This is a genomic window from Halorubrum californiense DSM 19288 (assembly GCF_000336875.1).
Taxonomy (GTDB): Archaea; Halobacteriota; Halobacteria; order Halobacteriales; family Haloferacaceae; genus Halorubrum; species Halorubrum californiense.
Genome location: NZ_AOJK01000073.1, coordinates 56886 through 110685, shown reverse-complemented (window position 1 = coordinate 110685; position 53800 = coordinate 56886). Strand labels below are relative to the sequence as shown.

The following is a 53800-nucleotide window of genomic DNA, read 5'->3' as shown; positions in this document are numbered from 1 at the left end:
CTGCGGCGGCCTCGACGGGTCGGACGGCGACGCGCCCGGACAGGCGGACGACGGGACCGACAGCGCGGGCGACGGGAGCGACGCTCAGGGCGACCGCGCCAGCGCGACGGTCGCGCTCGACGTCAGATCGGAGATCCAGGCCGCCCGAGAGGACATCGAGACGCGCGTCGAGGACGGGAACCTCTCGCAGGATGAGGCGCGGGCGGAGCTGCTCGACGCGCAGGCCGAGATCGTCTCGGCCGCGGTCGACGACTTGGAGTCGTACGCGGCCGGCGTCGACGGGCTGTCGGTGGAGGACGCCAACGAACGGGCCGGTGCCGCCCTGGTGACCGGGCCCGCCACCGGGGTGCTCGGAGCGCTGGAGACCGAGCCGGTGAGCGCGCTGCTGTCTGCGGCCGACTTCCCGGCGCCGCAGGACGGCGACCAGCCGAACGGGTCCTGACCGGAGCCGCAACGGCATCTTATAAGCCGCCGCGGGGGAAACGGTCTCGGTAATGCTGGACGGGGTCAACGTCGCGCTCGGGGTCTCGGGGAGCATCGCGGCGGTGAAGGTCGTCGAACTCGCGCACGAACTGCGCCGCTACGGCGCGAGCGTGCGCGCCGTCATGTCCCCGGCGGCGACGAACATCATTCATCCCTGGGCGGTCGACTTCGCCACCGACGAGCCGGTCGTCACCGAGATCACCGGAAGCGTCGAACACGTCGAACTCTGTGGCCGCGAGGGGTGGGCCGACGCCCTGCTGCTCGCGCCCGCGACCGCCAACACCGCGGGGAAGATCGCCGCGGCCGTCGACGACACGCCCGTGACGACCTGCGCGACGACCGCGCTCGGGGCGGACGTGCCGGTCGTGATGGCGCCCGCGATGCACGAGCCGATGTACGACCACCCGGGCGTCCTCGACGCGCTCGATCGCTTGGAGTCGTGGGGCGTCCGCTTCGCCGACCCGCGGATCGAGGAGGGGAAGGCGAAGATCGCGGCCGAGGAGAACATCGTGACGGAGGTCGCGAGGGCGACGACTTCGCAGTCCCTCTCCGGAGCGCACGTCGTCGTCACCGCGGGCGCGACGAAAGAGCGGATCGACCCGATCCGCATCCTGACGAACCGCGCGTCGGGGAAGACCGGGCGGGCGGTCGCGCGGGCGCTCTACGTCCGCGGCGCGCGGGTGACGCTCGTTCAGGACGGCCCCGATGTCCCGTACGCCGACGTGGTCCCCGTCGAGACGGCCGACGAGATGATGGCGGCCTGTCGGCGGACCGCGGCGACCGCGGACGCGCTGATCTCCGCGGCCGCCATCTCCGACTTCACCGCCGACGCGGTCGACCAGAAGATCCGGTCCGGGTCGCCGCTGTCGGTCGAACTGGAGCCGACGCCGAAGCTCATCGACTCGGTGCGCGAGGCGTACCCCGACCTCCCAATCGTCGGGTTCAAGGCCGAAACGTCCGGCGACGACGCGGCGATGGTCGCGGAGGCCGAGCGCATCCGCGACCGCGTGGGACTGGCGTTCGTCGTCGCGAACGACGCGAGCGTGATGGGCGACGACGAGACGCGCGTCCTCCTCGTCGGCGAGGACAGGACCGATCCCGAGGAGGCAGCGGGGTCGAAGGACGCGGTCGCCGGCCGCATCGCCGACCGGCTCGCGGCGGCGCTCGACGCGTCGGCCTGAGCGGCGGCCGACGAGCGGCGACCGGATCGACCAGCAACTCGGTGCCGCTGCGACGCTCCACGACGCCCCCGTGACGCCCGTGAGCCGCGCGGACGGTATCGCCCGCAGCCGGCAGGGTCTCCGCGGATACAAACTGTTTTGAGGCGCTGGAGTAACCACACGGATAGACATACCATGTGTAACGAGACGGTCACGCACGGCTCCGTGGGAGGTGTGGTGGGTGGCTGACGCCGACCCGGCGTCCGGCGGGGACGACCCCGACGGCGACGCGCCGGACGCCGCCGCCGCTGCCGCCGATTCGGACGCGACGGGGGCGTCGGGGTCGGCCGGCGCGGTCATCGTTCCGGTCGAGCCGAGTTCCACGCTGCGCTCGACGGTCGCCCACGTCGCGGAGGCCGCAGCGGCCGACGGCGCGTCCGCGATCCACCTCGTCGAGATCGCCTCGTGGCGGAACGGGGACCCGGAGAGCGAGGAGCGGGCCGCCGCCGCAGAGCGCGTGCTCGAACGCGCCGCGGCGTGGACGACCGCCGACCTCGACGACTCCGAGGCGCCCGCCGCCCCGGACGTCGAGGTCGTCACGGCGGTGCTCGGCGCCGACGACTACCTGTTCGGCGCCGACGACTACGTCCGCGTCCTCGCGGAGTACGCCGAGGCGAACGACGCCGACCGCGTCGTCCTCGACCCCGAGTACACCCCGGTGGGCAACACGACGCTGCTCCAGCCGCTGGAGTTCGCCCTCTCGAACACGCCGCTGTCGGTCGAGACCGCCCCGGTCGACCGGCCGACGCGACGCGAGCGGTTTCGGACCGAGGCCACCACCGGCCGGTTCGTGGCGCTGTTCGGGCTGTCGCTGGCCTTTTACCTCCTGTTGGGCAACCCGACCTACTGGTTCGACGCCGTGACGGGCGTCGCGACCGCCGCGATCGTCTCGATCACCCTCTCGCGGGTGAGCCTCGATTCGAACCCGGCGATTCCGCGGACCCCGATGCGGATCCTCCGCGGGCTGATATACGTCCCCGTGCTGCTGTTCGAGATCCTGAAGGCGAACCTCGTCGTCGCGCGCGTCATCCTCGATCCCCGGATGCCGATCGAGCCGACGATGAACCGGATGCGGGTGATCGTCGGGAGCGGGCTCCCGCTGATGACGCTCGCGAACTCGATCACGCTGACGCCCGGAACGCTCACCGTCCGCGCCCGCGACAGCGACCTCTACGTCCACTCGCTCGTCCCGTGGGCCCGCGAGGGGCTGTTCGACGGTTCCCTCGAACGGTGGACGCGCTTCATCTACTACGGTCGCCGGTCGGCGCGGCTCCCGACCCCCCGCGAGCGCGACGATGTCGCGATCCTCCAAGGCCCCGACGCCACCGAGGAACTGCCCATCGCCGCCGCCGCCGGCGGAGTTGTCGACGCGAGCGACGCGGCTGACGGAATCGACGCGGCCGACGCGAGCGACGGTAGCATCAGTAGCGACGATGCCTCCGACGAGGTGACCGACCGATGAGCCTCGTGGACGCCTCGCTCGCGGCCGGCTACACCCTCGGCGACTTCCTGCTCGTCGCGGCCGCCGGCTTCGCCGTCCTCGCGGTCGGCATGCTCTACCGCGCGGTCGTCGGGCCGACGATGCAAGACCGGGTGTTGGCGGTGAACGTCCTCGGGACGAACACCGTCGTCATCCTCGCCATCCTCGGCGCGGCGCTCGGCGAGCCGACGTTCCTCGACATCGCCTTAGTGTACGCGCTGCTCAACTTCCTGATGGCCATCGCCATCTCGAAGTTCACCGTCGAGCGGGGTGGTGTGCTGTGACCGCCGCCGCCGCGACGGAGACGGCCCGCGTGTGGCTCGTGGTCGCGCTCACGCTGCTCGGGCTGTTCTTCTCGTTCGTCTCGATGGTAGGCGTGCTCCGCCTGCCGGACGTGTACTCGCGGGCACACACCGCCTCGCAGGCCGACACGCTCGGCGCGGGGTTCGGCCTCGCGGCCGTCGCCATCACCGTCGGACTGGCGGGGGCCGGATTCAAGTCGGTCCTCTTGCTGTTCTTCATCTTCGTGACGAACCCGACCGCGGCCCACGCCATCGCCCGGGCCGCCTTCGAGGAGGGAATCGTGCCGTGGATCGAGGGGGACGACCGCCGATGACCGGCGCGCTCGCGTCGGCCGGCCCCCTCGGCGCGCCGGTGGTCGCGCAGGTCACCGCCATCGAGGCGAGCCTGTTCGTCTTCGTCGTGTTGACCGCGCTGTTCACCGCGCTGGCGCGCGACGTGCTCGCGGCCGTGATCATCTTCGGCGCCTACAGCCTCGGGATGGCCGCGCTGTACACGTTCTACCGCGCGCCGGACGTGGCGATGACGGAGGCCGCCATCTCCGCCGGCGTGACGACCGTGCTGCTGCTCCTCACGCTCGCGAAGACGACCCGGCTCGACCACGAGGCCGCATTCGAGTCGGTGAACCTGCCGGCGGCGGGCGCGGCCGGCCTGTTGTTCGCCGGGCTGATGCTCACGATGGGCGACATTCCCGCGGTGGGTTCAGCGGACGCGCCGATCTGGTCGAACCCGGACGTGACTCAGTGGTACATCGCCGAGACGTACGCGGAGACGCACGTCGAGAACACGGTGATGGCCGTGCTGGCGGCGTTCCGCGGGTTCGACACGTTCGGCGAGGCGGTCGTCGTGTTCGCGGCCGGGATCGCCGCCCTCATCGTCCTCCACAGGGAGGTGTTCGCATGAGCGGCTCCGACTCCGGCGTCGACACTGACGCCGCAGACACTGACGCCGCCGACACCGACGCCGTCTCGAAGCCCGCCACCGACGGCGGATTTGGTCGCGACCGGCCGCCGCGAAGCGACGGGCGACTCGACTCGGAGCGTCGGCAGGGGACCCCGTACACGGAGAGTCAGGTCATCATGTCGACGGTGAAGATCGTCACGCCGTTCGCGTTCACCTACGGCCTGTTCGTCACCTTCCACGGCGGCGGCTCGCCCGGCGGCGGGTTCCAGGGCGGCGCGATCGTGGCCGCGGTCGTGTTCATGATCGCGTTCGCGTTCGGGATCGAGGCGACCCGGCAGTGGCTCGCGAACACCGTCGTCGTCGCGCTCGCCGTCGGCGGTGCGCTCGTCTTCGCCGGCATCGGGCTGGTCCCGGTCGCGCTCGGCGGCGCGTTCCTGCAGTACGAACTGCTCCCGATCCCGGACCCGGTCAAGTATGGGATGGAGGGCGTCGAGATCCTCGGGATCGGGACGATCGTTGCCGGCGTACTCATGGGGCTGTTCTTCGTCCTCGCGAAGGGGTTCAGCGACGCGGGCGGGTTCGCCGACGCGGACGCCTTCGACGACGAGGTCGGCGACGGCACCGACGGTGACGGCGAGCCGACCGACGCCGAGTCCCTCGACGGGGAGTCGAACCCTGGGGGACCGGCCGCGGCCGACGGAGGTGAGCCGTAGTGTTCGCGCTCGCATCGGCCGGTGGCGCGGTCGATATCCTCGCGACGAGACACGCGTACGTCGCGTTCGCACTGCTGTTGTGTATCGGCCTCTACATGATGATCGCGAACCCGAACCTCGTGAAGAAGATAATCGGACTCAACCTGTTCCAGACGGCGATATTCCTGCTGTTCATCGCCTCGGCGTACGTCGAGGGCGGATCGATCCCCATCGTCCCGATCGGGGGTCCGGAGGGCGGGCTCTACGTGAGCCCGCTGCCGCACGTCCTCGTGCTCACCGCCATCGTCGTCGGCGTGAGCCTCACCGCGGTCGGGCTCGCGCTGTGTATCCGAATATACGACGAGTACGGCACGCTACGGACCGACACGCTCCGCGAACTGCTCCGCGACGAGGGCTCCATCCCCGCCCGGCGCTCGCCGAACGCGGCGGGCACCGACGGGGAGCCCGCCGCCGACGGATCTGCCGGCGCGCCCGACGCGGGAGGTGAGACGGATGATTGACGTCCTCCTACCGCTCGCGGTCGTCGTCCCCATCGTGGCGGCGACGCTGCCGCTGGCGCTCGGTCTGCGGTACGACCGCGTCGGGTGGCCGATCGCCGCTGTCGGCACGACCGCGGTGGCCGGAATCGCGGCAGCGATCGCCGCGGAGGTCGTCGTCAACGGCCCGTTCGACCACGCCCTCGGCGGCTTCCTCCCGCCGGTGGGAATCGAACTCGTCGCCGACCGGCTGTCGGTAGCGGTGCTGCTTCTCGTGGCCGCGGTCTCGGTCGCGACGCTCGCGTTCGCTCGCGTGGCCGGCCCCCGCGGGAACCCGTTCTACAGCGCGTACCTCCTGCTGGTCGGCGGCCTCGTCGGGATGGTGCTCACCGGGGACCTGTTCAACCTGTTCGTGTTCCTCGAGATCACCGGGCTGACGACGTACGCGCTCATCGCCTCGGACCGGTCGGGCGCGAGCGCGTACGCCTCGCTGAAGTACCTCGTCGTCGGCACTGTCGGCGCCTCGCTGTACCTGCTCGGCGTCGGCTACGTCTTCCTCGCGACGGGGACGCTGAACATGCTCGACGTCCAGGCGCAGATCGTCGCGCAGGCCGGCTACGGCGACCCGCTCGTCCGCGCGAGCTACGCGTTTATCGTGACCGGGCTGGCGCTGAAGATCGCCATCTTCCCGGTCCACTCGTGGCAGCCCGACGCCTACCAGCGCGCGCCGGACTCGGTCACGACGGTCGTCGCGGCGCTGGTCTCGACGACGAGCGCCTACGCGCTGATCCGCGTGACCTACACCGTGTTCACCGTCGATTTCCTCGCGGCGAACGAGGGGATCGCGACCGCGCTGCTCGTCGTCTCGACAGTCTCGATCGTCGCGGGCTCTGCGCTCGCCGCGATGCAGTCGAACCTCAAGCGGATGTTCGCGTACTCCTCGGTCGCGCAGTTCGGGATGATCGGCGCGGCCGTCGCGCTCGCGAACGAGACGGCGCTGCTCGGCGGGATCGTCCACCTGATCGGTCACGGGATCATGAAGTTCGGCCTCTTCCTCGGGATCGGGCTGCTGGCGCTCGGCTACGGCAGCCGGCAGATGAGCGACCTCGCGAGCGCCGCCCGCGCGGCGCCGTACACGTCCGGTGCGGTCGCCGTCCTCGGCCTCGGACTCGTCGGGATCCCGCCCTCGATCGGCTTCCTCGGCAAGTGGTACATCGGCGTCGGGGCGGTCGACGCCGGCCTCGCCGGCGGCGGCGCGGTCGGGATCGCGGTCGCGGCGGCGATATTCGTCAGCACGCTGTTCACGCTGTCGTACGTCGCGCGCCTGATCGAGCGGTTCTACTTCGCCGGCGCCGGGCTCCCCGGCGACCACGGCGAAATATTCGGGGACCGCGGTGACGACGACGCGGCCACCGACGGCGGGGACGCCGCCGCGGTCGGTGGTCGCAACGAATCACCGGCGAAGACGGCTGACGGCCTTCCGGCGCCCGTCGAGGGCGCTCCGCGGTCGTGGCTCGTTCCCGACCGAGTCCCGACGGCGCCGTTGCTCGCGCTCGGACTGGCGGTGCTGGCGACGGTCGCGCTCGGCTTCGGCGGCTTCGCGCTCGCGGAGTGGTTCGGCCCGTTCCTCGCGGAGGTGTTCGCATGACAGACGTTGTACTCTCAGACCCACGACCCCTACTGGCGGTTCTCGTCTCGTTCGTCGCGGCGTTCCTCATCGTCGCGTCGTACCGCTCGCCGAACGTCCGCGAGGGGTGGACGCTCGTCGCGTCGCTCGTGAAGTTCGGCATCGTCGCGTCGATGCTGCCGGCGGTCCTCGACGGCACGACCTTCGAGTGGACGCTCGGGGCGTTCCTCCCCGGGATCGGCGCGCCGATCGAGTTCGCGCTCCGCGCGGACGCGCTCGGCATGCTGTTCGCGTTCCTCGCGAGCGGGCTGTGGATAATCACCTCCTTCTACAGCATCGGCTACATGCGCGGGCTTGACGAACCGAACCAGACCCGGTACTTCGCGGCGTTCGCGGTGTCGCTGGCCGCGACGATGGGGATCGCGTTCGCGGGCAACCTCGTGACGATATTCGTCTTCTACGAGCTGCTGTCGATCGCGACGTACCCGCTCGTCGCACACGACGAGACGGCCGAGGCGCGCTCGGCCGGCCGCAAGTACCTCGCGTACACGATGTTCGGTGGCGGCGTCCTCGTCTTGGCGGGCACCGCGCTGGTCTACCTGCTCGCCGGCTCCGTCGACTTCACCGCGGGCGGGATCGCGGAACTCGCGAACGCCGACCCCGGGCTGGCGATGCTGGCTTTCTTCCTGCTCGCGATCGGGTTCGGCGTGAAGGCCGGAATCATGCCGCTCCACCAGTGGCTCCCCGAGGCGATGGTGGCGCCGACGCCGGTCTCCGGGTTGCTCCACGCGGTCGCGGTCGTCAAGTCCGGCGCGTTCGGCGTCTCGCGGGTCGTCCTCGACGTGTTCGGTCCCGAACTCGTCTTCGACCTCTCGCTTCCGTTCGGGTTCACTGCCGGCCTCGTCCTCTCGACTATCGGCGCGATCACGCTCACGGCGGCCTCGCTCATCGCGCTCCGGAAGGACCACCTGAAGCGCCGGCTCGCCTACTCGACGATCAGCCAGCTGAGCTACATCATCCTCGGGCTCGGGCTGTTCGGCTGGTACGGGCTCGTGGGCGCGCTGCTTCACATCCCGGCGCACGCGTTCATGAAGCTCACCCTGTTCTTCTGCGCGGGCAACATCCACGTGTCTACCCACACTGACTACATCTCGCAGATGGCGGGGATCGGCAAACGGATGCCGCTGACGATGGGGGCCTTCACCATCGCCTCCCTCGGAATGGCGGGGATACCGCTGCTCGCCGGCTTCGTCAGCAAGTATTACATGCTGATCGGCGGCGTGCGGATGGGGATGAACTTCACCCCGGTCGCGTACTACCTCGCCGGCGCGCTGCTCCTCTCCGGCGTGCTCAACATCGCGTACTTCTGGCCGGTCATCTACACCGCCTTCTTCGAGGCGGAGGACGCCCACGACGCGAAGCCCCTCGTCGACTTCCCGCTCGGCGGCGAGTCGCGGTCGATCGCTGCGGCGACCGACGGGGGCCGCGCAGGTGACGACGCGGCGACCGACGGGGGCCGCGCAGGTGACGACGCGGCGACCGACGGGGGCCGCGCAGGTGACGACGCGAACGAAGACAACGCCGAAGACGAGAACGGTGAAGCCGAGAACGCCGACGGCGTGGACGACATCGTCGCGGACGCGGGCGGCGGCGACGACTCGACGCCCGACGCGGACGGCGTCGACGAGTCCGCGGTGCCGGACGCCGACCTCGACGACCTGCCGACCGACGAGGACGGCGTCGTCCGACCGGACTTCGACACGAGCGAGCGCGACTTCTCGGAGCCGGCCGAGCGCGTCGACACGGGCGATTACGCGGTCGACCAGCGCCCCTCCGACGCGGACGTGCCGTTCGGACCCGGACGCGGTGACGCGTCCGACGAGAGTGTGTCTGACCTGAGTGCGGCCGACGCCGAAGCGGACCGCGCCTCCGACGAGGATCGGGGCCCAGACGACCCGCACGGCGACCACGACGACGACCCGCACGGCGGTCACGACGCTGACACGCACGACGACGGCCACCACGGCGGGCCGCCGGCTGGCGGCTGGGAACACATCGCCGGGCTCGACGCCCTCCGCGGGCGCGAGTCGACGTGGTTCACGCTCGGGCCGATCCTCACCGCGATGACGCTCGCGGTGCTACTCGGCGTGATCCCCTACGAGATGGGCTTCCTCGAGCTGATCGAGCTCATCGTCGACACGCGGCTTCCCGAGGGGGTGGTGCGCCCGTGACGGTGCCCACGAGCCTCCTCGCGTCGATTCCGCCGTACATCCTGCTCGCGTTCGCGGCGCTCGCGGTGCTGGCGCTGCCGCGGCGGGCGGGACACGCGGTCGCCGCGCTCGCGACGGCGTTCACCTTCGCGCAGGCGGTGCTGCTCGGCGACGGCGGCACGGGCGCACACCTCGCGACGACGTTCCTCGGCTTCGACGTCGTGTTCTTCAACGTCGACCAGTTCTCGCTGCTGATGGGGGTCGTCGTCGGGTTCCTCGCGACGGCCGCGGTGCTGTACGCCTACGGCAGCGAGGCGCCGACGTGGGTGACCGCGTTCGCGCTGACCTACGTCGCCACGACCCTGGGGACGATCTACGCCGGCGACTGGCTCACCCTGATCTTCTTCTGGGAGCTGACCGCCGTCACCTCGACGCTGCTCGTCTGGCAGCACGGCGGGGCGGCGGTACGCGCGGGGTACCGCTACGCGCTGTTCCACGGGACCGGCGGGACCATCCTGCTCGCCGCCGTCGTCGTCCACTTCGTGAACGCGGGGACGTTCCTGTTCTCGGAAACGGTCGGGATCCACCCGGCCGCGGCGGTCCTCGCGGCGGTCGGCATCGGGATCAACTGCGGGTTCATCTTCCTGCACAGCTGGCTGCCGGACACCTACCCGCGCCCGCACGTCGCGGCGTCGGTGTTCCTCTCGGTGTTCACCACGAAGACCGCCGCCTACGTCATGTACCGTGCGTTCCCCGAGGGCGGCATGTGGCTCGCCTACCTCGGCGGGTTCATGGCCGTCTACGGTGCGTTCTTCGCGCTGCTCCAGTACGACCCGCGCCGGCTGCTGTCGTACCACATCCAGGCCCAGCTCGGCTACATGCTCGCCGGGTTCGGCCTCGCCACGGCGGTCGGCGAGTTCGCCGTCGTCGGCGGCTTCGCGCACCTGTTCAACAACGTCCTCTACAAGAGCCTCCTGTTCATGGCGGTCGGCGTCGTCGTCTACCGGACCGGCGTCGAGGACATCCGCGAGATGGGCGGGCTCTGGCGCGTGATGCCGGTCACCTTCCTCGTCTACCTCGTCGGCGCGGCCTCGATTACGGCGGTGCCCGGCTTCAACGGCTTCATCTCGAAGGGGATGGTACTCGACTCCGCCCACGAGGTCCACGAGTACGTCCTTCTGCTGGACAGCGGGCTGCTCTGGTGGCTGCTCGTCCTCGGCGGCGTTGGGACGTTCATGTCGTTCATCAAGCTGGGCTACTACATGTTCTTCCACGGTTCGGCGACGCTGTCGCCGGACGACGCTACCCCGTTCCAGACGGTCGGAATGCTGTTGGCCGCCGGCGCGTGCGTCTTTTTCGGCGTCTTCTACACCCAGCTGATCGAGCTGATGCCGTTCACTGACCTCATCCTCAGTGACGAGGTGTACTTCAAGCCGTACAGCCGGAGCCACTTGGTCGAGAGCGCGGCGCTGCTGGTCGCCGGCTTCGCCGGCTTCTTCGCGCTGAAGCGCCCGCTCGGCTGGCTCGCCCACCGGATGCCCGACGTCGACGCCGTCCTCTTCCCGGCCGCCTTCTACCTCGGGCGCGGTTCGGTGTGGGGCGTCACTGAACTGTGGGCGGCCGTCGACCGCGCGACGATGGCGCTGGCGGGCGCGACGATGCGGACCGCGACCAGTCCACGCGAGACGCTCTCGCGGGCCGGCGTCGATACGGAGATCCGCGCCGGTATCGGTCGGAGCGTGCTGTTCCTGACGCTCGCCGCCGGGGTCGCGCTGTTCGCCTCCCTGCTGCTCTGACGCGGGGTCGAATCGCCCGCGCTCGGCGGCTTTTGTCCGGTGTTACTCCGTTCCGTCACTGACGCGTCTGGCCTGCTCGCTGAGCGTGAGGAACGCGACCGCACCGAAGAACGCGATCACGAAGCCGAGAACGGCTCCGTCGTCGCCCCCGGCATAGTGCGCGAACAGAATCGGAGTGACGCTCAGACCGAAGAGGCCCAGCCCGTAGCCGACCCGGTCGACGGGGTCGCTGAACCGCGGCGCCTCTCCGAGCAGCGAGACGTCGAACCCGAGGTAGAAGTACGCGGCGCCGGCGTAGACGGCGGCGGTCCCGAACGTCGTCGGGCGGACCGGGGCCAGTTGGTGAACGCCGAAAGCGACCGAGAGACCGACGCCGACCGCGAGCGGGAGGGCGCGCTTCATGGGGGTCCGTTCAGGTACTGAAGACGTTCGTCGTCGATACGCGCGGTCAGCGGCGTGGTTAAACGGCGAGCGGGGTCGGCCGAGGCGGATCAGTGCGAGAGGGCTCGATCGAGGCGGCTCAGTACTCCTCGTACGCGAGGTTCATCATCCACTGCGAGAAGGCGTCGGCCTGCGCGTCGACCTCCTCCTCACCGATGAACGGCGAGAGCATATCGTCGGCCATCAGCAGCGAGAAGTCGAGGTCGCGCGGTGCGGGCTCCAGATAGTAGGTGTTGTGGCCGTCGTAGACGGTGTCTTCGCGCTGGATGACTCCGGCCTCCTCCAGCGACTCGGCGATGCGGCTCCCCTTGCGCGAGGAGACGTCGAGTTCCTTCCAGAAGTCGCTCTGGTGGATGCCGCCGGTCTCGCGGATGAGTTCGAGGCCGGCGCGCTCGTCCGCCGACAGGTCGGACTCGATTTCGGACGCGCTCATACTCTCTCACGCCTCCCGAATCGCTTAAAACTGGCTTTCCGATCACACGCGCCGCGGCCGCACGACCGGCGTCTCACCGGCGGGTGAACGCGAACTCCCCGCGAGACGGATCGACCGTCGCGACCCCGACGCCGCGGAAGCCGAGGTTGAGCAGGTGTGGCCGACCGTCTCCTCCCTCGCCGGCGTCGTATCCGAACGCGTGCGAGTGGCCGCTGAACGCGGCGAACACGTCGTGGTCTCGGATCGCGAGGGCGAGCGCGATCGATCCGGTGTGGAGGTGTTCGCGGTCCGTCTCGCGCGTGCCGACCGCGTGGTGACGGTCAAACGAGGTGCCGAACGGGGGCACGTGGGTCGCGAGCAGCGCGTCGGAGCGACCGCCCAGGCGCTCCGAGAGTCGCTCGTACGTCGCCTCCATCGTCTCGACGCCCCGATGGAACGCGGCGGCCTCGTCGTCGGCGATCCCCAGCGACGCCGCGGCCTCCCGGACCGACGCCGATCCGCTGACGACGCGGTGACACGCGTCGAGCAGGTCGTCGGCGATCCGGTCGGCCACGTAGCGGCGGTCCTCGCGGGGGAACGTCCGTGGGTCGAGCGCGTCGAACTCGGTCTGCGGGAGCGGCGGGGTGAGCGACCGGCGCTCGCAGCCCCAGCCGACGACCGTGAGGTCCCCGAGCGTCCGGGCGCTCAGGTGTTCCGCGGTGGCGCCGGAGACGGGGGCCACCACCTCGGCCGGCATCGGATCGGGGTCGTGGTTCCCCGGCACGTAGACGACCGGAACGTCCGGCGCGAGCCGTTCGACGAACCGACGTGCTAGGTCGGCGTCGTCGTCGCCAGCCCGGTGCGTGAGGTCGCCGATAACCAGCGCGGCGTCGACGTCCTCGGGCGGCGACACCGCGTCGAGGTCGTAGTCGTCGGCCGCGGGCTTCAGATGGAGGTCGCCACAGACGAGGAGCCGCATCGTCCCTGAACGTTCACGTCCGAGGTGAAAACGTTCCGCACGGTATGGTATTGAGGCGCATACTCGTTCTATCTCTCGAAGCACCGGTCCCGGACGGAGTCGCGTCGCAGGTCGGGGGGTTCCGCTCAGGCGTCGCCGACCGCGAACTCCTCGGGGAGCGGGACCGGATCCGCGGGCGTCTCGCAGGGCGGTCCGTCGGCGTACGCGACGGCGGGGTCGTCGCCGGTCCGGATCCGGGTGAACGAGCGCGTCCCGAACCCCTCGCCGTGGAGGCAGGCGCCGTACTCGTGGTCCGCGAGGACGCCGCTCGCGCGGTCGAGCCACGACGCGCCCGACTCGCCCGGCTCCGGGACGAGCGCGGCCGCGATCCGCCGGGCGCTGTCGGCGCGCCCTCACCGAACTCCCGTCGGCGCTCGGGGACCGCGAACCGCTCCGCGCCGTTGACCACCCCCCCGACGTTGCCGACGACGTGGACGCCCGGATCGAGTCGGGTCACGACGAGGCCGCCGTCGTACATCAGCAGGAACGCCGCGCGGTCGTCGGCGAGGACGAGGTTGAAGCCGGCGTACGCGCGCTCGTCGAGTTCGCGCTCGACCGATTTAACCGCCGCCTCGGCGGAGGCGGCCGTCAGGCAGTCGCGGACGAGCAGCCCGCGCGAGCGGTCGCCATCGCGGTCGGCGTCGAGCCATCGGTTCGTGACCGCGACGACGAGGCCGCCCTCGGAGACGCCGATCCACGTCCCGCCGGCCTCGGCGTCGCGCGGGGCCACGTACCGGACGCCGCCGTCATCGTCGGTGCCGCCACGCACCGCCGGCGGCTCGCTCGGGCGGTCGAGCGCCTCGTCGCGCGTGGCCGCGAGCGCGACTGGAGCGTCGCCGAACGCCCGCCACGCGAGAGTCAGGGTACACACGCCACCGAGTACGCCCGAGCGACTGAAAAATCCACGGGGTCCCACGCACGCGTTTACTCACAATAAAAGAAATCTTTTGGTGACTGACCGCGTGGATCCGGATATGGACGCGATTGCCGTCTACGAGGGAGCCGACGAACCGGTCGTGACAGAGAAGCCGCGACCGGAACCCGCGCCGGGCGAGGCGCTGGTTCGGACCCTCCGAGTCGGCGTCGACGGGACGGACCACGAGGTCATCGCCGGCGGTCACGGGGGGACCCCCGCGGGCGAGGACCACATCGTGTTGGGCCACGAGGCCGTCGGCGTGGTCGAGGACCCGAACGACACGCCGTTCGAGGTCGGCGACGTCGTCGTCCCGACGGTCCGCCGGCCGCCCAACGGCGCCAACGAGTACTTCGCGCGCGGCGAACCAGACATGGCGCCGGACGGGGAGTACCACGAGCGCGGCATCGTCGGCGCACACGGGTTCATGGCCGAATACTTTACCAGCCCGGCGGAGTTCCTCGTCGAGATTCCGTCGGCGCTCGCGGAGTGGGGGTTCCTCGTGGAGCCGATCTCGATCGCCGAGAAGGCGATCGAACACGCGTACGCCAGCCGGTCGGCGTTCGGCTGGGAGCCCGAGTCGGCGCTCGTGTTAGGGAACGGGTCGCTCGGACTGCTGACGGTCGCGACCCTCGACGAGTCGTTCGACCGGATCTATTGTCTCGGGCGGCGCGAGCGCCCCGACCCCACCATCGACATCATCGAGTCGCTGGGAGCGACGTACGTGAACTCGAACGACACCGCGATCCCAGACGTGCCGGAGGCGTACGAGCCGATGGACCTCGTCTTCGAGGCGACCGGCCACGCGCCGCACGCCTTCGAGACGATCGAGGCCCTCGCTCCGAACGGGGTCGGCGCGCTCCTCGGCGTCCCGGGAGATTGGGAGTTCGAGATCGACGGGGGCCGGCTCCACCGCGAGTTCGTCCTCCACAACAAGGCGCTCGTCGGCAGCGTCAACTCCGGGTACGGCCACTTCGAGTCCGCCGTCGAGTCCCTCTCGGGGCTCTCCGCGGAGTTCCTCGGCGATCTCGTGACGGGAATCCACGGGCTCGACGAGTTCGAAGCCGCGTTCGCGGATGACGACACGACTATTAAAACGGCGGTCGAATTTATCGCGTATGAAGAACGTTGACGACCTCATCGACAGCGCGGCCGAGCTCGCCGAGCGGGGGCTCTCGAAGGGAGAGATCGCGGACGAACTGAACGTCTCCCGCGAGACGGCGAGCTGGCTGGTCGAGCGCAGCGGCGGCGCCGAGGCGGGGGAAGCGCCCGCGGACGCGACGGCGTCGGCCGACATCCACGTCGACTGGTCGGCGCTCGGGCGCGACTCGACGCGCCTCGGCTACGCGGCGAGCGCGATGGCGGACCTGCTGGCCAAACAGGGGAAGGAAGTCGACCTGACGGTCGGCATCGAGAAGGCCGGCGCGCCGCTCGCGACCGCGGTCGCGGACCGGCTCGACACCGACCTCGGGACGTACGCGCCCGCGAAACACCAGTGGGAGGAAGGGGACATCGACGAGCACGGCGGCGGTTTCTCGCGGAACTTCGCCGCGATCCGGAACCGCGACTGCTACGTCGTCGACGACATCATCACCTCGGGGACGACGATGCGGGAGTCGATCGACGCGATCCGCGAGCAGGGCGGCGAGCCGGTGGCCTGCGTCGTCCTCGTCGACAAGATGGGGTACGACGACATCGACGGCGTCCCCGTCTACTCGCTCGTCGACGTGGTTCGCGTCGACCGCGAGGAGTAAGCCGGGGCAGCCAGCCGGTCGCCGGCCGGCCCGCCCCGCCGTACCCGTGCGGAACCCATTTGCGTCGGCGACGCGTACAGCGCTGTATGACGTTCAGCCCCGAAGCGGACGCCGACGCCGAAGAGATCGAACAGCGCGTCGAGACGGTTCTCGCCGACAACGACGTGGTACTCTTCATGAAGGGGAACCGCCTGATGCCGCAGTGCGGCTACTCCCAGCGCGCCGTCGAGCTGATCTCCCAGCACGTCGAGGAGTTCGAGACGGTCGACGTGTTGCCCGCGCTGCCGGAGTACCGCGAGGCGCTGGAGTCCCACAGCGGTTGGGAGACGATCCCGCAGACGTTCGTCGACGGCGAGTTCGTCGGCGGCAGCGACGTGCTCGGCGAACTCGACGAACGAGGCGAGCTCGCGGCCGAACTCGGCGCCGAGTGAGGGCGGAGATCGCCTCGCGCTCCGACCCGAGTCCGTGACGCGGCGTGTGCGCTCGTCACACCGATCCTCACACCTCGAAGGGCAGTCCATATAAACCCACGGTGCCTACGTAAGGTAGGTGCAGCAGTCGCCGCTGCCGCCGTGACCACCGGTTCGACCCCACCGCATTCCACAAACAATGACAGGCCGCGTGTTCCGACTTCATTCGACGCTCGAACTGCCACTCGAAGACGTAGAGACGTACTTCGACGAAGATCCCGATCTACCGCAGGAGATCGACGACATCGACATCACGCGTCGAAACAACACACTCATCATCAAGGCCCTGTCCGACGACGAGTCGATCAGCAAGTACACGCCCACGGCGCAGCTGAAGGCGTCGGTCACGGAGACCCGCGTCTGGGAAGAAGAGCCACCCCGCGCCGGCGGCCCGCAGTGGATGGACGACGAGGAAGAGGAGATCCCCTCCGAGCTGGTCGAGTTCGCCTGCTTCAAGGGCGACCGCGAGACCGTTCTCCAGAACTCCGCGCTCCAGTACCCGATGTTCCGCGTCCTCCGTAAGATCGCGACGCTCTCCGAGAAGGGGACGCTGACCGCGATCACCGAAGAGGACGACGAGCTCGAGGCGACGCGGATCGTCGAGGGCGAGCCGCGTCCGGCCAGCATCGAGGTCGTCGAGAGCCCACAGGGCGCCGGCGAGGGCGACGGCGGCGTCAACTGGCGCGACAACGAGTTCATCTCGGACTGAGGCGGCGCGCTCGTCGCGTCCGACCTCGCGTCGCACGCGGTACGCGGCCCCGCCGGTGCGTACTCCGCCGAACACGGCCGCCGCGGGCCGACCGCCGACCCTTTATCCGCGCGACTCCCTCTCCCGCTCATGAGCAACTGGGTGAGCCTCTTCTCGGGCGGGAAAGACTCCTCGTGGGCGCTGTACCGCGCCCTCGAGGAGGGGCTCGACGTCTCGCGACTGCTGACCGTCCACCCCGCCGGCGACTCGTACATGTACCACACGCCGGCGACGGAGCTGGCCGCGCTCGCGGCCGAGAGCGTCGGGATCGAACTCGTCGAGGTGTCGCCCGACGACTTCGGCGCGGACGACGTCGACGACGCGGGCGCGCAGGGCGACGCCGAACTGGAGCCGATGGAGGCCGCGCTGCGGGAGATAGCCGCGGCGGACGATGTCGACCTCGCGGGCGTCACGGCCGGCGCCGTCGAGAGCGAGTTCCAGACGAGCCGGATTCAGGCGATGTGCGACCGGCTCGAGATCGACCTCTTCGCACCGCTGTGGCAGCGGGACCCGGTCGAACTCGCCGAGGCGATGTTCGACGCGGGCTTCGAGATCCGGATCGTTCAGGTGGCGGCGTACGGGCTCGACGAGTCGTGGCTCGGGCGGCGGTACGACGCGGAGGCGCTCGACGACCTGCTCGCGCTCCGCGAGGAGTACGGCGTTCACCCGCTCGGCGAGGGCGGCGAGTTCGAGACGTACGTCGTCGACGGGCCGCACATGGGCCGGCGCATCGACCTGACGTACGACGCGGTGTGGGAGGGCGACCGCGGGCACGTCGAGATCCGCGACGCGCGGCTGGAGTAGTTCGGCGTCGATCCTTGAATCGGCTGAAACGGTCCGCTACGGCCAGTTACCGGCCTGATCGTACGCGTCCACGATCCGACCGGTGCCGACGACGTACGCGGCGGTGCGGAGGTTGGGGACCTCGTTCGACTCGTAGGTGTCGACGAGCGTGTCGAACGCGTCCGTGATCACCCGTTCCAGCTCCTCGTTGACGCGCTCCTCGGTCCAGCTGAACCGCTGGCGGTTCTGGACCCACTCGAAGTACGAGACGGTGACGCCGCCAGCGTTCGCGAGGATGTCGGGAACGACGTGGACGTCACGCTCGGCGAGCACGTCGTCGGCGTCGGGCGTGAGCGGACCGTTCGCGGCCTCGACGATCAGGTCGGCACCGACGTCCGCCGCGAGGTCGGCGTCCACCGCGTTCTCCAGCGCGGCCGGCACGAGACAGTCGACGTCGAGCGTGAGCAGTTCGTCGTTCGTGAGCGCGTCGGTGCCGGCGTAGCCGCTCACCGACCCGGTCTCGGCCTTGTGCGATTTCACGTCGCGCGGGTCGAGGCCGTCGGGGTCGTGGACGCCGCCCGAGGAGTCGGACACCGCGACCACGCTCGCCCCGAGGTCGTCGAGCAGCGCGGCGGCGATCGACCCGGCGTTGCCGTACCCTTGGACGGCGACCGTCGCGCCCGCGAGGTCGCGGTCGAGCCAGTCGAACGCCTCGCGGGCCGACAGCGCCACGGAGCGACCGGTCGCCTCGACGCGACCCTCGCTGCCGCCGGAGTCGAGAGCCTTCCCCGTGATGACGCCGGGTGCGGTGGTGTTCTCCAGCGTCTCGTAGGTGTCTTTGATCCAGTTCATCTCCCGCTGGCCGGTGTTGACGTCCGGCGCGGGGATGTCTCGGTCCTCGCCGATCAGCGGGCGGAGTTCGGTCGCGAACGCGCGGGTGAGCCGCTCCAGTTCGGATTCGGAGTAGTCGGCCGGGTCGATCGCGATTCCTCCCTTCCCGCCGCCGTACGGGACGTCGACGACGGCGCACTTGTACGCCATCCACCCGGACAGCGCCTTCACCTCGTCGCGGGTGACGCCCGGGTGATAGCGGATCCCGCCCTTGTACGGCCCCCGGTCGCCGTTGAACTGCGAGCGGTACGCGCGGACGGTCTCCAGCGACCCGTCGTCGCGCTCGAACGTCAGGTTCGTCTCCAGCACTCGCTCCGGCTTCTTCAGCCGCTCGATGACGCCCGAGTCGGCGTCGACGACCGCCGCGGCGTCGTCCACCTGCTCTCGCAGACTCTCGAACGGGTTCGCCTCAGAAGACATACTTCCACCTCTGGTGGCCGGTGGTTAACTGTGACGGACGGCCCCATAGTGGCCGCGTCCACCGGCCTCACCGGTCGCCGTCGGGCGCTCGGTCGAGGATGCGCTCCGCCTGCGCGATCAGCGGCGCGTCGATCATCTCGCCGTCGACCTGGAAGACGGCGCGCCCCTCGCGCTCCGCCTCGTCGCGCGCGTCGAGGACGGCCGCGGCCCACTCGACCTCTTCCGGGTCCGGGGTGAACGCCTCGGTGATCGGCGCCACCTGCGCCGGGTGGATCGCGAGCTTCCCGTCGTAGCCGAGCCGGCGTGCGAACGCCACGTCCTCTCGGAGCCCGTCCTCGTCGGAGAAGTCAGTGTACACGGTGTCGACCGCGTCGACGTCGGCCGCGCTCGCCGCGAGGACGACGTGTTCGCGGGCGTACAGCACTTCCGTCCCCTCGTCGGTCCGGGTCGCACCCACGTCGGCGGCGAGGTCCTCCGCGCCGAACACGAGGGCGTCGGTCGCGTCCGCGGCCGCTATCTCCCGGGCCGAGAGGACCCCCGCCGCGGTCTCGACGAGCGCGAACACGGCCGCGTCGCGCCCGCGCTCGGCGCACAGTTCGGCGACGCGCTCGACCCGGTCGGCCGCCTCCACCTTCGGGAGCATCACCGCGTCGAGGCGGATGTCGTCGCTCCCGTTGGCGTCGCTCCCCAACACGCCGTCGAGGTCGGCCGCGGGCGACTCGGCGGTCAGCCGGACGCAGACCTCCGCGTCCGGGTCGAAGTCGGGACCCGCCAGCACCTCGCGAACCGCCGCCCTCGCCTCGTCCTTCCGCCCGGGGGCGACGGCGTCTTCGAGGTCGAAACAGATCACGTCGGCGCCGGCGCCGGGCGCCTTCCGCATGAGGTCAGGACTGTCGCCGGGCGAGAACAGTAGACTTCGGCGTGGCATGTATCCGGCTCCGCGGGCGGGCGGCTAAAATCCGCCGGCCCCGAGAGCGGTACCGATTTCACGGCGCCGGGCGACGGACGGGCCATGCCCGGACTGTACTACGAGGAGTTCGAGGTCGGCGAGACGATCGACCACGCGAAGCGCCGGACGATCAGCGAGGCCGATAACCAGCGCTTCTGCGACATGACGATGAACCAGCAGCCGCTCCACCTCGACGCCGACCTCGCCGGGGAGACCCAGTTCGGCGAGCGACTGGTGAACGGGCTGTACACCATGTCGCTCGCGGTCGGGGTCTCGATCCCCGAGACGACCGACGGGACCATCGTCGCGAACCTCTCGTACGACGGGGTCGAACACCCGAACCCGGTGTTCCACGGCGATACGATCCGCGCGCGGTCGACGGTGACCGACAAGCGCGAGACGAGCGACGGCGAGCGCGGCGTCGTCACCATGCGCGTGGAGGCGTTCAAGGTCGTCGACGGGGACGACGACGTCCTCGTCTGCGAGTTCGAGCGCACCGTCCTCTCCGAGAAGCGGCCGGAGGGTGACGAGAGCGACTGAGGCCGTCAGTCGTCCTCGTCGGCGAGCAGCAGCCCGAGGTACGAGGTCCGCACCTGATCGCCGGCGTCGAGGCCGAGTCGGTCGAGCGCCTCGATCGCCGCCTCGCGGGTCGCGTCGACCTCGCCTTCCGACTCGACGGCGCGCTCGATTTCGACGTACTCGTCGAGCCCGGCGACGGCGTCGAGCGTCACCGTGAAGCCGTCGTACGCCCAGAAATCGCGCTTCTTCTCCACCGTCGCGGCCGGCTCGAAGCCGAGCCCGGACAGCACTGCGGCGAGCGCCTCGCCGTCGTCGACGCCCGTCTCGTGTTCGGCGCGGGTCTTCGAGGCCTCGTCGAGGAGCGGGCCCTTGTAGGTGACCGTCGCCGCGGGGTCGGCGCCCCCTTCCGCCGACCCGTCGCGGTCTCCCTCTCCTGACCCGTCGCCGTCCGACAGCGGCGTCTCGCGTCGGATCCGGAGCGCCTCGTCGGTCTCGGCGAACTCGCGGTGCGGCGCGTCGTAGTAGGTGTCGCGCTGTCGCTTGGCGGCGACGCGCTCGGCGCCGGCCTCGCGGAGGCGCTCCCGCGTCGCGTCCAACTCGGCCGGGACCTTGATCTCGACCTCGTACATGCCCGGGGATGCGACCGGGGCGTTCATAAGCGGCGCGGGACTCAGCGGAGTTCCGCGACGAGCCCCCGCGGCCCGTGCGCCGGCGCGTCGGCCGCTGAACCGCCGCTATCGCCCGCTCGTCGGCTGGCTTCGGCCCGAACCGTGCTTCTTAAGGGTGTAACAGGAGACCTTCAGGTATGAGCGATCAGGAGCAAGCGGACGCGGCCGCCGAGGCCGAGGAGACCGAGACCGAGACTGACGCCGGCGGACTCGAAGACGGCGACTTCGTCCGCGTCGCGTACACGATCCGAACGGCCGACGACGACCGCGTCATCGACACGACGGACAAGGAGACGGCCGAGGACGCCGAGATCGACACCGACGAGTACGAGTTCGAGCCCCGCATCATCGCGCTCGGCGCCGGCCACGTGTTCCCCTCCGTCGAGGAGGCGTTCGTCGGCGGCGCCGTCGGCGACGAGGGCACGGTCGACGTCCCCGCCGAGGACGCCTTCGGCGAGTACGACCCCGACGAGGTCGAGACAGTCAAGGCCGACAAGATCCCCGAAGACGAGCGCTACCCCGGCGCGCAGGTCCAGATCGACAACCAGCAGGGCCACCTCGAGACGATCATCGGCGGCCGCGCCCGCGTCGACTTCAACCACCCGCTGGCCGGCGAGGACCTCGAGTACGAGTACGAGATCCTCGAAGCCATCGACGACCGCGAGGAGCAGGCGTCGGGCATGCTCGGGATGTACCTCCAGGAGGCGCCGGAGGTCCGCATCGAGACGGTCACCGAGGAGGAGGAGACCGTCACCGAGGACGACGACGGCGAGGAGTCCGTCGAGACCGAGGAGGTCGAGAAGGACGTCCTCTACGTCACGGCGACGCAGGCGATGCAGATGAACCAGCAGTGGATGTTCCAGAAACAGCAGATCGCGCAGGACCTCATGGACCGTCTCGATCTCGACCGCGTCGTGATCGAGGAGGTCATCGAGGGCGGCGGCATGGGCGGTCTCGGCGGCATGATGGGCGGCATGGGCGGCGCCGGCGCGGGCGACGTCGACATCGAGGAGGCGCTCGAAGACGTCGACGTCGACGCCGACGAGATCGTCGACGAGATCGACGAGGAGTAGTCGACCCCGCTTCTCTCGGTTCCCGGTTCTGCCGTTTTTATCTCCCGACGAGCGACCGCTCCGACGGCCGAACGAATCCCTTTTGCCCGCCGATGCGCCCACACCGGGTATGGAGATCGAACGGGCACGCGAGGACGCGCTCGTCGCCGGGATCGCGGGCGCGGCGACGGTCGCGATCGCGCTGCTGTCGAGTCTCACCGGCGTCGTCTCGGTCGCCACGCTCCCGACGCTCGCGCCGCTCGCCGTGTACGCACTGTACCTCTTCTCGCGGAAGGGCGGGCCGTACGGATCGTTCGACACCGCGCGGAACTGGGCGGTCGCGGCGGCCGTCGTCGGCGTCGTCGTCCTCGGCGCCTCCGCCGTGCTGTAGGCTCGGTGCGTGAACGAAGGACCGACTCAGGCGATGTCGCGGCTCGTGTCGACGGCGACCTCGTCGGTGAGCTTCAGCTTCAGCGGCTCTTCGAGGGCGGCGCCGCCCCGGAACTTGGAGACTATGAGGCGGTTCGCGATCTCGGTCCCGGTGACGGTGGTGCGCAGGTCGAACACCACGTCCGCGACCTGCTCCGTGACGCGTCGCGTCCGCGGGTCCTCCCCGCCGCGGAGCGCGTGGAGTACCGCGACGCCGCCGGCGTCGGTCACCCGGGAGCGCACGCCGTCGAGGAACTCGGCGTACGCCGTCGGGGACGCGCTCTCCTCGAGTGGCTCCACGGAATCGACGATCAGCGTGCCCTCCTCGGGGAGGTCGGCGGTCAGCGACGCCGCCTCGTCGAAGTCGCCGCCGTCCTCGACGGCCTCGACGGTCGTCTCCTCGTCGCCGTCGCGGCTAAGCGCTGCCGCCACCGCGTCCGCGGACCGGACCGTCGTCAGGTAGCGGCACTGCCGGACCCGGGCGAACCGGTTCAGAATGAGTTCGGACTGACTGTCGGGGTTCGCCTTCACCACGACGACGCTGCCGCTCGGGAGGCCTCCGCCGAACTGTCGGTCCAGCACCGAGATCCCAGTCGGAAGCGTCTCCATACGATCGCTGTCGCCCGTGGACGCTTGGGTCTGTCGATGGCGGCCCTCTCGGCCGCTCGCGACGCCGTCGTCCACCGTTTCGGCGCCGCGGGTAGGTGCGATCCTCACGCGATCTGCCACCCGCTCGCCGCCGCGGTCTCGCCCAACCGCGCGGCGAGGTCGTCGTACGCGCTCCGGACGCTCGGGTCGGACAGCGGAGCGGCCCCCCCGTCGGGGATCGCGCCGAGAACGGGACAGTCGAGCAGCGTCGCCACCCGATCCGGCACGCTCGTCTCGCCGACCACGACCGCTCCGACCGGCGGACAGTCCAGCCGGCGGGCGATCGCCGCCGTCTTCGCGGCGTCGCGGAGCGCTGCGCGCCGCAGCGGCGTCGTGATCAGCGCCCGGTCCGCCGCCCGCAGGGGCGCGGCCACGTCCGGCGACGCGCCCGCCGGGCTGTCGAGCAACACCGGCGCACCGTCGGGCGTCGCGCCGTCGAGCGCGTCGAGCGCCGCGCTCGCGTCGACCGACCGCGGCGCGTCGGGACCCGCGAGCACCGCCGGCGACGAGCGACCGGGACGGACCGGCTCCGTCCCGCGGACCGCGTCGAGGACGGTCCGCGCGCCCGTCCCGTCGGTGTGACGGTCGGCAGGGACCGAGTCCTCGGCTCCGGTCGCCGTCGGGGATTCGGGGTTCGTCTCCGCGGCCAGCCGCGCGAGGTTCGGGAGGTCCCAGTCGGCGTCGGCCGCGACCACCGGCGCGCCGCGCCGCGAGAGCGCGCGGGCGAGCCCGAGGGTGGTCGTCGTCTTTCCGCTTCCGCCCTTGCCGCCGGCGACGGCTATCACGGCGGGCGTGGGTCGGGATCCGATATAAGGAGTCGGTCGAAAAACGCTCGCGGTTCGGTGCCCGGTTCGCCGCGACGGCGGATTCGGGCCGTCGTCAGTCCTGACAGCAGCCGCCGGCCTCGCCGCCGAAGTCGACGGCGAGGGGCTCGGAGATGGCCTCGTTGACCGCTTCGAGCGTGTCCTCGAGCTCGTCTTGCGCGTCGAGGTACTCGCTCATCACCGGCATCGAGTGGAGTTCGTCTTGGGCCTCTTGGACGCGCTGGAGCCCGTCGTTCGTCGCCTGCCCGGTCTGTCGGGCCTGCATGAACTCCGCGCGCAGCTGCTCGAACTCGTCGATCCGCTCTTGGACGTCCTCGTCGCGCTGGACCGCGGCTCTCGCCTCCTCGAAGCGCTCGTACTCCGGCGTTTCGGCGATCCGCTCGCCGAGCTCTCGGCCGAGGTCCTCGATGGAGACCTGTTCAACGCTCATGTCCGAACATCGTGGCCGAGCGGTTTGAACCTGCCGGAGCCGGGGCTCAAGAACGGTTTCCGGCGCCCGCTACACCGCGCGCGCCGCGACGAACTCGACGACCGCTTCCAGCTCCTGCGGGCCGATGCCGTGGCCCCCGGGGAAGCTCCCGCTCGCGACGTCTGCGCCGACGTCTTCGAGTCGGTCGACGGCCGCCGTCGTCCGCGACTCGGGGATCACCCGGTCGCCGGCACCCGCACCGACGAAGACCGGCTTGCTCTCGATCCCGTCCGGGTCGAGGGATGCGTACGACGCCGCGAGGTAGCCGTGGAGCGCGACGACCCACGCGTAGCGGTCGGGCTCCTCCAGCAGCAGCGAGAGGCTCGTGATCGCGCCCTGACTGAACCCGAGCAGCCCGATCCGGTCGGCGTCGAGCCCGTAGGCGTCGACCGCGGCGTCGACGCTCTCGACGATCAGGTCGAGGCTCCGCCGGAAGTCCTCGGCGTCGGGCTGACTCGACTCCAGTCCACCTGCCGAGAGGTCGAGTTCGTACCACGTGTACCCGCCCTGGAGCGGGTCGGGCGCACGAAGGCTGACGACGTGGAGTTCGTCCGGCAGTTCGGCCGCGACAGGGAGCAGGTCCTCCTCGTCGGCGCCGCGGCCGTGGAGGACGAAGACGGCGGGCGCGGGCTCGCTGTCGGCCCCGTCGTCGGGCGCGACGTGGACGTGTTCGAGCGGAATGTCGGTCATCGACCGTTCGTTGGCGGGGACGGCCGTTAGGTTCGTCGACCGCGGCAGGGATACGAGGACGCACGGCGAGAGCGTACACCGGCCAACGCCGTCGCCCCCGACACCGGTAACCGGGAGCGGTTACATCATCCGTCGTCGAACGCGCTGTTTAACCGTCCTGCCGCACAATCCGTCCAATATGAGCGGCTCCACGGAGGGCGACCTCACGAAGACGGGGATGGCCCTGAAACACGACCGCGAGTGGGACTACGAGCTCGATCGGATTCTCGAGGCCATCGAGGAGCGCGACGCGACGAAGGTCGGCCTCCAGTTCCCGGAAGGGCTGAAGCGCCGCGGACCGAAGGTCGCCGACGACCTCCGCGAGGTCGCCCCCGACGACGTGACCTTCATGCTCTCCGGGCAGCCCTGTTACGGCGCCTGCGACCTCGACACGTACCTGATGCGGCGGACGGACGTGTTCGTCCACTTCGGCCACACGCCGATGAAGGAGTCCGACAGCATCGTCTACGTCCCCCTCTTCTCGAACGTCGACCCCTTCCCGATCATGGAGGACGCCCTCGAAGAGGAGCTGACGCCCCCGGAGGAGGACGCCGACGTGGGGCTCGTCACGACCGCCCAGCACATGAACCGCTTCGAGGAGATGACCGACTGGCTGGAGGAACGCGGCTACGAGGTCCACACTCGTCGGGGCGACGACCGGCTCACGAAGGAGGGACAGGTGCTCGGCTGTAACTACGCCTCCGCGGACATCGACGCCGAGCAGGTGCTGTACGTCGGCGGCGGGAAGTTCCACCCGGTCGGGCTCGCGATGGAACACCCGGACAAGCGCGTCGTCATCGCCGACCCCGTCAACAACGCCGTCTCGGTCGCCGAACACGACCAGTTCCTCAAGCAGCGCTACGCCTCGGTCCACAAGGCGATGGACGCCGAGAAGTGGGGCGTCATCTTCTGTACGAAGATCGGGCAGGGCCGCTGGGAGAAGGCCCAAGAGATCGTCGACAACAACGAGAACGCCTACCTGATCACGATGGACGAGGTGACGCCGGACCGCCTGCGGAACTTCGACATGGACGCGTTCGTCAACACCGGCTGTCCCCGGATCACGACCGACGACGGCCCGCGGTTCCACAAGCCGATGCTGACCCCCGGCGAGTACAAGGCCGCTATCGGCGAGAAGCCGCTCGACTCGATCGAGTTCGACACGTTCCACGACACCTGGTAAGAGGGGCGAGGAGGTCGGAGAAGTCGTTTTTGTCGATTACCGTCTCCGGAGCGGGACCGCCGTCACGCCTCGTTCGGAGGGTGCCAAAAGAGCCCGTCGGCCACGAACGCTGCGGCCGCGAGCGACGCACCCGCGACCGGCACCGTGTATCCGCGAGTGATGAGCGACCCGACCGCGTACACGGCGCAGAACGCGAGCGGGATCGCGAGCAGGAGCAGATCGGCGCGGTCGACGCCGTCGAGACCCGTCACCCCGGTCGCTTCGTGTCGCCCGCTCATTCCATGTACCCCAAGTCCTGAAGCCGCTGGGCGATCTGTTTCGCCTCCGCGTTGGAGATCCCCTCCTCGGACTCCATCTCCTGTACGACCACGTGTTTCACGAACTCCTTGACCGAGCCGAACGGCTCGTCCTCGATGTACTCCTCGACGTCCGCGACGAACTCCTTCCGCAGGGAAATCGTGGTGTACTCGCTCATTGCCGAACCCGTCTCGCTCCGTCCCAATAAATCTTAATTACATCTAATTATCGGCTCCTGTGGGCCGAGGACCCGGTTCGGCCAGTGGGCAGGGACGTGACCACAGCGGCGCCTATCACGCCGGATCCTCCGAACTTTTTCAGAAGCGACCGTCAGATCGATCTATGACGACGACCGACCGGCTCGCCTGAGCGGACCACGAGCGGCGCGCGACGCCGGGAACGAGTTCTTCGACCGACGTGTTCCCGCTAACGTTTATGGATCAGGCGGACGGGCGTTCAGAGAGAGGCCTCCGCGATGTCCACTCTTGGAAGTTCGATCGCTGTCGTCCTCGTGGGGAGTACGCGGGACCGAGCGGCGGAGCTCAAGGCGTCGCTGGAGCGCGCCGACGACCGCTTCGCCGTCGAACCGGTCGCGGCGGTCGACGCGGCCCTCGACATCCTCCGAGACTCGCCGGTCGACTGTCTGGTCGCGGTCGGCCGGCCCGCAGACCCGACCGGCCTCCCAGCCGTCGAGGCGGTCCGCGACGGCCATCCGTCTCTCCCGGTCGTGTTCTGCCCCGTCGAACCGATCGAGGCGTCGGTCGTGGCCGAGGCGTTCGAGGCGGGCGCCACCGACGTCGCCCGGGCGCACGCCGACTCGGACCGGACGCCCGTCCTCGTCCACCGGATATCGAACGCCGTCGCGTCCGCCCGCGCCGTCGCGGAGGCGGAGCGACAACACGACCGACTCGAACGGTTCGTTCACGGCGTCTCCCACGACCTGCGGAACCCGCTCAACGTCGCGCAGGGGCGGCTCGAAATGGCGCGAAGCGAGGACGACCTCGGGCACGTCGACGCCGCGGCGTCCGCGGTCGACCGGACGCTCGAACTGATAACCGACCTGTTGACGCTCGCGAGGCAGGGCGAGAAGCCGGGGGAACTCGAACCGGTCGAGCTGTCCGCCCTCGCCGACACGTGCTGGGCGAACGTCGCGAGCGGCGACGCGACGCTCGTCGTCGACACGGACCGGCGAATCCTCGCGGACAGGGGCCGGCTGAAGCGGCTGTTGGAGAACCTGTTTCGGAACGCGGTCGACCACGGCGGCGGAGACGTGACCGTGGTCGTCGGCGACATCTCTCCCATGTACACGACGACGCGCGCCGGCGCCGTCCTCCCGTCCGGGTTTTTCGTGGCGGACAACGGCCCGGGAATCCCCGCCGAGGAGCGCGAGCGCGTGTTCGAGGTGGGGTACACGACGGACGCGAACGGGACCGGGTTCGGGCTCAACATCGTCGCGGAGGTCGCCAGCGCCCACGGGTGGGAGGTCGCCGTCTCGGACGGATCGCGCGGCGGCGCCAGGTTCGAGATAACCGGCGTCGAGTTCGACGACTGACCGGCTTCAGTCGGCTCCCGCGGTCCGCTCGACGTACGCCACCGCCGCCGCGGGCGAATCGACGGGCTCGACGCCGTCGACGTCGTGCGTGTCGAGTCCGGCCACCGGACGGCCCTGCGCGAGGGCGAGCCCGATCTCAGAGAGCGTGCCGCTCGCGCCGTCGACCGCGACCGCGGCGTCGCCGTTCATGACGACGAGCGCGTTGCGTGCGTGGCCCATGCCGGTCGCGATCGGCACCGTGACGTGCGGGTTCGCGTCCTCGCAGTCGTTCGTCGGGAGGATCCCGATCGTCTCGCCGTCGGCCGCGCGGGCGCCGCGACAGACGGCCTCCATGACGCCGCCGAGGCCGCCGCAGACGACGACGTGGCCACGCTTCGCGAGCCGCTCACCGAGCGCCGCCGCGACCGCTGCCGTCTCCCCGTCGACCGAACTGCCGCCGATGACGCTGACGCGCATGGCTCGCGGCACGGTCGGCCGGGTCGTAAAACCGCACGCTATCTCCCGTCGATCGGAGCGCGGCGGGCGCTTCGAGACGATTCTCGCCGCTGAGACCGTCACTGAAACGCTTATACCTGCCGGCCGTGAATAGAGGCTATGACGTACGATACCGTCGTGTTCGACAACGACGGTGTCCTCGTGGGCCGCACGCGCTTCGACGTGCTCCGGGATGCGACCCGGAACGCGTTCGAGGAGTGCGGCGTCGAGGAGCCCGATCCGGACGACGTAGAGCAGATGACCATCGGTGCGACCCCCGGCAGCGTCGGCACCGTCTGTCAGACGTACGACCTCGATCCGGGGTCGTTCTGGCGGACGCGCGACGACGTGGTGTCGCGGGCCCAACAGCAGGAGGCCCGCCAGGGACGCAAGACCCCGTACGACGATCTCGACGAGCTCCAGGACCTCGACGTCCAGATGGGGATCGTCTCGTCGAACCAGCAGGCGACCGTCGACTTCCTCGTCGACCACTTCGACGGCTTCGACCGCATGGGCGCCGCGTACGGCCGCGAGCCGACGATCCACTCGCTCCAGCTCCGCAAGCCGAACCCCCACTACATCGAGCAGGCGCTCGGCGACCTCGACGCGGACAACGCCCTGTTCGTCGGCGATAACGAGTCCGACGTGCGCGCCGCCGAGAACGCCGGGATCGACTCCGCGTTCATCCGCCGTCCCCACCGCCGCGACTGGGAACTGAACGTCTGGCCGACCTGGGAGATCGACCGGCTCTCCGACCTCCACGATATCGTGGAGTGAGGCACCGTCGCCCCCGCGTCCTTCGCATCCCGGCAGCGGCGCGTCGACCACGTCAACAGCGACCCGGCGGCGGGGGATGAAGCGTTTAAATCGGATGGCGCGTAACTCGCTCTCGTGACCGACTCGCCCCCGTGGGCCGACTTCTTCGGCCATCCAGAACCCTACTCCGAGCAGGCCGACGGCATCGACGCCGCCGTCGACGCCGCCGCGGACGGCGGCTTCCTCGCGCTGGAGGGCGCCTGCGGGACGGGGAAGACGATGCTGGCGCTCACCGCCGGGCTCGACCGCGTCCGCGACCCGGACTCCGACTTCGAGCGCGTCTTCGTCCTCACCAGCGTCAAACAGCAGCTGCGCCAGTTCGAGACGGACCTGCGGACGGTGAACGACAACCTCCCGAGCGACTACGACCCCGTCTCGGGGCTCACCCTCGTCGGCAAGGCGGACGTCTGCCCGTACGCCCGGGAGAACCGGGGCGGGATCGACCGAGAGAACGTGTATGAGCGCTGCGAGGGGCTCCGCGAGCGCACCCGGAACCTCGTCGGCGACGGCGGCGCGACGACGACCTCGAACCTCGTGAGCGAGGCCCGGAGCCAGCAGGTCGGGCTCATGGACTCGGGAACCGACGCGAGCGACGCGTCCGGCGCGGGGAACGCGCCCGACGCCGACTACCTCTCCGTCGACGGCGAGCCGACCCCGTATCGTCCCGACACCGAGGAGTACGACGACGTCGAGTTCTGTCCGTTCTACGCCGGCTTCCTCGACGACCTCCCCGACGACGGCGACCCGGCGGAGGCGGTCCCGTTTGACATGATTGAACTCGGCCACGTCGACGCCGACGAACTCGTCCGGCTCGCCGCGGGCCACGGCTCGTGTCCGCACTCGATCATGGGCGCGCTCGTCCCCGAGGTCGAGGTCGTTATCGGCAACTACTACCACGCGTTCGACCCGGTGACCACCGGTACCTTCACCGGCGCGCTCCTCGACGACTCGACGTTCGTCGTCTGCGACGAGGCGCACATGCTCGAACCGCGGGTTCGCGACCTCGTGAGCGACGCCGTCGCCGACGCGAGCCTCCGGGACGCGGAGAACGAGCTCACCCGCGTCGTCCAGCCGCTCTCGTTCGAGTCCGCGGGTGCGGAGTCCGACGACGCCGCCTTGGTCCGCGGCGAGCTGGAGGACGCGGACGTGACCGTCGAGGAGATCGAGACGGTCCGGGAGTTCTACGCTGACCTCCGCGGCGAACTCGACCGGCGCGTGACCGCCCACCTCGACCGCGAGCGCCCGGACTGGCGGGCGTCGATGCGCGAACTCGACGACGACGAGATCCCCCTTCGGGACCCCGAGGAGCCGGGCGAAGACGCGATCACCGAGTGGGCCGACGGCGAGGGGTACGGCGAGCGCGTCTGGGCGCGCGCCGAGCAGGTCGGCGCGGTGGTCAAGCGCGTCCTCGACACGCTCGAAGACGAGGACAAGCAGCGCGCGGCCCCCGGCGTCGGTCGGACCCTCAACGCGTGGTACCGCGAGGGACACACCGACTTCTTCCGCGCGATCGAACTCGAACGCACGTTCGACGAGACGGAGCCGCCGGACTCGTGGCGGCGCGCGTACAACGGCCGCCTCGCGCTCCACAACTGCCTGCCCAGCGAACCGATCGGCGACCGCCTCGCCGAGTTCGGCGGCGGCGTCCTCATGAGCGCGACGCTGGAGCCGATGGACCTGTTCCGCGAGGTGACCGGGCTCGATCACTTGGCCGAGCGCGGCCGCCCGGTCGTCGAGCGGACGTACGGCCTCTCGTTCCCCGCGGAGAACCGCGCGAGCCTCGCGGTCGACGCGCCGAAGTTCACCCACCAGAACCGCGGCGCCCCGGGCGAGGAGAACCCGACGCGGCTCGCGCACCTCGACGCGACGGCCGCGGTCGCGCGCCGCGAGGGCAACGTCCTCGTGGGCACCCCGAGCTACGCGGAGGCGACGTGGATGGCCGAGGCGCTCTCGGAGCGCCTCGACAAGCCCGTCCTCCTCGACGAGTCGACCGGCGACCGCGAGACGGAGTCGCTGAAGGACGACTTCTTCGCCGGCGACGGGAAGGTGCTGGTGACGAGCCTCCGCGGCACCCTCACGGAGGGCGTCGACTACCGCGGGGACCGGCTCTCGGCCGCCGTCGTCTGTGGCGTCCCGATCATTAACACGGCGCGACCGCAGACGCGGGCGGTAATCACCGCCTACGACCGCCGGTTCGAGTCCGGGTTCGAGACGGCGCTCACCGTCCCCGCGGTCCGGAAGGCCCGGCAGGCGGTCGGCCGCGTCATCCGCGGGCCCGACGAGCGCGGCATCCGCGTCCTCCTCGACGCCCGCTACGCCCGCGACTCGTGGAACGGGGTCCGGGAGTACCTGCCGGAACACGAACGCGAGGAGTACCAGCCCGTGAGTCCGGACATGCTGGAGGTCGCGCTCGACCGGTTCGAGTCGCGGCGGCCGACGTCGCGGTGACGCGACCGCGTCGTGCGCGTGGTAGTGGTATGCTGCCGGGGTGGTATGTTGCTCGTAACTATGCCTCGGGGGGGAGTACGGTGAGTATGGACACCACTCCCCGCACCGAGCGATACCACCTCGTCTGTCGCGAGTGTCCGCTCGAACGACTGTACGACGTCGCGACCGACGCGGACGCGCTCAGCCGCGATCACGTCGCCGCCACCGGCCACCGGGTCGTCGTCGACCGGATCGCGTAGCCGGGCGGACGGCCGGCCTCAAACGACGTTTGAGTCGATGTCGCGCGGAAAGTTAGTGAGCTGCTCGGTTCCCGACTCGGTGATAGCCACCGTGTCTGAGTGCCGGTAGCCGTACTCGTCGGTGTACAGTCCGGGTTCGATCGTGTACACGTGTCCGGGCCGCATCACGGCGTCCTCGCCGTCGTAGCGCTCGCCCCAGCCGCGGTCGATGTACGGCGGCTCGTGCGCGCCGAGCCCAATGTTGTGGCCGACGTGGTGTTGCGCCAGATCGGTCACGCCCTGTTCCTCGAAGTACTCCCAGACGACCTGATCGACCTCGGCGACCGGGACGCCCGGCCCGAGCGCGTCGATGGCGAGCGTCTGCGCCTCCAGCATCAGTTCGAAGTAGTGTTCTTGTTCGTCGGAGTAGTCGCCGACGAACATCGTCCGCTCCAGTTCCGAACGGTAGCCGTCGACGTTCGCGCTCGCGCCCGTGATCAACACGTCGCCCTCGGAGAGTCGTTCGTTCGGCGTGTGACCGTGCGGGAGCGCGGTCTCCTCGCCGGAGATGTAGCCGGCGTGGACCGGGCCGTCGCCGCGGACGCGGACGCTGTAGGCGTCCCCGAGCGCGTCGAGCATGGCGCGGGACGCGTCGGTGGACGCGCGCTGCGAGACGGTGGCCGGGTGCGCGTCCGGCTCGGAATAGTCGGCGAGGTAGCGGTGCCCGAGGTTCGCCCACGTCGCGGACTCGCGGATCAGCTCGACCTCCGCGCCGGACTTCGCCCATCGCATCCGGTCGACCCACGACTGCGTCTCCACGTCGACCGAGTCGGAGAAGGCGGGGCCCTCGTACCCCATCACGCCCGGCGGGCCGTCCGCGTCGGCGGCTATCGTCTCTACGCCGAGGCCGTTCAGCATCTCGACGGCGACCGAGACCGGCTCGCCGCCGGGGTAGTCGAAGTAGTGGTGGACGGCGTCGATCCGCGGGTTCGGCTCGACGCGCTCGACCTCCAGTCTCGGGACGGTTATCTCGACGCGGTCGTCGGTCACCGCGAGGACGACCGGGCGCTCCGTCTGAATGTGGTGGAAGCCGGTGAGGTACTCTATCGACGTCGCGCCGACCCACGTCGCGGCGTCGGCGTCGGTCTCGGCGAGCCGGTCTCGGACGGCGGCGAGCCGGTCGTCGAAGGCCGAATCGGGAAGTCGCGTGGCCATGGCTCAGAGGTGTGCGAACGCGCGCATAAAAAGTCGGGTAGCGGAACGGCGAGCGCCGGCGTCCGCAGCGCCGATTCAGTTCTCGCGGCGGGCGAACGCGAGGTTGCCGGAGACGTTCTTGATGTAGGCGGTCACGGTCTCGCCCTCCTGCGCGCCGGGGACGAAGATGGTGTACTCGCCGCGCTCGGCGACGCCGTCGCCCTTGCGACCGGTGCCGACGATCTCGAGTTCGTACGTGTTGCCCGACTCGACGGCGTCCTCCTGTCGCTGGGTGTTGGAGGTGTTCTGTTTCGCCACCGGGCGGAACGCCCCGCAGGCCTCACAGCGGAGCATCGGCGTCCGGTTCTCGGTCTCCAGTCGGGTGTCGGGGAGGCCGCACTCCGAGCAGGTGACGAACGACTCGATGTACGAGTCGATCGCGGCCTGGAAGTCGCGCTCGCGGAAGTTCCCGCTGTAGCGTGCGCGGCCGTCCTCGTACTGGCCCGCTGTGCCGAGCTCCTGCTGGATCTTCGAGTGGACGTGCTCGGGGTCGCGGCTCAGTGCGTCCGCGATCCCGGAGAGGTTCGTCAGGCGGGTGAACGCCCCGTCCTTCTGCCACTCCGGATCGGGAACCGACAGTCGCTCGTCGGAGCCGCCAAGGTCCGGTACCTCATCCATCGCGCGGTCGAGACTCGATTCGTAATCCATACCCGAGGAAACGACAGCGCGACGGAAATCGCTTCCGGGTTCGGTGGCGTCGCTCCGGAAGACGGAGACGGCAGTATGAGGGTAGCTGCCTGCCAGAAGCACCGGAAGGTAAATTCGAACCACGGTCACTCCGCACCGCTCCGTTCCCTAGTTCAAATCTCCGCTGCGGCTATCTCGTCGACGACGCCGTTCACGCCTCGCTGCGCTCGGCGTTCACTGTCGTCGACAGAAGATAGCGGGAGGTAGATTTGAACTACCGATCTCCGGGTTATGAGCCCGGCGGAATCTCCTGGCTATCCCATCCCGCTATCGTAGCACAATCGCGTGCGACTGTTAAGGGTTCTGATCCCGACGCCGGTGTGCGATTCGTCCACGCGTCTGCGGCGGTCGCGTCCCCCCGGCCGGCGCTCGAATCGTCCCGACAGATCGCACCGAGCGGCCCCGTCAGATCGCACCGAGCGGCCGCGTCGCGTCGCGAACCCCCCCGTTTCCATCACTGCTCGCTCGCCTCGCCGTCTTCGCTCGTCTGGGCCGCGACGGCCTTCATCCGAATTCGCAGCGCGAGGACCGCCACGAGGGCGAAGCCGACAGTCACGGCGACGTCGGTCGGGTCGCCGGAGAGCGCCCGCTGCGCGGTGAGCCCCGCCATCAGCGCGAACATGAACGACAGCAGCCCCGCGATCGGAACCACGTACCCCTCGTCGAACGCCGACCCTTCGGACTGGTCGCTCATTTCGCATCCCTCGGCGGCCGACCGTGAAAAGGCTCCCGCGACCGCCCGTCCCTTGCGCCGGCCGCAAACAATTTCACACATCATCGATAGTGATAGACGATGTACAAGCCGCTGTTGACGACAGACTTTCTGGACCGGGCGCGGCGCCACTACGCCGATGAGGAGGCCGTCCTCGCGGTCGACGGGACGCGATACACGTACGCGGAACTCGGCGAGCGCGCCGACCGCTTCTCCGCCGCGCTTCAGGCGCGCGGGATCGAGAAGGGCGACCGGGTCGCGGTGTTGGACCCGAACACCCACTACCACTTGGAGGCCGCCTACGGCGCGATGCAGGTCGGCGCGGTTCACACGCCGCTGAACTACCGGCTCACCCCGGGCGACTTCTCGTACATGCTCTCCGACGCCGGCGTCGACGCCATCTACGCCGACGCCGAGTACGCCCCGAACGTCGAGGCGATCCGCGACGAGGTGCCCACCGAGACGTTCCTCACGAACGACGCCGACGCGGTCGAGGGGGACTGGGAGTCGTTCGACGCGGCGCTCGACGACGCCGACCCCGACGCCTACGAGCGCCCGGAGATGGACGAAGACGAGGTGATCACGATCAACTACACCTCCGGCACCACCGGCGACCCGAAGGGCGTCTGTCGCACCCATCGCGCCGAGACGCTCCACGCGTACCTCATCTCGATCCATCAGGAGATCACCGACGACGACGTGTACCTCTGGACGCTGCCGATGTTCCACGTCAACGGCTGGGGGCACATCTACGCGATTACGGGGGCGGGCGCCCGGCACGTCTGTACCCGCGGGGTCGACGTCGCGGAGACGTTCGACCGGATCCGCAGCGAGGACGTGTCGTACTTCTGTGCGGCGCCGACCGTCCTCAACATGCTCGGCGACCACTACGCCGAACACGGCGGCGAGACGACCGGCGACAACGACGTGCGGGTCGCCACCGCGGGCGCGGCGCCGCCGGAGACGACGATCCGCACCGTCGAGGAGGAGTTCGGCTGGGACCTCAAACACGTGTACGGCGCGACCGAGACGGGCCCGCTGATCACCACCTCCGACGCGAAGCGGCACTTCGATGAGATGGCCGACGACCGCTTCGCGGTCAAGAAGACGCAGGGGATCGGCTACCTCGGCACTGACGTGCGCGTCGTCGGCGAGGACGGCGAGGACGTGGCCGCCGACGGCGAGACGATCGGCGAGATCGTCGTCCGCGGCAATCAGGTGATGGACCGCTACTGGAACAAACCCGAGGCCACCGAGGAGGCGTTCTCGGAGCGGTTGGAGGGGTACTACCACATGGGCGATCTGGCGGTCGTCGACGAGGACGGGTTCGTCTCGATCCAGGACCGGAAGAAGGACATCATCATCTCCGGCGGGGAGAACATCTCCTCGATCGAACTGGAGGACACCCTCTTCGAACACGACGCCGTCGCCGAGGCCGCCGTCATCCCCGCGCCCGACGAGCGCTGGGGCGAGACGCCGAAGGCGTTCGTCGTCCCCGCGAGCGGCGACCCCGACGACGCGGGTGCGACTACCGAGGAGCTCAAAACCTTCGTCCGGGAGCGCGTCGCCGATTACAAGACGCCCGGCGAGGTGGAGTTCGTCGCCGAACTCCCGACGACCGCGACCGGGAAGATCCAGAAGTACGAGCTTCGCGAGCGCGAGTGGGACGAAGAAGACCGGATGGTCGGCGAGGGGTAGCGGGCGCCGGCCGAGTTCGCGGGGCGTTTCGGACGGTCAACGGCTCCGTTTTCTCAGCGAGCCGCTCAGTTCTGATCGGTTCCGGCGTCGGCCCGGTCCGTCTCGGTGTTGCCGCTGTTTGCTTCCGCGGTGTCGGCGTCGGTCTCGTCGGCGTCGCCGTCCGCTCGCTCGGCGGAGTCGCTCAGGCGGTCGGCCTCGATGCTCACGCCCGGCGGGGTCACCACCAAGAAGCCCCGGAAGTGCATCAGCTCGCCGTCCATCTCTTTCACGTCGCGCGCGAAGGGGGCGGCGAGCTCGTTGAGGTCCCCCTCGATCGACAACACCAGCGTGTTCCCGTAATCGACGCTGCGGACCCACTCCTCCGGGTCGGTCGTGCCGTCCAAGACGCCGAGGACGACGTCGCCGGCCGCCGCGAACGCCTCGTCCATCTTCGCCTCGGCGTCCCGCAGGTCGAGGTCCCAGTCGCTCATACCTGGGGGTCGACAGGAGACGGCAAAAGCGTTCGGGAGCGGGACCGCTCCCCGGACCGGACTCTCGGCCGGTCACGGAGTCGTTAAGTGCGCGCCTCCCCCAGCAGCCGGTATGAAACGGACGCGGCGGTCCCTGATCGCGGGTGCGGCGTCGGTCGGCGTCGTCGGCGCGGCGGGGTGCCTCGGCGGCGGCGGCGGTACCAGCCTCGACCTCAGCGGCGTCGAACTCGACACCGGCGAGTACGACTGCGAACTGACCGAGCCGTCGGATCCGAACCTCGACTACCGACCGGCCCTCGGCGACCCCGAGTCGGACGTGGTCGTCAAAGCGTTCGAGGACTTCACCTGCGGACACTGCGCGAGCTACAACCTCGACCACTTCCCGACGATCCGCGAGGAGTATATCGAGCCGGGAGAGATCCGGTACGAACACTGGGACTTCCCCATCCCGGTGAACGAGCGGTGGGCGGTCCCGGTCGCCAGCGCGGCCCGCGGCGTCGGCGCTCGATCGGGCGACGAGGCGTTCTTCGAGCTCTCGAAGGCGGCCTACGAGTCGCAGGGGTCCTACAGCGGCGAGGCGCTCGGCGCGGCCGCCGAGGCCGCCGGCGTCGACCCCTGTGCGGTGCTGTCGGACGCGCGCTACGCGGCGTACGGAGAGGCGACCGCGGACGACAGGTCGGAGGGCGTGTCGATGGGCGTCGAGGGAACGCCGACGATCTTCGTGAACGGGAGCCCCGTCGAGGGGTACGGTGCCCAGTCGATCGCCGCGGCGATCGAGTCCGAGTTCTGAGCCGCCCGCGACCGCCGCGGCCCGGAACGGACGAGACATCGCCGCGACCACCCGACGGATCCTCCCGGAGCGTCGATCTTTTGCCCGTTCGTCCCGTTTTATAAGTAGATGAGCGACGCCGATCCCGCCGCCGACGCCGGCGACCGCCGTCGCCTCGGCGCAGTCGTCCTCGCGGTGCTGATCTCGCAGGTCCTCCTCTACCCCGGCGTGCCGGACCTCGTCGTCGCGCTCGGCGCCCCAGCGGGCATCGACGCCGGGATGTGGTTCCTCGTCGCGGAGTTCGGCGCGTTCGTGACGTTCGCCGTCGTCTGGGGTGCGCTCTCGGACGCGCTCGGGACGCGGGTCCCGCTGATCGTCGCCGGCGCGCTCGGCGGCGCGGCGTCGTACGTCGCGCTCGCGTCGCTGCCGGGGCTCGGACTCGGCTTCGAGGCCGCGCTCCTCGTCAGAGCCGTCGGGGGCGCGCTCACCATCGGCGCGTTCTCCCTCTCGATCACGCTCCTGATGGACCTCCGTGGCGGCAACGGCCGCAACATGGGGACCGCGGGGCTCGCGATCGGCCTCGGCGCCGCGGTCGGCTCGGTCGTCGGCGGCTCGCTCGCCGACCTCGGCGCGCTGTACCCGGTGTACGGCGGCGCGGTCGTGCTGGCCGGAGCGGGGCTGCTCGCGGCGACCGTCGACGACCGGGCGGGGACGGCCACCGCGAGCGGCTCGGGGACCGACTCCGAAGCGTCCGAAGACGCCAGACTCCGAGACGTGCTCGCCCGGGCCCGGACGACCCCCGGGCTCCTCGTGCCGCTCGCGTTCGGCTTCGTGGACCGGCTCACCGCGGGCTTTTTCGCGCTCGTCGGCGTCTACTACTTCCAAGACCCGGCGACGTTCGGACGCTCGGCGGCCGGCGCGGGCGCGACGCTCGCGCTCTTCTTCGTCCCGTTCGCGCTGCTCCAGTCTCCCTTCGGTGCGCTTTCCGACCGGATCGGTCGCTTCCTCCCCGTGGTCGCCGGCTCGCTCGCGTACGGCGTGGTCACGATCGGCGTCGGCGTCGCGCCCGTATATCCGCTCGCCGCGGGGCTGATGGTGCTGGTCGGCGTCTGCGGCGCGCTGATGGCCCCGGCGACGATGGCGCTCGTCACCGACCTCGTCGAGCCGGAGGTCCGCGGCGCGGCGATGGGGCTGTTCAACGTGTTCGGCTCGCTCGGCTTCTTGACCGGGTTCCTCATCGGCGGGAGCGCCACGGAGGCGTTCGGCTACACCCCCGCGTTCCTCGTTGTCGGCGGACTGGAACTGGCTATCGCGCTCGCGCTGTTGCCGGCGGTCCGCGCCATCTCGCCCGGCGCGGGCGTGATCGGCCGACTCGGCGCAGAGGGGTAGCGGGCGACGCCGTACGTCCCAGTGCCGACCTCACCCGCCCCGAGGCGAGTCCTTTTAACCGGCGCGTCACCTGCGTTCGCGTAACCGATGGACCTCCTCGTGGTCGGCGCCGGAGAGATCGGGCGCTGGGTCGCCGACACCGTCTCGGCCGAGGCCGCGCCGGTCGACGCGAGCGTCGCGTTCGCCGACCGCGACCCGGACGTGGCAGCCGACGCCGCGGCGGGACGCGACGCGCGGACGGCCGACGCCGACGGTGACTCCGTCCACGACGCCGTCTGCCTCGCGGTGCCGATGTCGGCGGTGCCCGCCGCGGTCGAGGCGTACGCGCCGCGCGCGGCGCAGGCGATCGTCGACGTCTCCGGCGAGATGACCGCCGCGCTCGCCGCCATGCGCGAGCACGCCTCCGACCTCGAACGCGCGAGCTACCACCCGCTGTTCGCCCCGCCGCGCGTGCCGGGCAACGTCGCGGTCGTCGTCGACGAGGGGGGGCCGGCGGTCGAGGGCCTCACCGCCGCGATCGAGACCGGTGGCAACGACGTGTTCGAGACGACCGCGGCCGAACACGACGAGGCGATGGAGACCGTTCAGGCGGGGGCACACGCGGCGGTGCTCGCGTGGCGGCTCGCCGCGGAGCCGGTCCGCGAGGAGTTCCACACTCCCGTGTCGGCCGCGCTCGACGAGGTCGCCGACACCGTCACGGAGGGGTCGCCCGCGGTGTACGCGGAGATCCAGCGCGCCTTCGACGGCGCCGAGGACGTGGCCGACGCCGCGGCCGAGATCGCCGGGGCCGACGACGAGGCGTTCGCCGACCTCTACGAACGCGCTCGCGGCGACGGCGAGGGGCGGGACCGGCTGGAGTGAGACGACGCGAGGCAGACGAGACACCAATGATCGACAGAACTGCGGTCCGGAACAACGCGAACTACCTGCGCAACGTCAGACCGATCGACCCAGAGGAGATCGCCGAGTACATCGAGGGGACGCCGCACCCGGCGGTCGTCCGGGAGACGCTCCGCGAGGAGGCGTTCGACCTCCGACTCCGCGAGCGCGAGGACGGCGCCTTCGTCCCCGTCGAGGAGACGCCCGTCGACCCGCCGCGCTGGGAACCGGAGTCGCTGCCGGAAGCGTACGCGTTCGCGGTCGAGGACCTGCTGGTCCGCGAGTACGGCGCCAACTGGCATCGCGGCGAGTCCGGCGACGCACTCCGCGAGCGCGTCCGCCGGCTGAAGACCGACTACCTCTACGAGAACGAGGTCGAGTACGACCGCGTCGCGGCGCTCGGCTACGCGATCTATCACCTGCCGGCGTACTACGCGACGGTCGGCTACGTCCTCGACGACCTGACCGAGAACGGGCTGCTCGACCGGACGCTCCGCGTCCTCGACGTGGGCGCGGGCGTGGGCGGTCCCGCGCTCGGACTCCACGACTACCTCTCCGAGGACGCGGTCGTCGACTACCACGCCGTCGAGCCGAGCGCCGCGACCGACGTCCTCGACCGCATGCTGGAGGAGACCGGCCGCAACTTCCGGACGACGGTCCACGAGACGACGGCCGAGGCGTTCCTCGGGATCGATGGGGACGAAAAGCGCGATCCGGCGACCGACGACCCCTTCGACCTCGTCTGCTTCGGCAACGTCCTCTCCGAACTCGCCGACCCGGTCGCGGTCGCGGACGCCGCGCTCGACGCGCTCGCGCCCGACGGGAGCCTCGTCGCGTTCGCGCCGGCCGACCGGAACACCGCGGTCGGGCTCCGCCGGGTCGAGCGCGCGCTCGTCGCGGGCGACGACGGCGACTTCCCCGGCAACGACGCCGAGATCTACTCGCCGGCGCTCCGGCTGTGGCCCGACGCGGTCCCGAGTGACCCGGGGTGGTCCTTCGACGTCGAGCCCGATTTGGAGGTCCCCCCGTTCCAGCGCCGGCTCGACGAGGCGACGACGCGCGGCGAGACGGACGAGCCCGGCGAGTTCGTCAACGTCGACGTCCAGTTCGCCTACTCGATCCTCCGGAAAGACGGGAAACGCGGGGTCGACGTCGAGGCGAGCGCCGAGCGATGCGCACGCATGGCCGAGTCGGAGCGCCACGTCACCGACCGGGTGAACGTCCTCGCGGTGAAGCTGAGCCACGACCTGAGCGAAGGGGACAACGCGCTGTACCGCGTGGGCGACGGCTCGCAGGCGACCGACCACTACCTCGTCTGTACCCGCGAGACGGCGCTGAACCGCGACCTCGGTGAGGCCGGCTACGGAGCCGTGGTCTTCGTCGAGAACGGACTCGTCCTCTGGAACGAGGACGAGGGCGCGTACAACGTCGTCGTCGACGACGAGACGGTCGTCGACCTCGTCGCGCCCTGAGGGGTCGGCATCGCGGCCGCGACCCGCCGGTCGCCCCGCGGGTCAGTCCCCGGCGACGGACTCGATCAGGTCCGGCGCGTCGACGCTCGGCGAGTTCACCCGCGTCGACACCGGGTGTGCGGTCAGTTCGTCGCTCGGGTACGGGTCGAGCAGCGCGGCGGCCTCGTCGGGGTCGCCGCGGAGCCACGTCTCCTCCTCGCCCGCGCCGGGGTCGAGTATCACCGCCATCCGGTGGTGGAGGTCCGCGACGAGGTCGTTCGGCTCGGTGGTGACGACCGCGAACGTCTCGATCACGTCGTCTCCGTCGCCGGGCAACTCTCCCTGGTCATCGCTCCCGCCGCCGAACGCGCCGAGCCCGGTCTGCGTCGTCTCCGGCTCAGGGGGTTCCCAGCGCTCGTAGATCCCGGCCATCGCGAACGGACGGTCGTCGTCGAACGCGACGCGGTAGGGGGTCTTCCCGGAGCCGCGGTCGCCGCCGACCCACTCGTAGAACCCGTCGGCGGGGACGAGACAGCGCCGGCGCTCGAACGCGTCGGCGAAGCTCCGCTTCTCGCGGACCGTCTCCGCGCGGGCGTTGATGAGGTCGAACGACTCGTCGGCCCACGAGGGAGTCAGGCCCCACTCCATTCGGGTCGCTTCCGTCGGATCCTCGTCGGCGATCACGGGGAGCGACTGCCCGGGCGCGCAGTTGTAGCTCGGTTCGCGGTCGCCGAAGTCGGCGCCGAACCGATCCTCGAGGTCGTCGGTCGGGGTGAAGAGCGTGTAGCGGCCGCACATGGTGTCGCGTTGGAGCGGGAGCTACCTTAGTCCCGCGACGACCGCTCCGACCCCGGGAGCACGTCCCATCGGTCCGAGATGATCCCGTCGACCCCGGCCGCGATGAGCCGCTCGGCGTCCTCGCGGTTCGCGGCGGTCCAGGCGTTCACTCGCAGTCCGGACTCGTGCGCCGTCGCCACGAATCCTGGCTCGGTCGCGAGGTCGATCGGCGGGTGGAGCGCGACGCAGCCGAGGTCGGTCGCCGCATCGACCGCGCGCTCGGCGCTCCCGTCCGCGACGAGCAGCGCGCGGTCCGTCTCGGGATCGCGGTCCCGCAACGTCGCCAGCGCGTCGGGGTGAAACGACGAGAACAGCACGTCGTTCGCCGCTCGTCGGGCCGCGTCGAGCGCGTCGCCCGCGACGCCCGGCTCCTTGAGTTCGACGTTGACGAGGAGCGTGTCGGGGGCCGCGTCGAGCGCTCCTTCGAGCCGCGGGATCGATTCGCCGGAGTCGAGAACCGTCAGTCCGCGGAGTTCGTCCCAGTCGGCGTCCGCGACGCGCCCGGACGAACCGGTAAGCCGGTCGAGTTCCGCGTCGTGGAAGACGACGAGTTCGCCGCTCGCGCACCGGCGCACGTCGATCTCGACGGCGTCGACGTGCGGCGCCGCGCGCTCGAACGCCGCGACCGTGTTCTCCGGGTACTGCCCGGCGCAGCCGCGGTGGGCGATCAGGGCGACGCCGTCGGGGTCCGTCCCGCTCATTTCGGCGACCTCGTCGCCCTCGGCGGCCTCACGACCCTCCCGTTGGCCGTCTCCCTCGCTCATGCGCCCGTCTCGGCGCCGGACCGTGTTATCTCTTCCCCCGATCGGCCCTGCGTCCGCTCCCGTCGGGTTTTTGCCCGCGCGTCGCTCCGGGACGGACATGCGTATCGAGAACAGCTTCATTCCCGTCGAGGGGGTGGGCGAGACGACCGAACGACGCCTCTGGGGGCGGGGCGTCACCACGTGGGAGGCGTTCGACCCCGCGGTCGACGTCGCGGGCGTGGGATCGACGACCGCCGACCGGATCGACTCGTTCATCGCGGAGGCGCTGACGCGGCTCGACGACGGCGATTCCGCGTACTTCGACCGGGCGTTCCCCTCCGGCGAGCGCTGGCGACTCTACAAGAACTTCCGCGAGGAGACCTGCTTCTTCGACATCGAGACGACCGGCCTCGACGAGCGCCGCGACCGCGTGACGACGGTGAGCTTCCATCAGGGCGGCGAAACGACGACGCTTGTCGCGGGCGAGGACCTCACCGCGCGCCGGCTCCGGGAGCAGTTCGCGGACGCGAGCCTGCTCGCGACGTTCAACGGCGCGCGCTTCGACGTCCCCTTCTTGGAGACCTCATTCGACGTCGACATCGACACGCCGCACCTCGACCTGATGTACCCCGCGAAGCGAATCGGGCTCTCGGGCGGGCTGAAACCGATCGAGAAGGAACTCGGGATCGACCGCGACCGACCGGACATCTCGGGGCGCGACGCGGTCCGCCTCTGGCGCGAGTACGAGCGCGGGGACGAGGCGGCGCTGGAGACGCTCGTCTCGTACAACCGCGAGGACACGGTGAACCTCCGGGCGCTCGCGGACGCGGTCTGCGAGGCGCTCGACGACGAGGTGTTCGTCGCCGCCCCGGACGGAGACGGCGACTGAGGGATCCGATAGATCGGCGAGCGGCGGGTACGGACCGTCGAGGATGGACTGCCGAGGTCGGTGCGCTCGGGACAGTTACCGACGCAGGACGATGCCGCCGGACCCGACGACGACCGCGTCGCCGTCGACGTCGACCGCGTTCAGGTTCTCGCCGGTCGGCGTGTCGAGCGTGACCCGGCCGTCGGGCGCCAGCTCTTGGACCACGCCGCCGCTGCCGACGACGTAACCGGCCTCGCCGTCGGTCTCGACGTCGACGAGGTCGGCGTCGCCGAGGGCGTCGGGCGCCCAGTTCGCGCCGTCGTACGTCAGGACGGTGCCGTTACCGCCGGAGACGGCGACATCGTCGGGCGCGTCGCTGTCGAGGCCGTAGAACGTCACGTTGGCGTCTTCGATGCCGATCGCGTTCCACGTGACGCCGCCGTCGGTGACGAACACGCGGCCGTTCGTGTCGATCGCGTGGCCGCTGCGCGGGCCGTGGAAGTCGATCGCGGGGAGCGCGGAGCCGCTGCCCGGCGTGACGTAGTCCCACGTGCCCGTTGCCCCGTTCTCGAAGCTGTAGTAGATATTCCCCGAGTCCCCGGCGACGTACACGTTCGCCTCGCCGGCGGAGCCGGTGACCGCGATGTCGTTGTAGTTGTTCGTGTTGTCCATCGGCGCGGAGCGGTCGACGAGCGTGTCCGTCGCGGGGACGTACTCGCCGATGGCGCCGCTCGCGCCGACGAACCAGACGCGCTCGCCGTCGTCGGTGACGGACGCCCCGTAGAGGTTGTTCCCGTTCCCGGTCGGGCCGCCGTCGCGGAGCGTCCGCCAGCCCTCGGCCGCGGGCGCGGCGAGGACCCCGCCGCCGCCGACCGCGAAGCGACCGGCGTTCGCCGACACCACGTCGTGGAGCGTGCTGTTGGTCTCGGTCTTCTCGACGGTCCACTCGCTCTCCGCGGTCGCGGCGACGGTACCTACGCTGCCCGATGCGACGAGCGCACCCAGTCCCGCCAGCGTCGCGCGGCGGGTCGCCGTCAGTGATCGGCTCATGACGCACCCGGGCTTTTCCGCGCTCCTTGTAAGTGACTTGTGTCAGTTAACAAAATGACTGAAATTAAACCGGGTAAAATCGCGTAACACGTCGGCGGTGAGGGTGTTTCACACCGGTAACGCTTCTGCTTATCGTTCGAAAAACCGCTTCTGTGGCCTGAAATGCCCGTTTGGTGTTTCGGCGGGTGTGCGCCGAACACGTTCGGTCCGTCGGATCAGGAATCGCCGTCGGTCTCGACCGCGTCCGCCGCGGACCCCGCGTCGGCCGTCACCGTCGCGGTCTCCTCTGCGTCACCGTCGGTATCGTCGTCGGACGCCGCCGGGTCGTCCTCGCGCGCGGACTCCGTGGTCTCGCTTCCGTCCGGGTCGGCGGAGTCGGTGTCGTCGTCTGGCTCGTGGTTGGCCTCGACGTCGGCCGTTTCGTCTGCCTCGACGTCGGCCGGTTCGTCGGTCTCCGTCTCGTTCGATTCCTCGGCCTCTGCTTCGTCCGCTTCGTCCGCGTCGCTCTCCGACTCTTGGATCAGTTTCATCTCGCCGCGCGCTCGGAGAGTGCCTTGGATCTCGGCGCCGTCGTAAACCACCAGGTCGCCCGCGGAGACGTCGCCGAGCACGCGCGCCCCGCTCTCGACGGTCACGGTCCCGCCGCGGGTCGTCACGTCGCCGTGGATCACCGTATCTCCGCCCACGGAGATGTCCTCGCGGGCGCGCAGCGAGCCGAACACCTCGTTGCGCTCGCCGACGCGGATCGACGCCGCGCGGAGGTTGCCGTGGAGCCGGCAGTCGTCGCCGACGGTCGCCGGCGTCGAGACGCGCCACGCGTCGTCGGAAATCTCGGCGCTCCGTGGCACCAGCAGGGGGTCGCGAACATCGTCGCCGTCGGCGAGCGCCTCCGCCAGCTCGTCGGCGGCGTCGGTCTCGCCGACGCGCAGCAGCTGCGAGAGGACGATGAAGTAGAAGACGATAGTGGGGACGGGGTTGCGGATGACAATCCAGCCGTTGGCCTCGAACCCCTCCTCGATCGTCACGTCGTCGCCGATGTCGAGGTCGCCGGACACCATCAGGCGGCCGGTGACGGTCACCCGCTCGCCAAGGTACGCGTCCTCGCCGACCAGTACGTTGCCGTCGACGGAACACCAGGTGTCGAGTCGGCAGTCGCCCTCGGCCTCGATGTCGTTGGCGACGCGCACGCGCTCGCCGATCGCGACGTTGCGGCCGCGGACGCCGAGCTCGACGGTCGACTGGCCGCCCACGAGCACGTCGCCGTCGACGACGACGTCGTGCTCCTCGACGGTCGTTCCCGAGGGGATCGCGAGCTCCTCTATCGGGCCGTCTCCTCGCAGCGACACACCGGGAGCAGTCGCCCCGCCCGTATAAACGGTACGGGCCGTCGGACGAGCGTCGGACGCGGGCGCGCCGCCGCACCGCCGAGGCTGTGCTTCCCGAAATGGGACGTGAACCCCTACCGCGGCGGATCACGGTCGCTGCGCTTTTCAGTGCGCCGCCGAAGAGATACCTATGGGATTCGGATCGTACGACGAGAGCGAACAGAAGGACCAAGACGTCGACACCGACGAGGACGATGCGGTGAACGTCCACGAGAACGACCACGACGGCGACGTCTCTATCGAGGGCGACGCCGACACCGACGACCTCGTCGGCCGCCTCTCCGAGATGCGGGACGACGACGAGGAGTAGCCGGCGACGAACGCCCGTTGAGGGCGGATCCCCACCGCTCCGGCCGCACGCTTCGGCCGCACCGCCCCCTGCCGTACCGCATAGGCCGAACCGCCCTGACCGTCCGGCGGCGGAGACGGCGACCCGCCCGTGTCGCGCTCCTTTTACAGATACGCCGCCTACGCCGACACATGAGCACCGACCTGACGTTCACCGACCGCGGGGTCGACGTCGTCTACGAGGGGACCGAGTTCGAGCTGGAGAAGACGCTGATCGAGGAGGCGACCGGGAAGTCGTACCGCGACGTCACCGACCACGAGGTCCTGACGATCGTCGCCGAGGACCCGAATCTGGACGGCGAACCGGTTCGGATCGGCGACGTGTTGTAAAACTGGATTCGGATTCGGAACGGTCTCCTCTCACTCTGCCGCGACGAGCTTGTAGCCGCCGCCGTCGACGTCGCCGCCGTCCGGGTCCGGCGCGCGCTCGGCGTAGTAGATCTCGCCGTCGACGACGCGGGGCGCGCTCGTTATCCACCCGTCGTGTTCGACCCGCCAGAGCTCATCGCCGGAGTCGGCGTCCAGCGCGTAGAGCGTGCCGTCCTTCGACCCCGTCAGCACGCGGTCGCCGGTCGTCGTCGCGCAGCCGGTCAGCGGGCGGCCGGTCCGGAAGCGCCACTCCATCTCGCCGGTCGCGGCGTCGAGCGCGTACAGGTGGTCGTCGTGGCTCCCCATGTACACCGCGTCGCGCTCCGGGTCGATCGCGGGCCCCGTCATCGAGAGGTCGCCCGTCTCGAAGGACCAGTCCTCCTCGCCCGTCGCGAGGTCCACGCGGTACACGTTGAAGTCCCACGAGCCGAAGAAGGCGGCGCCGTCGTACGTCGCGATCGGCCCCTTGATCTCGCCGTCGTTGGAGTCGGGCGGGTCGGTCGCGAACCGCCACTGGAACTCCAGCTCCGGGAAGGTCCAGCAGTAGAGGTAGCCGTCGTTCGACCCGCACACCATCCGCCCCGCGTCGAGCGAGAGGGCGGGCGAGGAGTGCGGGTGGTCGGTGGGGCGGTGCGCGGGCTCCTCCCACGTCACGTCGCCCGTCTCGGCGTCGACGGCGAACAGCCGCCCCTCTGGGTCCGGGAACTCGACGGAGACGTACAGCTCACCGTCGAGATACAGCGGGCTCGACCCGATCGAACCGCCGAGGTCCGTCGACCACTCCAGGTCGCCGGAGTCGAGCGCGAACGCGTAGAGGACGCCGTCGTACGCGCCGACGTACGCCCGGCCGTCCGCGACCGCCGGCGTCCCGTGGAGCCCGCGGCCGTCCATGTCGGTCTCGCCGCGCCAGCGCACGTCGCCGCCGGCCGTTATCGCGAGGAGTTCGCCGGTGTCCCCCGGGAGGACGACCCCGCCGTCGGGGGTCGGCACCGCGCTCGCCTTCGCCGCGCTGTGGTCGCCGGTGTTCACCTCCGGGATCCGCCACGCCTCCTCGACCGCGTCGGGGACTGTCTCGTCCGGGTAGTACCCCCACCGCTCCAGCGACCCGCGGAACTGCGCGACGCCCGGAGGGAGCGTCTGCGGCGTCGGATCCCCCGCACCGGGCTGTACGTCCGGGGCCTCCCGCTCGTCGTCGATGGGCGGACTGTCGACGGAGGAGCAGCCGGCCGCGGCGGCGGTCGTCGCCGCGCCGACCGCGGCGATCCACTCGCGTCGGGAGAGGGCGTCGGTCATCGGGATAGTCGTCGCGCCCGGGTCGCTTTAGTGTGACGGCCGCACCGGTCACCGGCGGCGTCGCGCGTTCTGACCGGACGACTTTTTCCGCGGCCGTCCGAATCGAGGGTATGGATGTCGGATTCGACCTCGGCGCGAACGTCCCGTTCGGCGTGTTCGCGCTCCACGCCGTCATCGCCGTCGTGTTCTTGGGCCTCGCGGGCGTGAACGGCGCGAACGGCGAGACGATCGGTCTCGTGTTGTACCTCGCGATGGCCGGCATGATCGGGCTCGTCGGCGTGATGGCCGCACGGATCGTGGCTCGACGGTGACGTGACCGTCCCTGCCGCGTTCGGCGCGGACGAACGAGCGTTGCGGTCGGCGCCCGGTGCCGGTCGGTCCAACCGAATGGAGGAATAGATCCCCGTTCAGATGACAGCACAGTGTAAATCACGATCATCGTCCTCAGTCGATCCAACGTACCGTGCTGCGAGGCGGCTAACACGGTTCACAGAGTGGGTCGCCAACAGTTGTGTATCTCACTAACCACCACGCTCTGCCACCCGTCATCGACGACCGTTCATCTATCGCCGACGATGTCATCCGGAGTGAACAGCGAGACGTCGTCTCGCGCTTCCGCGGTCTGCTGTAGGCCTTCGGAGAATCCGGAGCGACAGAAACAGCAGTAGTGGTAGTCGGGGTCGCCTCCCGCGGGCGGTGTCCAGTCAACCTGCGCGGCGCCGCGTTCGAGGTCGGCGAGGTCGCCTTCGTGCATCTCGCGCGTCGTGTACTTACACTCGCCGGCGACAAGCGTACCGTCGCTCGCGAGGCCGACGACATCGAGTTCATCTTGACTGTGCCACCAGTAGCCGATCCCGCGATACGTCTTCGGAACGAGGTCAGGGAGGGCATTCTGGCAGACGAGTTCGAACATCGCGCCCATGTACTCAGTGAACGAGGGGGCAACGAGTTCGTCGTACGCGTCCTCGCCGAGCTGGGTGATCTTCTCCTCCTGGCCGTATACGTACCGGAACCAGAACCGAAAGAGCGGCTCTCTGAGACGGTACCGGCTCTTCCGCGTCGCGTTCGGGTTTGCCGTCACGGGGATATCGCGTTCGACGAGGCGGAGACGGCGAAGCTTCGAGAGGTAGGAGCCGAGGGCGTTCGAGTCGACACCCGCGAAGTCCGCGATCTCGTTGGCTGCGCGGCGTCCCGTCGCGATTGCGCGCAGGACCGTGTAGTAGGTCTGGGGCTCCCGGATGCCGAACTCGGTCCGGAGGAGGAACTCGGGCTCGGTGTGGAGGACACCGTGTTCGGAGAGTACCTGTGCTTGGATGTTCTCCCCGAGCGACGCATCGTCACTGAGCGCGCGGAGGTAGTACGGTGTTCCACCGAAGACACCCCACGTCTGGATGATCTCGTCGGGGTCGTCGCTCGGGTAGAGTTCCCGAGCGTCGTCGAGGGCGAGCGGTGACAGGTCGATGGTCGCGGTCCGCCGACCGTAGAGGGGACTCCCACCGGACAGCACCTTCTCCTCCATGATACTTATCGACGACCCAACGAGCACGAGCGTCATGCCGGTCTCTTCGAGGTCGAGGTCCCAGACGCGCTGGACCTTTGAGGGCAGGGCGTCGTCGGACTCCACGAGATACGGGAATTCGTCTAGGACGACGATGGCGTCCTCGCGACCGAGGGCGCGGAGCAGGGCCTCCCAGTCTCGCTGGATATCTTCGAGGAGCGGGAACGTCTCACTCGCGGTGTCGAGGAAGTTCGCGAGCTGTGCGTCGGGTGTCTCCTCGGTCGCCTGCCAATAGACGGCGTCGTCGCGCTCGGCAATCGCTTCGCGGACGAGCGCGCTCTTCCCGAGGCGTCGCCGCCCGTAAATGACGACGAGGTCGGAGTCGTCACGCTCGAAGCGTGAACGCAGGAGATCGAGTTCGTCGTCCCGGTCGACGAACTGGGGTCGTGCCATGTGAACACTACGTGAACCGCCTACGTAATGCTGGCGACTATCTAAAACTCAAATTTACTAATCGCGATTTTACTATTTCGGATTGGCGATCGCACAGCCAAGCCATCATCACGCGAGGCGGGAATCAGAAGACCGTATGGCGAAGACAGCGGCCGAACCAGAACGGGTCGTGAGTGGGCACATGACGGCCGCACAGCTGGTCGAAGAACCACGACTTGCCCGACTCTACACGTCCATCCTGCTGGAGGGCGAGGGACAGTCGACGGAATATAGGTAGCGCGTTCGGGTGCCTGCTCCGACATGAGCGCACTCGTCGACGCGCGTCTCGGCCATCAGATGTCACCTCCGAACGAACAGTCTGGGCAGGTGTCGTAGGGGATCGCGCTGCCGGGCTTCGACGTCCGCTGGATTCGCGCTCCGTAGTGGGGGCAGAACCTCATGCCCGACACACCCCGTCGTCGAGCGCGGCGCACCGCTGCTGGTACTCGGTGATGTAGAACCCGCAGAATTCGCAGATCTTCGGATCTGCGTTTACCTGAGGTTCACAACGGCTTAATCTTGGAATGGGGCCGGAGGGATTTGAACCCCCGATCGACTGATATCTCCGGTGCGCCTCGGAACTCCAGAGGGTCGTCAACACGACCGATGATCAGTCGGCCGCTCGGTATATCAGTCTGGAGTGTCGTCCCGGGCGCAAGCCTCTGGAGTCAGTCGCCATGCCTGGCTTGGCCACAGCCCCGCGTGATCTCGCATCAGTTGCTTGCCGAAACGCGGATAAAGGGGTTTCGATCGAAGGCCCTCGGGGACGCGACGGCGACGACGAAAGCGCGTGACGCCTCGGCGATCCGGGCGGGATTACTCCCGGTCGTCGTCGCTCCAGTCGCAGTCTTGGCACTTGTAGCCGGTGACGAACTCCGTCACGCTCGGCATATACCCGACCGAGATGACGTCGCCGCCGCACTCCGGGCAGTCGCGGTCGGCGTCCGCGATCGATTCGGCCTCCAGTACCGACTCCCCTTCGACCAGCTCTGCGAGCTTCTCGGGCGTCACCATCCGCCCCTGAACGACGCGGTTCGACATACCGGCTGTTCGGGGCCGAGTACCTAAACCCCGGCGACACGCGCGGGGCGCGAAGCGAGAACCAACGCGAGTCGAACGCGCCGAGCCCCGCGGCCGATCACCCCGGAGTCAGAGCCACGGCGCCCGGGAGTCGTCGTCCGTGAACGGGTCCGAGCCGTCGTCGTCGGCCTCCCGCCGCTCGCCGCCGTTCGCGAGGACCGCGACGTCGTCATCGACGATCGGGGAGGGCCCCTCGGGCGGCGCGTCGAGCGGGGGGTCGCTCGGCGACTCCGCGGGCTCCTCGTCGGCGTCGGCCGCGTCCTCGTCCCCTCCGTCGGCGGGCTTGTCGGGGGTGTCGTCGTCGGGTGCGTCGTCGTCGGGGGCATCGTCGTCGCCGCCGGGGCCCGCCACGCCGTCCGCGTTCGGGTCGTACGCGAACAGGGTCGTCACGGCGAGCACCGCGAGCGCGATCGGCGCCTCCGTCTGCATCAGGTCGAACGGGCCGAGCAGGATCGGCAGCGCGAGCACGCCCAGCGCGACCGCGGAGCCGAACCGGAAGCGGTCGATGTCGACGCGGCCGCGGAGGTGCGGCGACAGCAGCGCGATCGACAGCGCGAACGCGACGCCGACGGCGGCGGCCGCGGTGCCGTTGACAACGTACTCGGTCGAGGTCCGGAAGGTGAATCCGGATGGGTTGAAGCTCGCCACGAGACCGAGTCCGATGATCACGCCCGGACTCGGCAGGTACTCGCCGATCTCCGAGCTGGCGGTCTTGGCGGCGATCGTCAGGATCACCAGCCCGGCGAACCGCTCGAAGACGAGCAGGTCGAGGAGCTCTTGGAGCATCGGCGCGAGGGCGGCCTCGACGGCGGCGACCGGAATGATCACTGCGCCGATCAGCAGCACGGAAGTGACCATCTCTCGACGGGAGCCGTCCATCTCCGCGAGGATCACGGCGGCGGTCGCGGAGCCGCCGAAGATCAGGATGCCGGTCTCGATGACGCCAGTCGCGGTCGAGAGGACGCCGGCGACGACTAGGGCGGGGAAGATACCGTCGACGAGCGGCAGGACCATGACCGTCGCGAGCAGCTTCGTCGCGCTCCCGACCTGCTGTTCCAGTCGCAGGGCGACCGGATGGCGTGACGTGCTCATTTAGGGACGATAGCCCTGACCTGAGGGGTGGCGGTGGGACGCGTGCGACTCGCGGTGGTCGGGGGACCAGCACGCGGAGTCCACGCCGTGGGGGGTCCGACGAGCCCATGTAAACGGTTTGCGCGGATTGCCGGCTGTAAAGCGGACGCCGATGGCGGCGTTCGGCTGGCCGGCGATGCGCGCGTTCACGGGACTGTCGGAGTCCATACATAGTATACGTGTTTCGGTCGCGTTAAAGGTTGTGTGAGACGTGTCCGCACGACACGAAGTATCGACGGCAAAACGCCATATTCGACGACGATACGTCGATATTTTCGAACATATTCAAACATTTCTCGGCAGCGGCGTCCCGGGGACGATGAACCGGTTCCGGCCGGCGAGTCACCCCCGAGCGCCCGCGCGCTGTGCGCGGTTTGCCCGCCGAATAACCACGATCGTGGATACAACACGGGCTCGAATGTGACCAACAACCACGTCCGTGCCGTCTCGCAACGCTTTTTATCGGCCGTTCGTGACGGATTATATGGCGACAGATTCTGGCCGATTCTCTGAGAAGCTCGAGGTTCCGGAAGCGCTGACGTTCGACGACGTGCTGCTCCGACCCAAGGAGAGCCGGGTCGAGCCAGACGACGCCGACCTGAGCACTCGGGTGTCGAAGAACGTCGAACTCACCGTCCCCGTGCTGTCGGCGGCGATGGACACCGTCACCGAAAGCGACCTCGCCATCGCGATGGCCCGCGAGGGCGGGCTCGGCGTCCTCCACCGAAACATGACTGTCGAGGAGACGGCCGCTGAGGTCGAGCGCGTCAAGCGCGCCCACGAGCTCGTCATCCGCCGCGAGAACGTCGTCACCGTCTCGCCGGACGACACCGTCCGCGAGGCCGACGCCGTGATGGAGCGACAGGGCGTCTCGGGCGCTCCCGTCGTCGCCGCCGACGACACCGTCCTCGGGATCATCTCCGGCACCGACATCCGCCCGTACCTGGAGGTCGGCGAGGACGACGCCGTCCGCGAGGCGATGACCGACGAGGTCATCACGGCGCCGGAGGACGTCGAGGCCCGCGAGGCGCTGGAGCTGATGTACGACCACAAGATCGAGCGGG

Annotated in this window: 60 protein-coding genes, 2 tRNA genes and 1 pseudogene (2 of these 63 only partly in view); 35 read left to right on the top strand and 28 right to left on the bottom strand. The window is 69.8% G+C overall.

Annotated elements, in window-relative coordinates; translation table 11 throughout:
* The 11 genes from C463_RS15860 to C463_RS15810 form a co-directional block, all read left to right on the top strand.
* Window positions 1-442, top strand: partial view of a hypothetical protein gene (locus tag C463_RS15860; protein WP_239638925.1) — the 3' portion only. 158 nt of this gene lie to the left of the window's left edge; the window shows 442 of its 600 coding nt (coding positions 159-600); its start codon lies beyond the left edge, outside the window; the stop codon is at window positions 440-442.
* Between the two features lie 52 nt (window positions 443-494).
* Window positions 495-1664, top strand: a complete 1170-nt coding sequence (gene coaBC / locus C463_RS15855) for a bifunctional phosphopantothenoylcysteine decarboxylase/phosphopantothenate--cysteine ligase CoaBC (RefSeq protein WP_008445808.1) — start codon at window positions 495-497, stop codon at window positions 1662-1664.
* A gap of 220 nt (window positions 1665-1884) precedes the next feature.
* On the top strand, window positions 1885-3165 hold the full coding sequence (locus C463_RS15850) for a monovalent cation/H+ antiporter subunit E (RefSeq protein ID WP_008445807.1): 1281 nt from the start codon (window positions 1885-1887) through the stop codon (window positions 3163-3165).
* Window positions 3162-3467 carry a cation:proton antiporter gene (locus C463_RS15845; RefSeq protein ID WP_004598222.1) on the top strand — a complete coding sequence of 102 codons (306 nt, stop codon included), beginning with the start codon at window positions 3162-3164 and terminating at the stop codon, window positions 3465-3467. The genes C463_RS15850 and C463_RS15845 overlap by 4 nt, the downstream gene beginning before the upstream one ends.
* On the top strand, window positions 3464-3799 hold the full coding sequence (gene mnhG / locus C463_RS15840; protein ID WP_008445806.1) for a monovalent cation/H(+) antiporter subunit G: 336 nt from the start codon (window positions 3464-3466) through the stop codon (window positions 3797-3799). The genes C463_RS15845 and mnhG overlap by 4 nt, the downstream gene beginning before the upstream one ends.
* Window positions 3796-4386, top strand: coding sequence for a DUF4040 domain-containing protein (locus C463_RS15835; protein WP_008445797.1), 591 nt, complete (start codon window positions 3796-3798; stop codon window positions 4384-4386). Before mnhG ends, C463_RS15835 begins: the two co-directional genes overlap by 4 nt.
* Complete coding sequence (locus tag C463_RS15830; protein ID WP_008445795.1) at window positions 4383-5099, top strand: MnhB domain-containing protein; 717 nt, start codon at window positions 4383-4385, stop codon at window positions 5097-5099. The genes C463_RS15835 and C463_RS15830 overlap by 4 nt, the downstream gene beginning before the upstream one ends.
* Window positions 5099-5599: a cation:proton antiporter subunit C gene (locus C463_RS15825; RefSeq protein WP_008445793.1), complete on the top strand. Its 501-nt coding sequence runs from the start codon at window positions 5099-5101 to the stop codon at window positions 5597-5599. The genes C463_RS15830 and C463_RS15825 overlap by 1 nt, the downstream gene beginning before the upstream one ends.
* Window positions 5592-7223, top strand: a complete 1632-nt coding sequence (locus tag C463_RS15820) for a proton-conducting transporter transmembrane domain-containing protein (RefSeq protein ID WP_008445792.1) — start codon at window positions 5592-5594, stop codon at window positions 7221-7223. The genes C463_RS15825 and C463_RS15820 overlap by 8 nt, the downstream gene beginning before the upstream one ends.
* Window positions 7220-9433 (top strand): cation:proton antiporter, encoded by a 2214-nt coding sequence (locus C463_RS15815; protein WP_008445790.1) that lies wholly within the window; start codon window positions 7220-7222, stop codon window positions 9431-9433. The genes C463_RS15820 and C463_RS15815 overlap by 4 nt, the downstream gene beginning before the upstream one ends.
* A complete protein-coding gene (locus C463_RS15810) occupies window positions 9430-11208 on the top strand; it encodes a Na(+)/H(+) antiporter subunit D (protein ID WP_008445788.1) in 1779 nt (592 codons plus the stop codon). The genes C463_RS15815 and C463_RS15810 overlap by 4 nt, the downstream gene beginning before the upstream one ends.
* A gap of 42 nt (window positions 11209-11250) precedes the next feature.
* On the opposite strand, the gene C463_RS15805 is transcribed toward C463_RS15810, so the two are convergent.
* The 4 genes and pseudogenes from C463_RS15805 to C463_RS15790 form a co-directional block, all read right to left on the bottom strand.
* On the bottom strand, window positions 11251-11610 hold the full coding sequence (locus tag C463_RS15805) for a hypothetical protein (protein WP_008445779.1): 360 nt from the start codon (window positions 11608-11610) through the stop codon (window positions 11251-11253).
* Between the two features lie 118 nt (window positions 11611-11728).
* Complete coding sequence (locus C463_RS15800) at window positions 11729-12082, bottom strand: helix-turn-helix transcriptional regulator (protein ID WP_004598213.1); 354 nt, start codon at window positions 12080-12082, stop codon at window positions 11729-11731.
* Window positions 12083-12155: 73 nt separating this feature from the next.
* Window positions 12156-13040, bottom strand: a complete 885-nt coding sequence (locus C463_RS15795) for a metallophosphoesterase family protein (RefSeq protein ID WP_008445776.1) — start codon at window positions 13038-13040, stop codon at window positions 12156-12158.
* Between the two features lie 125 nt (window positions 13041-13165).
* A pseudogene (locus C463_RS15790) lies at window positions 13166-13950 on the bottom strand (NRDE family protein).
* A 103-nt stretch (window positions 13951-14053) separates the two neighbouring features.
* Between C463_RS15790 and C463_RS15785 the strand changes: the two are divergent.
* From C463_RS15785 to C463_RS15765, 5 genes are all read left to right on the top strand, one after another.
* Window positions 14054-15124 (top strand): glucose 1-dehydrogenase, encoded by a 1071-nt coding sequence (locus C463_RS15785; RefSeq protein ID WP_008445773.1) that lies wholly within the window; start codon window positions 14054-14056, stop codon window positions 15122-15124.
* Complete coding sequence (gene gfcR, locus C463_RS15780; RefSeq protein ID WP_008445771.1) at window positions 15111-15746, top strand: transcriptional regulator GfcR; 636 nt, start codon at window positions 15111-15113, stop codon at window positions 15744-15746. The genes C463_RS15785 and gfcR overlap by 14 nt, the downstream gene beginning before the upstream one ends.
* Before the next feature lie 86 nt (window positions 15747-15832).
* Window positions 15833-16177, top strand: coding sequence for a glutaredoxin family protein (locus C463_RS15775; RefSeq protein ID WP_008445770.1), 345 nt, complete (start codon window positions 15833-15835; stop codon window positions 16175-16177).
* A gap of 178 nt (window positions 16178-16355) precedes the next feature.
* Window positions 16356-16925, top strand: coding sequence for a DUF7110 family protein (locus tag C463_RS15770; RefSeq protein ID WP_008445768.1), 570 nt, complete (start codon window positions 16356-16358; stop codon window positions 16923-16925).
* A 129-nt stretch (window positions 16926-17054) separates the two neighbouring features.
* Complete coding sequence (locus C463_RS15765) at window positions 17055-17768, top strand: diphthine--ammonia ligase (RefSeq protein WP_008445766.1); 714 nt, start codon at window positions 17055-17057, stop codon at window positions 17766-17768.
* Between the two features lie 36 nt (window positions 17769-17804).
* Here C463_RS15765 and C463_RS15760 read toward each other — a convergent pair whose 3' ends face one another.
* On the bottom strand, window positions 17805-19058 hold the full coding sequence (locus C463_RS15760; RefSeq protein ID WP_008445764.1) for a Glu/Leu/Phe/Val family dehydrogenase: 1254 nt from the start codon (window positions 19056-19058) through the stop codon (window positions 17805-17807).
* 67 nt (window positions 19059-19125) lie between these two features.
* Window positions 19126-19986, bottom strand: a complete 861-nt coding sequence (locus tag C463_RS15755; RefSeq protein WP_049906045.1) for an HpcH/HpaI aldolase/citrate lyase family protein — start codon at window positions 19984-19986, stop codon at window positions 19126-19128.
* An 84-nt stretch (window positions 19987-20070) separates the two neighbouring features.
* Here C463_RS15755 and C463_RS15750 point away from each other — a divergent pair, with 84 nt between their 5' ends.
* On the top strand, window positions 20071-20547 hold the full coding sequence (locus C463_RS15750; protein WP_008445760.1) for a MaoC family dehydratase: 477 nt from the start codon (window positions 20071-20073) through the stop codon (window positions 20545-20547).
* 5 nt (window positions 20548-20552) lie between these two features.
* On the opposite strand, the gene cyaB is transcribed toward C463_RS15750, so the two are convergent.
* Window positions 20553-21155, bottom strand: a complete 603-nt coding sequence (gene cyaB, locus C463_RS15745; RefSeq protein ID WP_008445759.1) for a class IV adenylate cyclase — start codon at window positions 21153-21155, stop codon at window positions 20553-20555.
* Window positions 21156-21331: 176 nt separating this feature from the next.
* Between cyaB and C463_RS15740 the strand changes: the two genes are divergently transcribed.
* Together C463_RS15740 and C463_RS15735 are read left to right on the top strand one after the other, a co-directional pair.
* Window positions 21332-22267 (top strand): FKBP-type peptidyl-prolyl cis-trans isomerase, encoded by a 936-nt coding sequence (locus C463_RS15740; RefSeq protein WP_008445757.1) that lies wholly within the window; start codon window positions 21332-21334, stop codon window positions 22265-22267.
* Between the two features lie 109 nt (window positions 22268-22376).
* A complete protein-coding gene (locus C463_RS15735; RefSeq protein WP_008445755.1) occupies window positions 22377-22637 on the top strand; it encodes a hypothetical protein in 261 nt (86 codons plus the stop codon).
* Window positions 22638-22663: 26 nt separating this feature from the next.
* On the opposite strand, the gene C463_RS15730 is transcribed toward C463_RS15735, so the two are convergent.
* The 4 genes from C463_RS15730 to C463_RS15715 all read right to left on the bottom strand — a co-directional run bounded on the left by C463_RS15730 (window position 22664) and on the right by C463_RS15715 (window position 25306).
* Window positions 22664-23284 carry an RAD55 family ATPase gene (locus C463_RS15730; RefSeq protein WP_049906054.1) on the bottom strand — a complete coding sequence of 207 codons (621 nt, stop codon included), beginning with the start codon at window positions 23282-23284 and terminating at the stop codon, window positions 22664-22666.
* 104 nt (window positions 23285-23388) lie between these two features.
* A complete protein-coding gene (locus C463_RS15725) occupies window positions 23389-24108 on the bottom strand; it encodes a nucleotide-binding protein (RefSeq protein ID WP_008445752.1) in 720 nt (239 codons plus the stop codon).
* 94 nt (window positions 24109-24202) lie between these two features.
* Window positions 24203-24577 (bottom strand): YlbF family regulator, encoded by a 375-nt coding sequence (locus tag C463_RS15720; RefSeq protein ID WP_008445751.1) that lies wholly within the window; start codon window positions 24575-24577, stop codon window positions 24203-24205.
* Between the two features lie 69 nt (window positions 24578-24646).
* The gene (locus tag C463_RS15715; protein ID WP_008445750.1) at window positions 24647-25306 is read right to left on the bottom strand and encodes an alpha/beta hydrolase; all 660 of its coding nucleotides are present in this window, start codon (window positions 25304-25306) and stop codon (window positions 24647-24649) included.
* A gap of 178 nt (window positions 25307-25484) precedes the next feature.
* Here C463_RS15715 and dph2 point away from each other — a divergent pair, with 178 nt between their 5' ends.
* A complete protein-coding gene (dph2, locus tag C463_RS15710) occupies window positions 25485-26528 on the top strand; it encodes a diphthamide biosynthesis enzyme Dph2 (RefSeq protein WP_008445749.1) in 1044 nt (347 codons plus the stop codon).
* Between the two features lie 62 nt (window positions 26529-26590).
* Here dph2 and C463_RS15705 read toward each other — a convergent pair whose 3' ends face one another.
* Both C463_RS15705 and C463_RS15700 read right to left on the bottom strand, forming a co-directional pair.
* The gene (locus C463_RS15705) at window positions 26591-26806 is read right to left on the bottom strand and encodes a hypothetical protein (RefSeq protein ID WP_008445747.1); all 216 of its coding nucleotides are present in this window, start codon (window positions 26804-26806) and stop codon (window positions 26591-26593) included.
* Complete coding sequence (locus C463_RS15700; RefSeq protein WP_008445746.1) at window positions 26803-27003, bottom strand: hypothetical protein; 201 nt, start codon at window positions 27001-27003, stop codon at window positions 26803-26805. Before C463_RS15700 ends, C463_RS15705 begins: the two co-directional genes overlap by 4 nt.
* 297 nt (window positions 27004-27300) lie before the next feature.
* Between C463_RS15700 and C463_RS15695 the strand changes: the two genes are divergently transcribed.
* Window positions 27301-28377 carry a receiver/sensor box histidine kinase gene (locus C463_RS15695; protein ID WP_049906044.1) on the top strand — a complete coding sequence of 359 codons (1077 nt, stop codon included), beginning with the start codon at window positions 27301-27303 and terminating at the stop codon, window positions 28375-28377.
* A gap of 6 nt (window positions 28378-28383) precedes the next feature.
* Here C463_RS15695 and C463_RS15690 read toward each other — a convergent pair whose 3' ends face one another.
* Window positions 28384-28833, bottom strand: coding sequence for a TIGR00725 family protein (locus C463_RS15690; RefSeq protein WP_008445744.1), 450 nt, complete (start codon window positions 28831-28833; stop codon window positions 28384-28386).
* Between the two features lie 138 nt (window positions 28834-28971).
* On the opposite strand from C463_RS15690, the gene C463_RS15685 reads away from it, so the two are divergent.
* The 3 genes from C463_RS15685 (at window position 28972) to C463_RS19320 (ending at window position 32354) form a co-directional block, all read left to right on the top strand.
* Complete coding sequence (locus tag C463_RS15685) at window positions 28972-29628, top strand: HAD family hydrolase (RefSeq protein ID WP_008445743.1); 657 nt, start codon at window positions 28972-28974, stop codon at window positions 29626-29628.
* Between the two features lie 114 nt (window positions 29629-29742).
* Window positions 29743-32115: an ATP-dependent DNA helicase gene (locus C463_RS15680; protein ID WP_008445742.1), complete on the top strand. Its 2373-nt coding sequence runs from the start codon at window positions 29743-29745 to the stop codon at window positions 32113-32115.
* Window positions 32116-32201: 86 nt separating this feature from the next.
* Window positions 32202-32354 (top strand): hypothetical protein, encoded by a 153-nt coding sequence (locus C463_RS19320; protein WP_008445720.1) that lies wholly within the window; start codon window positions 32202-32204, stop codon window positions 32352-32354.
* An 18-nt stretch (window positions 32355-32372) separates the two neighbouring features.
* Here C463_RS19320 and C463_RS15675 read toward each other — a convergent pair whose 3' ends face one another.
* The 4 genes from C463_RS15675 to C463_RS15660 form a co-directional block, all read right to left on the bottom strand.
* Window positions 32373-33548, bottom strand: a complete 1176-nt coding sequence (locus tag C463_RS15675) for a M24 family metallopeptidase (protein WP_008445718.1) — start codon at window positions 33546-33548, stop codon at window positions 32373-32375.
* A 75-nt stretch (window positions 33549-33623) separates the two neighbouring features.
* Window positions 33624-34235, bottom strand: coding sequence for a translation initiation factor IF-2 subunit beta (locus C463_RS15670; RefSeq protein ID WP_008445717.1), 612 nt, complete (start codon window positions 34233-34235; stop codon window positions 33624-33626).
* Window positions 34236-34468: 233 nt separating this feature from the next.
* Window positions 34469-34543, bottom strand: a tRNA-Met gene (locus C463_RS15665).
* A 185-nt stretch (window positions 34544-34728) separates the two neighbouring features.
* Window positions 34729-34968 carry a hypothetical protein gene (locus C463_RS15660; protein WP_008445716.1) on the bottom strand — a complete coding sequence of 80 codons (240 nt, stop codon included), beginning with the start codon at window positions 34966-34968 and terminating at the stop codon, window positions 34729-34731.
* Window positions 34969-35067: 99 nt separating this feature from the next.
* On the opposite strand from C463_RS15660, the gene C463_RS15655 reads away from it, so the two are divergent.
* Window positions 35068-36684 (top strand): long-chain-fatty-acid--CoA ligase, encoded by a 1617-nt coding sequence (locus C463_RS15655; protein WP_008445715.1) that lies wholly within the window; start codon window positions 35068-35070, stop codon window positions 36682-36684.
* A gap of 65 nt (window positions 36685-36749) precedes the next feature.
* On the opposite strand, the gene C463_RS15650 is transcribed toward C463_RS15655, so the two are convergent.
* Complete coding sequence (locus C463_RS15650; RefSeq protein ID WP_008445714.1) at window positions 36750-37154, bottom strand: DUF5779 family protein; 405 nt, start codon at window positions 37152-37154, stop codon at window positions 36750-36752.
* Between the two features lie 112 nt (window positions 37155-37266).
* On the opposite strand from C463_RS15650, the gene C463_RS15645 reads away from it, so the two are divergent.
* From C463_RS15645 to C463_RS15630, 4 genes are all read left to right on the top strand, one after another.
* Window positions 37267-37944, top strand: a complete 678-nt coding sequence (locus tag C463_RS15645; RefSeq protein ID WP_008445713.1) for a DsbA family protein — start codon at window positions 37267-37269, stop codon at window positions 37942-37944.
* A gap of 108 nt (window positions 37945-38052) precedes the next feature.
* Complete coding sequence (locus tag C463_RS15640) at window positions 38053-39312, top strand: MFS transporter (RefSeq protein WP_008445712.1); 1260 nt, start codon at window positions 38053-38055, stop codon at window positions 39310-39312.
* Between the two features lie 87 nt (window positions 39313-39399).
* Window positions 39400-40173, top strand: a complete 774-nt coding sequence (locus C463_RS15635; protein ID WP_008445710.1) for a prephenate dehydrogenase — start codon at window positions 39400-39402, stop codon at window positions 40171-40173.
* Window positions 40174-40199: 26 nt separating this feature from the next.
* Window positions 40200-41663 carry a small ribosomal subunit Rsm22 family protein gene (locus C463_RS15630; RefSeq protein WP_008445708.1) on the top strand — a complete coding sequence of 488 codons (1464 nt, stop codon included), beginning with the start codon at window positions 40200-40202 and terminating at the stop codon, window positions 41661-41663.
* 42 nt (window positions 41664-41705) lie between these two features.
* Here the strand turns inward: C463_RS15630 and C463_RS15625 are convergent, their stop codons facing one another.
* Window positions 41706-42440 (bottom strand): SOS response-associated peptidase, encoded by a 735-nt coding sequence (locus C463_RS15625; protein ID WP_008445683.1) that lies wholly within the window; start codon window positions 42438-42440, stop codon window positions 41706-41708.
* Window positions 42441-42466: 26 nt separating this feature from the next.
* The gene (locus tag C463_RS15620; RefSeq protein WP_049906052.1) at window positions 42467-43180 is read right to left on the bottom strand and encodes a glycerophosphodiester phosphodiesterase; all 714 of its coding nucleotides are present in this window, start codon (window positions 43178-43180) and stop codon (window positions 42467-42469) included.
* Between the two features lie 160 nt (window positions 43181-43340).
* Between C463_RS15620 and C463_RS15615 the strand changes: the two genes are divergently transcribed.
* Entirely contained in the window at window positions 43341-44111 is a 771-nt protein-coding gene (locus C463_RS15615) for a ribonuclease H-like domain-containing protein (RefSeq protein ID WP_008445679.1), read from the top strand.
* A gap of 75 nt (window positions 44112-44186) precedes the next feature.
* On the opposite strand, the gene C463_RS15610 is transcribed toward C463_RS15615, so the two are convergent.
* Both C463_RS15610 and C463_RS15605 read right to left on the bottom strand, forming a co-directional pair.
* On the bottom strand, window positions 44187-45140 hold the full coding sequence (locus C463_RS15610; RefSeq protein ID WP_008445677.1) for a WD40/YVTN/BNR-like repeat-containing protein: 954 nt from the start codon (window positions 45138-45140) through the stop codon (window positions 44187-44189).
* A 215-nt stretch (window positions 45141-45355) separates the two neighbouring features.
* Complete coding sequence (locus C463_RS15605) at window positions 45356-46486, bottom strand: polymer-forming cytoskeletal protein (RefSeq protein ID WP_008445675.1); 1131 nt, start codon at window positions 46484-46486, stop codon at window positions 45356-45358.
* A 169-nt stretch (window positions 46487-46655) separates the two neighbouring features.
* Between C463_RS15605 and C463_RS15600 the strand changes: the two genes are divergently transcribed.
* Together C463_RS15600 and C463_RS15595 are read left to right on the top strand one after the other, a co-directional pair.
* On the top strand, window positions 46656-46835 hold the full coding sequence (locus C463_RS15600) for a DUF5786 family protein (protein WP_008445673.1): 180 nt from the start codon (window positions 46656-46658) through the stop codon (window positions 46833-46835).
* Between the two features lie 170 nt (window positions 46836-47005).
* Window positions 47006-47203 (top strand): DUF5800 family protein, encoded by a 198-nt coding sequence (locus tag C463_RS15595; protein WP_008445671.1) that lies wholly within the window; start codon window positions 47006-47008, stop codon window positions 47201-47203.
* Between the two features lie 30 nt (window positions 47204-47233).
* On the opposite strand, the gene C463_RS15590 is transcribed toward C463_RS15595, so the two are convergent.
* On the bottom strand, window positions 47234-48535 hold the full coding sequence (locus C463_RS15590) for an outer membrane protein assembly factor BamB family protein (RefSeq protein WP_008445670.1): 1302 nt from the start codon (window positions 48533-48535) through the stop codon (window positions 47234-47236).
* Window positions 48536-48645: 110 nt separating this feature from the next.
* Between C463_RS15590 and C463_RS15585 the strand changes: the two genes are divergently transcribed.
* Window positions 48646-48846 carry a hypothetical protein gene (locus C463_RS15585; RefSeq protein ID WP_049906040.1) on the top strand — a complete coding sequence of 67 codons (201 nt, stop codon included), beginning with the start codon at window positions 48646-48648 and terminating at the stop codon, window positions 48844-48846.
* Between the two features lie 248 nt (window positions 48847-49094).
* Here C463_RS15585 and C463_RS15580 read toward each other — a convergent pair whose 3' ends face one another.
* Window positions 49095-50486 carry an ATP-binding protein gene (locus C463_RS15580; protein WP_008445663.1) on the bottom strand — a complete coding sequence of 464 codons (1392 nt, stop codon included), beginning with the start codon at window positions 50484-50486 and terminating at the stop codon, window positions 49095-49097.
* 136 nt (window positions 50487-50622) lie between these two features.
* Between C463_RS15580 and C463_RS19050 the strand changes: the two genes are divergently transcribed.
* A complete protein-coding gene (locus tag C463_RS19050; protein WP_158294449.1) occupies window positions 50623-50763 on the top strand; it encodes a hypothetical protein in 141 nt (46 codons plus the stop codon).
* A gap of 287 nt (window positions 50764-51050) precedes the next feature.
* Here C463_RS19050 and C463_RS18860 read toward each other — a convergent pair.
* The 3 genes from C463_RS18860 to C463_RS15570 form a co-directional block, all read right to left on the bottom strand.
* Window positions 51051-51225: transfer RNA gene (locus C463_RS18860), tRNA-Trp, on the bottom strand.
* A 116-nt stretch (window positions 51226-51341) separates the two neighbouring features.
* A complete protein-coding gene (locus tag C463_RS15575) occupies window positions 51342-51566 on the bottom strand; it encodes a DUF5795 family protein (protein WP_008445657.1) in 225 nt (74 codons plus the stop codon).
* Between the two features lie 108 nt (window positions 51567-51674).
* Window positions 51675-52697 (bottom strand): DUF5794 domain-containing protein, encoded by a 1023-nt coding sequence (locus tag C463_RS15570; RefSeq protein ID WP_008445655.1) that lies wholly within the window; start codon window positions 52695-52697, stop codon window positions 51675-51677.
* 523 nt (window positions 52698-53220) lie between these two features.
* Between C463_RS15570 and guaB the strand changes: the two genes are divergently transcribed.
* A protein-coding gene (gene guaB / locus C463_RS15565; RefSeq protein WP_008445652.1) for an IMP dehydrogenase crosses the window boundary here: on the top strand, window positions 53221-53800 show its 5' end (the start). Its footprint extends 908 nt past the window's final position; only the first 580 of its 1488 coding nucleotides appear in the window; its start codon is at window positions 53221-53223; its stop codon lies beyond the right edge, outside the window.

Bases quoted from the DNA above. Each gene is read 5' to 3' on its own strand.
- coaBC (WP_008445808.1), top strand. From the start codon at position 495: ATGCTGGACGGGGTCAACGTCGCGCTCGGGGTCTCGGGGAGCATCGCG.
- C463_RS15845 (WP_004598222.1), top strand. From the start codon at position 3,162: ATGAGCCTCGTGGACGCCTCGCTCGCGGCCGGCTACACCCTCGGCGAC.
- C463_RS15835 (WP_008445797.1), top strand. From the start codon at position 3,796: ATGACCGGCGCGCTCGCGTCGGCCGGCCCCCTCGGCGCGCCGGTGGTC.
- C463_RS15830 (WP_008445795.1), top strand. From the start codon at position 4,383: ATGAGCGGCTCCGACTCCGGCGTCGACACTGACGCCGCAGACACTGAC.
- C463_RS15820 (WP_008445792.1), top strand. From the start codon at position 5,592: ATGATTGACGTCCTCCTACCGCTCGCGGTCGTCGTCCCCATCGTGGCG.
- C463_RS15815 (WP_008445790.1), top strand. From the start codon at position 7,220: ATGACAGACGTTGTACTCTCAGACCCACGACCCCTACTGGCGGTTCTC.
- C463_RS15805 (WP_008445779.1), bottom strand. From the start codon at position 11,610: ATGAAGCGCGCCCTCCCGCTCGCGGTCGGCGTCGGTCTCTCGGTCGCT.
- C463_RS15800 (WP_004598213.1), bottom strand. From the start codon at position 12,082: ATGAGCGCGTCCGAAATCGAGTCCGACCTGTCGGCGGACGAGCGCGCC.
- C463_RS15795 (WP_008445776.1), bottom strand. From the start codon at position 13,040: ATGCGGCTCCTCGTCTGTGGCGACCTCCATCTGAAGCCCGCGGCCGAC.
- C463_RS15785 (WP_008445773.1), top strand. From the start codon at position 14,054: ATGGACGCGATTGCCGTCTACGAGGGAGCCGACGAACCGGTCGTGACA.
- gfcR (WP_008445771.1), top strand. From the start codon at position 15,111: ATGAAGAACGTTGACGACCTCATCGACAGCGCGGCCGAGCTCGCCGAG.
- C463_RS15775 (WP_008445770.1), top strand. From the start codon at position 15,833: ATGACGTTCAGCCCCGAAGCGGACGCCGACGCCGAAGAGATCGAACAG.
- C463_RS15770 (WP_008445768.1), top strand. From the start codon at position 16,356: ATGACAGGCCGCGTGTTCCGACTTCATTCGACGCTCGAACTGCCACTC.
- C463_RS15765 (WP_008445766.1), top strand. From the start codon at position 17,055: ATGAGCAACTGGGTGAGCCTCTTCTCGGGCGGGAAAGACTCCTCGTGG.
- C463_RS15760 (WP_008445764.1), bottom strand. From the start codon at position 19,058: ATGTCTTCTGAGGCGAACCCGTTCGAGAGTCTGCGAGAGCAGGTGGAC.
- C463_RS15755 (WP_049906045.1), bottom strand. From the start codon at position 19,986: ATGCCACGCCGAAGTCTACTGTTCTCGCCCGGCGACAGTCCTGACCTC.
- C463_RS15750 (WP_008445760.1), top strand. From the start codon at position 20,071: ATGCCCGGACTGTACTACGAGGAGTTCGAGGTCGGCGAGACGATCGAC.
- cyaB (WP_008445759.1), bottom strand. From the start codon at position 21,155: ATGTACGAGGTCGAGATCAAGGTCCCGGCCGAGTTGGACGCGACGCGG.
- C463_RS15740 (WP_008445757.1), top strand. From the start codon at position 21,332: ATGAGCGATCAGGAGCAAGCGGACGCGGCCGCCGAGGCCGAGGAGACC.
- C463_RS15735 (WP_008445755.1), top strand. From the start codon at position 22,377: ATGGAGATCGAACGGGCACGCGAGGACGCGCTCGTCGCCGGGATCGCG.
- C463_RS15730 (WP_049906054.1), bottom strand. From the start codon at position 23,284: ATGGAGACGCTTCCGACTGGGATCTCGGTGCTGGACCGACAGTTCGGC.
- C463_RS15720 (WP_008445751.1), bottom strand. From the start codon at position 24,577: ATGAGCGTTGAACAGGTCTCCATCGAGGACCTCGGCCGAGAGCTCGGC.
- C463_RS15715 (WP_008445750.1), bottom strand. From the start codon at position 25,306: ATGACCGACATTCCGCTCGAACACGTCCACGTCGCGCCCGACGACGGG.
- dph2 (WP_008445749.1), top strand. From the start codon at position 25,485: ATGAGCGGCTCCACGGAGGGCGACCTCACGAAGACGGGGATGGCCCTG.
- C463_RS15705 (WP_008445747.1), bottom strand. From the start codon at position 26,806: ATGAGCGGGCGACACGAAGCGACCGGGGTGACGGGTCTCGACGGCGTC.
- C463_RS15700 (WP_008445746.1), bottom strand. From the start codon at position 27,003: ATGAGCGAGTACACCACGATTTCCCTGCGGAAGGAGTTCGTCGCGGAC.
- C463_RS15695 (WP_049906044.1), top strand. From the start codon at position 27,301: ATGTCCACTCTTGGAAGTTCGATCGCTGTCGTCCTCGTGGGGAGTACG.
- C463_RS15690 (WP_008445744.1), bottom strand. From the start codon at position 28,833: ATGCGCGTCAGCGTCATCGGCGGCAGTTCGGTCGACGGGGAGACGGCA.
- C463_RS15685 (WP_008445743.1), top strand. From the start codon at position 28,972: ATGACGTACGATACCGTCGTGTTCGACAACGACGGTGTCCTCGTGGGC.
- C463_RS19320 (WP_008445720.1), top strand. From the start codon at position 32,202: ATGGACACCACTCCCCGCACCGAGCGATACCACCTCGTCTGTCGCGAG.
- C463_RS15675 (WP_008445718.1), bottom strand. From the start codon at position 33,548: ATGGCCACGCGACTTCCCGATTCGGCCTTCGACGACCGGCTCGCCGCC.
- C463_RS15670 (WP_008445717.1), bottom strand. From the start codon at position 34,235: ATGGATTACGAATCGAGTCTCGACCGCGCGATGGATGAGGTACCGGAC.
- C463_RS15660 (WP_008445716.1), bottom strand. From the start codon at position 34,968: ATGAGCGACCAGTCCGAAGGGTCGGCGTTCGACGAGGGGTACGTGGTT.
- C463_RS15655 (WP_008445715.1), top strand. From the start codon at position 35,068: ATGTACAAGCCGCTGTTGACGACAGACTTTCTGGACCGGGCGCGGCGC.
- C463_RS15650 (WP_008445714.1), bottom strand. From the start codon at position 37,154: ATGAGCGACTGGGACCTCGACCTGCGGGACGCCGAGGCGAAGATGGAC.
- C463_RS15645 (WP_008445713.1), top strand. From the start codon at position 37,267: ATGAAACGGACGCGGCGGTCCCTGATCGCGGGTGCGGCGTCGGTCGGC.
- C463_RS15640 (WP_008445712.1), top strand. From the start codon at position 38,053: ATGAGCGACGCCGATCCCGCCGCCGACGCCGGCGACCGCCGTCGCCTC.
- C463_RS15635 (WP_008445710.1), top strand. From the start codon at position 39,400: ATGGACCTCCTCGTGGTCGGCGCCGGAGAGATCGGGCGCTGGGTCGCC.
- C463_RS15630 (WP_008445708.1), top strand. From the start codon at position 40,200: ATGATCGACAGAACTGCGGTCCGGAACAACGCGAACTACCTGCGCAAC.
- C463_RS15625 (WP_008445683.1), bottom strand. From the start codon at position 42,440: ATGTGCGGCCGCTACACGCTCTTCACCCCGACCGACGACCTCGAGGAT.
- C463_RS15620 (WP_049906052.1), bottom strand. From the start codon at position 43,180: ATGAGCGGGACGGACCCCGACGGCGTCGCCCTGATCGCCCACCGCGGC.
- C463_RS15615 (WP_008445679.1), top strand. From the start codon at position 43,341: ATGCGTATCGAGAACAGCTTCATTCCCGTCGAGGGGGTGGGCGAGACG.
- C463_RS15610 (WP_008445677.1), bottom strand. From the start codon at position 45,140: ATGAGCCGATCACTGACGGCGACCCGCCGCGCGACGCTGGCGGGACTG.
- C463_RS15600 (WP_008445673.1), top strand. From the start codon at position 46,656: ATGGGATTCGGATCGTACGACGAGAGCGAACAGAAGGACCAAGACGTC.
- C463_RS15595 (WP_008445671.1), top strand. From the start codon at position 47,006: ATGAGCACCGACCTGACGTTCACCGACCGCGGGGTCGACGTCGTCTAC.
- C463_RS15590 (WP_008445670.1), bottom strand. From the start codon at position 48,535: ATGACCGACGCCCTCTCCCGACGCGAGTGGATCGCCGCGGTCGGCGCG.
- C463_RS15585 (WP_049906040.1), top strand. From the start codon at position 48,646: ATGGATGTCGGATTCGACCTCGGCGCGAACGTCCCGTTCGGCGTGTTC.
- C463_RS15580 (WP_008445663.1), bottom strand. From the start codon at position 50,486: ATGGCACGACCCCAGTTCGTCGACCGGGACGACGAACTCGATCTCCTG.
- C463_RS19050 (WP_158294449.1), top strand. From the start codon at position 50,623: ATGGCGAAGACAGCGGCCGAACCAGAACGGGTCGTGAGTGGGCACATG.
- C463_RS15575 (WP_008445657.1), bottom strand. From the start codon at position 51,566: ATGTCGAACCGCGTCGTTCAGGGGCGGATGGTGACGCCCGAGAAGCTC.
- C463_RS15570 (WP_008445655.1), bottom strand. From the start codon at position 52,697: ATGAGCACGTCACGCCATCCGGTCGCCCTGCGACTGGAACAGCAGGTC.